We start from the raw sequence: 51,199 nt of genomic DNA, 5'->3' as shown, positions 1-51,199 counted from the left end.
GTGACTAGACAGTGCCCGTATGAACTACGCTCGACCGTAAATACGACGCACAAATGTAAGTACAGCGCTCTTTGGACCTCAGATCCGCTATTTTCGTAATACGCTCACTTTTTATGGGTTTATCGGACACACGATCCGTTAAGTAGCGGATAATCGGGAAAATGAGGACCTCATATGGTGAATAACGGATCTCTGGTCCGTTCGTGTTAAAGAAATGGTACTTTTGGTCAAAATAAGGTCCGCTGAGTCCGCTGAAATTGTAAGTGACTAGACAGTGCCCGTATGAACTACGCTCGACCGTAAATACGACGCACAAATGTAAGTACAGCGCTCTTTGGACCTCAGATCCGCTATTTTCGCAATACGCTCACTTTTTATAGGTTTATCGGACACACGATCCGTTAAGTAGCGGATAATCGGGAAAATGAGGACCTCATATGGTGAATAACGGCTCTCTGGTCCGTTCGTGTTAAAGAAATGGTACTTTTGGTCAAAATAAGGTCCGCTGTGTCCGCTAAAATTGTAAGTGGCTAGACAGTGCCGGTATGAACTATGCTCGAATGTAAGTACGACGCTCGAACGTGAGTACAGCGCTCTTCGGACCTGAGATCCGCTATTTTCGCAATACGCTCGCTTTTTATGGGTTTATCGGACACACGATCCGTTAAGTAGCAGATAATCGGGAAAATGAGGACCTCATTTGGTGAATAACGGATCTCTGGTCCGTTCGAGTCAAAGAAAGGGTGCTTTTGGTCAAAATAAGGTCATCTGAGTCCGCTGAAATCGTAAGTGACTAGGCAGTGCCCGTATGAACTACGCTCGACCGTAAATACGACGCTCGACCGTAAGTACAACGCTCAAATGTATGGCGCTCAAATGTATGACAGTGCTCGACCCATATCCCAGATCTCCAACGTATGCCAAACCTCCAACGCAACAGACCTCCAACTTACAACAAACCTCCAACGTATGCCACAACAAAAACAGCCCGGCTTGATTGCTCAAGTCGGGCTGTGTAATCAATTAGGTTAGTTTTTTGGTTACAGCTGCATACCCAGGTTATGCCGTTTGTTTTTTAAATGGTGTGTGCGTGGTGCCATCGCCTTTAGTTGTTCTGTGCATCACTTTGTTCCACAGGCCGCGGAGGTAAGGGAGAACCCAATGGTCGAGTCCGATTTTACCGGCGTTGGCAGCAGCGACGATGATCAGCACTTCAAGCAGTAACATTTGGGCGTTGGTGCTCACCGTACCCGAGAAGAGGAATGCGGCGTTCATCACAAGTCCCATCAGAGCGGCGAAGGTAGTGAAGGTACCGAGGATCAGTCCGACCCCTACGAGAAACTCACCGAGCGGGATGATGAAGTTGAAGAGCTTCACGCCTGGCAGTGCGCCGTGTTCGAGGAACGCTGCCCACCAGCCTTGTACCGCGGGGTGATCGCCGGCTGCCTTGGCAATCGCGCCTTGCAGGAAACCGCCTGCATCAAATCCGCCTGTCAATTTACCCCAACCTGCCGTCATCCACTCATAACCGATATAGACCCGAATGATGGTCAGCAGCCACATTGCCAATTTGTTTGTTCTCAGCCAGTTGTTAAACATATAAACCACTCCTTAAAAGTATGATTTCTTTTTTATGAAAGCTTCCTTGCCAATTCTCGGTTGTGTTAAAGTTCTGCGATGTTGTTCTTTAGGAAGATGATCATCTCTTTCATGTCTTTATTATAAGTGAAATAAATCACAATATATGTGATTAAAGTCACATTTGTGATAAAAATCATAAAAAACTTTAAAATCGTGAGTTGGCAAGGGTAAGTGACAGATGATAAGCGATGGGGAGCACAGGTGCAATATATAGAAGAGACATAGGAGAAACACGGGACAGTGAGGAGAACATACGCGGTAGGATATGTGGTGGTAAGCATGGTGTGTGGAGGATTGTGGAAGTAGGCAAATGGGTAGTAAACAGGTGATTAGTAAGTAATATGGAATAAATAAAGCTAGTAGTACAAAGCCAGCAAAAGGAAATCCAGCAAGCTGTAAGCAGTATGCGCTAAGCAGCACCTAGTACCTGGTGCGTGAAGATAAAGATGCAACGCATTGGGAGATAGCTATCGCTAGCACCGCTGGGTTCGGTGTGAAATCGTTACTTGGGGCAAAATGGTTATAAGACACGGATGACCGGTACCGGTGGCATCGGTCACCCGTTGTTTTATAGAGGTAAGCCAAGCTGTAAGAGGTCGGAGAGAGGAGGAGCATCAATCATTCATGTTTAGACATGACGTAAGTGTCGGTCTCAACTGAGGATCTGAGGAGTCAGCAGCCCATTCATATTACTGGGGAATAAAGCGATCTGCTTGATTTTATTCTGTGATTATACTGCCCCTAATCTCCCACATCCCTTGTAAAATCAAACCGCCTGATTCTGTAGAGAGGAGGGGTCGCTGCTGATTTTTGCTTTGCGCGTGAGTTTATCTTGGAGGTAGGGCATGAGCCAGCGGTCGATTCCAATCTTTCCGCTGTTGGCAGCCGAGAGGATGATCAGGAATTCGAGCAGCAGGAGCTGACCGTTGATGCTGATGGCACCGGAAAAGAGATACGCAGCGTTCATCACGAGCCCCATCAGCGCAGCGAACACAGTGAAGGTGCCGAGAATGAGGCCAAGCCCGACGAGGAATTCGCCCAGTGGAACGATGACGTTGAACCATTTGACGCCGGGCAGCGCGGCATGCTTGAGAAATACGGCCCACCAATCCTGAACCGCAGGGTGCTCACCCGTGGATTTGGCGATGGCCCCTTGCATAAATCCGGTCGCATCAAAGCCCCCCGTTAACTTGCCCCAGCCTGCTGTCAGCCACTTATACCCGACGTACACCCGAATGACCGTCAGCAGCCACATTGCGATTTTGCTGGATTGCAACCATTGAATAAACATCAGCACCACTCCTCCAATGAATAATCATTCTCTTTTTTGTTTTCAGATTTTTGCGAATTTGAAAATCGTAATCACGACGGAAGCCGAAAAAACAGCAACGATCTATATAATGTCGCATCATCACAAATTATTCATATTTGCAAAAATCTGTATTTAAATACAGTATTCGCATAGACTGCGATTTGGCATAGGTTCTTGGCACGAAAAAAAGACGATGGAGAACCGGAATTCTCCAACGTCTTTGTATGGATCGTTATGAGGTTAAGCTGTGCGTTTTTTCAGATGAGTCGTCGGTGCTTTGGGTTCATGATCACGGTGGGTCATTTTATTCCACAGGCCGCGAAGGTAAGGGAGAACCCAACGGTCGAGACCGATTTTACCGGCGTTGGCAGCGGCGACGATGATCAGTACTTCAAGCAGCAGCATTTGGGCGTTGGTGCTCACAGTGCCCGAGAAGAGGAACGCGGCGTTCATGACGAGTCCCATCAGGGCGGCGAAGGTGGTGAAGGTACCGAGAATGAGACCGAGACCTACCAGGAATTCACCGAGCGGGATGATGATGTTGAAGAGTTTCACGCCCGGCAATGCCGCATGTTCGAGGAACGCTGCCCACCAGCCTTGGACGGCGGGGTGATCGCCGGTTGCATTGGCAATCGCGCCTTGGAGGAACCCACCTGCGTCAAATCCGCCGCCTGTCAATTTGCCCCAACCTGCTGTCAGCCATTCATAACCGATATAGACCCGGATGAAGGTCAGCAGCCACATTGCAACTTTGTTCGTTCTCAGCCAATTGTTAAACATATAAACCACTCCTTAAATGAGTTTTGATTTTTGGGATTAACGGGTTATAACGTTGTTTCTGATGCGATGTTGTCGATTCTTGTTGCCTTGGGAAGTGATCACCTTCTCTATGTCTTTATTATAAGTGAAAATATTCACATTACATGTGATGAATATCACAAAGTTGTGAACATTTCAAGTATTGTATCATTATGAGGTCATCGGGACCAAGTTGATCATTGGGAAATTCTGTTCGATCGCTCCTGAAGTAAGATTTCTTATGGATGGCGGCAATCACAGGATGGATGGGTCAACCTTTCCGTTTAATATTTTCGGACATGGGTGGGAGAAACGCACCCCTTCTCTAAATCAATTGTCGATAAAAGGAGATACGGTTGTTGGTAACGATGTCTGGATCGGCAGACGCGCCACGATTATGCCGGGGGTGCGAATCGGCGACGGATCTATCATCAGCGCGGAAGCTGTGGTCGTGAAGGATGTTGAACCCTATACCATTGTCGGTGGAAATCCTGCTAGGGAAATAAAGCAACGTTATTCACCGAAGCCATTCAAGAACTTTTGGAGATTAAATGGTGGGACTTCGATATCGATCTCATTAACCAGTATATTGGCGCGATTGTAAGCGGAGATATGGAAACGCTAAAAGGAATGAAACAGCGTCCTTAAATTGATTTCTTTTTTAGAAGGCAATATGTATGAGGGTTTTGATACATGAATATACAGTCAATACACAGGATTTCGGGCCATACGGAATAACGAGGGGAAAAGGATGCCGGCGATGAGAAATCGAAGGAACCGTCAAGATCGGTGACCTCTTACTTTAACAAGCCTTGTCATTGATGTGTGGTTGCTCCTAAAATAATAGGAGTTATCTTTGCCCAAAAAAGGCGCCCTGGCTATGGGCGCCTTTTTTATATTTTTGGTTTATTTCCTTTTTAAGGCCTCCGTAGCTATCAGCCAATTCACGCGAAGCATATTTGGCATTGTTTTCGTGTCTATCATAAGCTTTTTCAAAAATTTTAACGGGGCCCTTATCACCTATAAGACCATAAACAGTAATTCTTGCTTCAACTCCAATACTGCTACGTTTACTGAGGTCAGAAGTCTGGGTGTTAATGAGACCATTAAAAGATCCTCCAAAAGGGTCGGTGTTATATTTGATAAATCCAAATTCACCTACAACACCAAGTGAATCAGGAAAAATTTTATTACCTTCTGCCATAGGCTGGACTGTATACTCTTTTTAGAGACCGGAGTAGCATGCTTCTTCACAAAATTCGCATCCTCCTCACTAAACTTTTCTCCGACCTCATAACGATCGTTAATTTCATCCAACTTTTCTCGAATTTGAAGATCGGATAATCCTTCTTCAGGCGCTGCGAATGCCATACCAACTCCGCTAAGAGTAAGTGCCATAACAAGTAATGGCGTCAAAGCCAGCCTCATGATTTTCTTTAACATAATAAATCCTCACATTTTTGTATTTTGAACCTTACTAATTGTGGATCTAATAATATAAACACCTAGAAACAGGAAAGGGTTGTGGAAAATATTAAAAAAATATACTAATTTATGGAAGACCTTAATTTAAGAGATAAAAAAAGAGGGAAATTCAGATCAACTCAAAAGACACATGTACAAATATTTCATTTTGACTAAGCAAAGAAGAAAAGGACCTGCGCTGTCAGGTCTTTTTTTTCAGTGAACCCGAAGACTTGCTTAAAGAAGTCGGGTTACCTTTGATATTCAGGATTGTATCCCTTCTATATACAGACAAAGCGCGGTACAGACAAAGCACGGATTTTGTGATTAAATGTAAACTAAAGTTGGATTGTCGGTTGGAAATTTTGGGGAAATAGGTTGGAAATTTAGGGTAATAAGTAATGGGAGCGTTCATAGGGGGAAACCATATGTTTAGCAAAGGGTCTTTGTCTTTCCAAAAATTCGCGTGGAGGACAAGCTTAATGTCGATGGCGACAGTGCTTATGCTGTCGGGCTGCGGAGGCGATAAACAGCAGGCGGAGCCTGCTCCGGCACCGGTGGTGGAGGCTCCGATCGAGCAGCCGGTCGAAGTGCCTCAAGAGGAAACGCCCTCTCCATATAAGGCACCGCTGACAGGAATGCCGTTAGAAGCGTCACTGACGCAGCGTCCGCTGGCGGTTATGATCAATAACGCACCGGCGGCAAGGCCGCAGTCGGGTCTGGGACAAGCGGATATGGTGTATGAAGTGCTGGCGGAGGGAGGGATCACGCGACTGATCGGCATATTCCAAAGCCAGAGCGGCATTGAGAAGATCGGGCCGATTCGCAGCATTCGTCCTTATCTCATCAATCTTGGCGAGAGCTACGGCGGCGTTCTGGTCCACGCGGGCGGCAGCCCTGAAGCTTATAGCATCATCCAAAAGCAAGGCAAGCAGGATATGGACGAGATCGGAAATGCAGGTTCCTTCTTCTGGAGAGACAAGGAACGCAAAGCGCCGCATAATCTGTATTCCAGCGACGAGAAGCTCCGTGAAGGAGCGGCCAAGCTTAACTATGGCAACGACGTGAAGGTGCCACAATATTCGTTCTATTCGGAGCCGACGGCTGCAAGCGGCGAAGGGGCAGAGGGAACGGCGCCTGTGGAGGTTATTTCCGGTGAACCCGGGGAGAAGGTAGAAATCAAATTTTTGCTAGACAGTTATGTGGTGGCTTATCAGTATGACGGTTCGTCCAATACGTACAAACGGTGGGTTAATGGCTCGCCGCATGTGGATCTCAACGATAACGTTCAGCTTGAGGCTGCGAATGTAATCGTGCTCGGGGCGGATCATAAAGTGCTGGATGATGTGGGCCGGCTTGCCGTGAATGTGGAAGCGGGCGGGAAAGCGATGCTGTTCCAGCGCGGAGAAGTCATCGAAGGGCAGTGGGTACGCGCAGCGGGCGATGCGATCCGTTTTGTGAAGGACGGCAAGGAAGTGCCGTTAGTGCCGGGAACGACGTATTTCAACATTGTGCCGAATTCGCCTTCTTTTGAAAGCCATGTGACCATTACGAATCCTTGATGTATAAGAAGCGGATGTTGGATGCATATCGGGATAATTTGCACTCAGTCGGAGATGTTAATAAGCAAGGGAAATGAAGCGATATCCATGCATCTTCTTTTTTGTTAGTTCCTTACATTTTTGAGTGTTACTTTTCTATACACACCCTGCCATGGATGTGATAAGATAGTCAAGGTTGTCTATCTTTTGAGGGCGTTCGCGGCAATTTATCGAAAAAAGGGGTTAAGAGTATGAAATTGAAGAAGAAGGATATATTCTTCCAAACGTTGGAGAATATGGCCGATACGGTGGTACAAGCCGCAGACTATTTTTCGCAGCACGTTTCCAATCTTGAAGATGTGCTTGAATTTGCCAATGAAATGAAAAAGTACGAGTCGCAGTGTGATACCTATACGCATACCATCATTACTGAACTCAACAAAACGTTTATCACGCCAATCGAACGCGACGATATTATGGACCTGACAACCAGCATGGACGATGTGATGGACGGATTGGAAGCAACGGCATCCCGGTTCTATATGTACAATTTGGGGAAACCTGACGAGTACATGGTACAGTTCGCCGAAATTCTGCGTCAATCGGCTTACGAGATTCAGAAGGCTATACATCTGCTCTCTCAGAAGAAACTTCTGGCTATTCGTGAGTACACGATCCGCTTGAACGATCTGGAGAACCAAGGCGACGAGCTGCTGCGCATCTGTATCAAGGATCTGTTCGCCACCGTCTCTGACCCGATTCTGCTGATCAAGAAAAAAGAGATTTACGAACGACTTGAAACGACCACGGACACCTGCGAAGACGTGGCAAATATGCTGGAATCCATCATTATGCGCAACTCGTAAGGGAGTCTTTGAACAATGGATACAACGATGTTAGTATTAGTAATTGTTGTTTTTTTGGCGCTTGCATTTGACTTCATCAACGGGTTCCACGATACGGCGAATGCCATTGCAACGTCGGTATCGACCCGGGCCTTGAAGCCGCGGGTAGCCATACTGCTCGCAGCGAGCATGAACTTCGTCGGCGCGATGATGTTCACGGGCGTTGCCAAAACCATCGGCGGCAGCGTCGCGGATCCGACCAAGCTGGATAACGGGATCGAGGTAGTTATTGCAACATTGCTTGCAGCCATCATCTGGAACCTGGTTACCTGGTGGTTCGGATTGCCTTCGTCCTCTTCCCATGCTCTGATCGGGGCACTGGCGGGTGCGGTATTCGTCGGCGCGGGCAGCGACATGCTGAATTACGGCGGGTTTAAGGATATCGTATTGGCGCTGGTCCTTTCGCCTATTCTTGCGTTTGTGATCGGTTACGTGGTCATGCAGGTGCTGAAGTTCATCTTTGCCAAGCGTAGTCCGCATACGGTGAACAAAGGCTTCCGTACGATGCAGATCTTTACGGCAGCGCTGCAGTCCTTCACGCACGGTACCAACGATGCGCAGAAGGCGATGGGGATTATCACCTTTGCCCTCGTCACTTCCGGTCAATTGCAGGAGATGGAAGTACCCTTCTGGGTTAAAGTCTCCGCAGCGACAGCGATGGCGCTCGGAACCTCGGTCGGCGGCTGGAAAATCATCAAGACCATGGGTACGAAAATATTCAAAATCGAGCCGATCAACGGCTTCGCCGCGGATTTCTCGGCTGCATCCGTCATCTTCTCGGCTACGCTGCTTCACTTGCCCATCAGTACGACGCATGCCATTACGTCGGCGATTCTCGGCGTAGGCTCAGCGAAACGCTTCTCCGCCGTGAAATGGTCCCTGGCAGGGCGCATCGTAGTGACTTGGTTTATTACGATTCCGATTACGGCTGTACTGGCAGGAGTCATCTTTAAAATTCTTTTCTAAAACGTAATTACACATAGATCATGGATAGTTGTGGGGCCAATCAGGAATCGATTGGCTTTTTTTGTTTAACGAAACCGAAGGTGCATAGGAAGGAGTGCTTATCATGATTCGCACGCTAGCTATTACGCCAAGTTATGAAGCAGTAATCGGGCTTCCACTTGAAGAGATTCGAATCGAGGATTATGTCTGGATCTGGGTCGATTTCAGTGAGCCCACGCTGGAGGAGGCCCGGAAGCTGGATAGCTATTTTCACTTTCATCCGCTGGCGGTGGAGGATTGCATGCACATCCTGCAGCGGCCGAAGCTGGATTATTACGAACAGATGCAGTTCTTGGTCTTACACGCCCTCCAGAAGGATACGTTGGAAGTGGTTGAGGTGGATCTGTTTCTCGCACCTTCGTTTGTTGTCTCTTTCCACGAGAAAGCCATGCCCGAAATGGATGAGGCTTGGGACCGCGTGCTCTCAGTCGCCAGCAAGGGTCCGCTGGGCAAGGACGGCCCGAGCTTCACGGCTTATACGATCATGGATAAGCTGGTGGACCAGTATTTCCCCAGCCTGTTTGCCATCGAGGATGAGCTGGCGGAGCTGGAGAGCCGAGGTGAGAAGGATTCGGTGGAGGAGCTGATGAATCAGGTGTTTGCGCTGCGTTCGAGGCTGCTTCGCCTGCGGCGGACGGTCGTGCCGATGCGGGATCTGCTGTACCGGATCGTGAACTCGCAACATTTGGAGCATCACGCGCACCATGCGTATTTTTCCGACATCTACGACCATCTGCTAAAGCTGGCGGACATGATTGAGGCCGACCGCGAGATGACGGCGGATCTTCGGGACAGTTACATATCGGTGAATTCGAATCGGATGAATACCATCATGAAGACGCTGACGGTGATCACAACCATCTTCATGCCGCTCACCCTGATTGCCGGGATATATGGGATGAATTTCGAGAACATGCCGGAGCTCGAGTGGCATTATGGATACTTCTTCGTGCTGATTCTCATGTTTATCCTTGGCGGGGGCATGGTAATGTGGTTTATGCGCAGAGGCTGGTTTAAATAGAGAGGTTCCGGTTCTCTAAAATGGGAGAAGGTTGTCCAGCACCATAAGCCAATGCTAAATCACTGGGGTTTCTTGTTCCTCCGTAAGGGGTAAAGGCTTGCAGAGGAGGGACTGCATATGAAACTCAGGCTCAAACCACATCTCAAGAAGCGTTCATCGCATCATCCAGATGAGCCTCTGCGTTCCCGGCTGCGGCGCCGGATGCTTCGCTTGGCTTGGAAACGAAAACGAAAGCTCGCCGTGACGAACCGCTATGAGGTGGGCATGGTCATCAGCGAGATTGCGACCGGCCTGTTGTTCATCACAGGCAGCATACTCATGTTCTATCCCCATATGAAGCGGATTCCGACCGTGCTGTATCTGATGGGCAGCATTATGATGCTGCTGCGTTCCGGTCTGCGCGGATCGTATTGGTTTCGGTTAAAATCACTCGAAAGCGTCGAGAATAAAGAAGATGGCCCCGAAGGGGACTGGACGCGCTGATGAGGATATCATAGTGTTGATTAAAAGGATATGGCTCCAGTCTAGGGTAACCGACTGGAGCCTGCTGCATGATGTATGATGGTTCCGATGATCCCGCCTATGGTGAGCTTTAAACGTATCTGCTAAACCCATCGTGACAGATATCCTTCGATGACCAGAGGCTGCGGTGTTTCTGAAACTCACGGTATAGTTTACAGTTTACCGATTTACATAGGTTAACGGCGACGTCTGCCTTTACCGGATGTTTTGCGCGAGCCGGAGCGGCGTCGGCTTCCCGAGGAACGGCGTCTTCGCGGTTTATATTCGTAGCCGTCTTCATTTTGGTCCGTAAATGCGCTTGGAGAGGATCCGCTGCCGCCTCCGCCTTTCTTCTTGCCGAGTGCGCCTGCAAGCAGAGAGACGATGGGAGCAAGCTGCTGGAAGCCCTGCATGACCTTTTGTACCTTGCCAATGTTGTTGACGATGCCGTCGATGCCGCCCATCCGATCGATGAGGCCCTTGATGTCGCTCATATTGTTGACCCCGAGCCCGCCGAGGAGCTTGCCTAATCCGCCTCCACCACCGCTGCCGCCTCCTCCGCCAAGGAGACCTGCCAGACCGCCGCCGCCGGAATTCGTGGATGGAGCCAGAGCCGAAGCTGAAGCTTCCATGTCGGTTACACCGTCGGTATATGGATATAACGCGGTTTCACCCACTTCCGGATAATCGGTGTATGGAGTAATGCCAGGGTATGGCGATGGCGTCTGCGGCAGTGATTCATATTCATTGAGGGAGCGCTGGTTATTAGTGGGTCGGCGGTGATAATAGTGAGAATGTCGCGTCATGATATCACTTTCCTTTTTGAGTTAAGATACTATACTGTATGATACGGGCGGGCGATGGGTTTAGGCGGATGTCCCGATTTTCGGGATAGGAGCGGAATCGGGCGATCGCCCAGGAAGATTTTGGCGAGCACTGGAACGGTGAAATGTGAGTGTGTATAAGGGATGCTGCCTCTGGGTAATGGTTGTCCTGTAGTGCGTGAAATCGTTAATGCTTGAAAATACTATATCCGCTCGGGTACAATGGGAGTGCGAGTGTTATACACAGTAACAATAGGGGATGATCATCCAGTGCAATTAAAGAAGCTAAATGATAAAAGCATCGATCAATTATTCGAAGCGATATTAACCCTGGGCAGTGTGGAAGAGTGCTATGTATTCTTCGATGATCTCTGCACCGTTAACGAAATTCAGTCCTTGTCGCAGCGGCTGGAAGTGGCGCGCATGCTGGGCAAGGGATGCACATACAACCAGATTGAAGCAGAAACGGGAGCCAGCACCGCAACGATTTCGCGTGTGAAGCGCTGCCTGAACTACGGCAATGACGGATATAAAATGACGCTGGAGCGTTTAGGTCGTTAAGATATGACGAAACCGGGTGTGCTGGTTATTAGTCATGGTTCACGTGAACAGAAATGGGTGTCGCTTGTGGACGAAGCCGTCCAGAAGCTGGCATCCGATATGGAAATACCGGTCGTCTCTTCGTACCTGGAGCTGGTAGAGGGCCGTCTGATTCAGGACGGCATCACGGCCTTGGAAGACCAGGGTGTCACCGACATTGTGGTCATTCCGCTATTTGTCTCGTCCGGCAGCACACATGTCGACGAAATAGCTTATGCTATAGGAGCGAAGGCCGTTCCGGACATGGAGACGGACCTGGCGCCGTTTCGGGTCCAGTCCCGGGTTCATTTTGGTACGCCGATGGACGACGACCCCGAGATTGCGGCCATGGTATGGGATAAGGTGAAGGAGCTGTCCGTGAACCCGGCGAAGGAGGTTATTCTTCTCGTCGGACACGGCAGCCGGCATGATCTGTTTCGCAGCCGCTGGGAAAAGGGTATTAACTCTTTGGCACAGCGAGTTAGCGAGGTAAGCGGAACAAGCGCGGATTATGCTTTACTCAGTCCCGGCGATGTTCGGGACAAGGTGACAGCATGGATGGAGCGCGGCTGCGATGTGATCGTAGCTCCGCTTTTTTTAAGTGAGGGGTATTTTACGGAGAAGGTTATACCCGATCGGCTCGAGGGGCTGGAATGCCGATATTCCGGCAGAACCTTGCTTCCGCATCCGCTGCTGCCGCAGTGGATGGAGTCGCAGGCCAAACTTCTTCTTCTATCCTTGAAATCATAAGTAGGTGGCGTATCGTTCATGAGAAATGCAAGGTTAATCTATAACCCAACCTCCGGCCGGGAGGAAATGAAGCGTCGGCTTGCGGATATATTGCACCGTCTGGACAGTGCTGGCATCGAAACCTCCTGTCATGCAACAACCGGAGAGGGGGATGCGACCCGTGAAGCGGCGGATGCCGTCGAACGCGGATACGATCTTGTGATCGCAGCCGGCGGAGACGGTACGCTGAATGAGGTCATTAACGGGATGGCCGGCAGGGATAACCTTCCGCCGCTCGGTATTTTCCCGCTGGGCACAACAAACGATTTTGCGCGGGCGCTCGGCATCTCGAAGAACTGGGAGGAGTATTGCGATCTGGTGATTCGGGGCGAGACACGTCCGATTGATGTAGGTAAAGCGAATGATCGCTACTTCATCAATATCGCGGGCGGCGGTACGCTGACCGAGCTCACATATGAGGTGCCAAGCAAACTGAAGACGATGATCGGGCAGCTGGCGTATTATTTGAAGGGGATCGAGAAAATGGTCAGCCTCGCGCCGCAGGAACTCATCATCAACGCCAGCGGTCATCCGGCGATCCATGACGAGTTCATGGTGTTCCTTATTGCCAACAGCAACTCGGTCGGCGGCTTCGACAAAATCGCACCGGGCGCAAGCATCGACGACGGCTTGTTCGACGTCATTGCGCTGCGCAAGTGTAATCTGGCGGAGTTCGTACGCGTGGCTACGCTCGCCCTGCGCGGTGAGCATATCAACGATAAGCGGGTCGTGCATTTCCGCACCGACTATATGGAGGTTGTCTCCCCGGGACCGGTTCAGCTGAACCTGGACGGCGAGTTCGGCGGCGTCCTGCCGGGCACGTTCCGCGTCCTGCCGCAGCATTTAAGGATTTTTGGCTGAGATGGGCCATTGAACGAGATGGAACAGGCCGGGGATCGCCGCTTAGACTCCAGGCTCTTGTAAGTAAATGATTGGATTTGCAGGCTGAATGGATTGAATAACATACGAGGCTCCCGTATAATGATGGACGTGAGCTTGTGCGCTAAGCTCCCTTGGGGGAGCTTTTTGTTGTTTAAGCGGATGAAGGTTAACGGAAGATCATCCGCATTGATTATGGATGGGTCTCCGATGGGGAATATAGAGTAGTAAGGGACAAGTTGAACGGAAAGAAGTGAACAGCACATCATGAAGAAGAACCGCAAGGGAAGCGACACACGCCGCAGCGGCAAGCCGGCGGCTTCGGCGGCCCTCCTGGACCTGCCGGTGGCCAAGAACGACGAGGTCGTGATCGATATTATAGGAATGAATCATGACGGGGAAGGAGTCGGCCGTGCGGACGGCTACACCTTGTTCGTTCAGGGCGCCCTGCCGGGCGAGAAGGCCCGGGTGAAGGTGCTCAAGACCAAGAAGCAGTATGGCTACGCCAAGCTGCTGGAGCTGGTCGAGCAAAGCCCGAACCGCATCGCGGCCCCATGCCCGATATACGACCAATGCGGCGGCTGCCAGCTGCAGCATATGAGTTATGCCGGACAGCTGGAGTGGAAGCGCCAGCTGGTGGTGGACAACCTGGAGCGGATAGGAAAGCTGCGGGTGGCGCGTGAGGCGGAAGGTACTGGAGAGACGCGTGGGGGCGATGAGCGGAGTGGCACAGATGGTGGAGGGGACATTGAGATTTCCAATGGGACCAATCCTGCCGTGTCCGGCGTTGATTCAGATCAAGAGGGGATCCTCGTGCGGCCGACACTCGGTATGAGCGAGCCTTGGCGCTACCGCAACAAGTCTCAGGTGCCGATCGGCGTAACGGAAGGCGGCCTGGTCGGCGGCTTCTACGCCCGCGGCAGCCACCGGATCGTGGATATGGAGACGTGCCTCATCCAGCACGAACAGAACGACGAGGTCGTCAGCCGCGTCAAAGCCATCGGGCGGAAGCTCGGCATCACCGCCTACAATGAAGAGACAGGTCAGGGCCTGCTTCGCCATGTCGTTGTGAAGATCGGTTTTGCTACCCGGGAGATGATGATTGTGCTCGTCACGAACGGCGAGCGGATACCGCGCGTGAACGAGTGGATCGCTGCGATCCGTGAAGAGCTCCCTGCCGTGGTAAGCGTTTGTCAGAACGTGAACACACGTAAAACGAACGTTATTTTCGGGGATGTAACTCGTGTCTTGTGGGGGCGTGAGGTCATCCATGACTATATCGGCGATGTGAAGTTCGCGATTTCCGCGCGTTCCTTCTATCAGGTGAACCCGGCTCAGACCGAAGTGCTGTATGGTAAAACGGTGGAGTATGCCGGATTAACCGGGGAAGAGACCGTGATCGATGCCTATTGCGGCATTGGGACGATATCCCTGTTCTTGGCCCAACATGCCAAGAAGGTGTATGGGGTCGAGATCGTGAAGGAAGCGATCGAGGATGCGCGTGCAAATGCCGAGCTCAATGGTATGAAGCATGTGGAGTTCGAGGTGGGTGCTTCCGAGGATGTGATTCCACGCTGGAAAGAGCAAGGTATCGAGGCGGATGTCATCGTCGTCGATCCGCCACGTAAGGGCTGTGATCCGCGATTGCTGGAGACGATCCTTGAGATGAAACCGGAGCGCGTAGTTTATGTGAGTTGTAATCCGTCCACGCTGGCAAGGGATTTGCGGGTGCTGGAGGATGGCGGGTATCGGACGGTAGAGGTAACGCCGGTAGATATGTTTCCCCATACGGTGCATGTGGAGAGTGTGGCGGTGTTGGTTAGGGACGGTATAGATTGCTGAGAATGAAGTGGTAGAAATTGATTGGTTAGTTTGAATACATCTAACGTTAAGTTCTTTGCTCTAGGAAAGGTACACCCCTCGGGAAATGAGGTGGTTGTACCTTTTTCTAGTATAATTAAAATATCATGAGGAACAGGTGAGCCAAATGATATGACTGCAGCAAATCGTAAGTCCATATCAATACGGCTGCGGTAAATCAATGATAGGTTTTTCCTTAGTGGATGAGGAGCTTAAGCAGGATACTGCCTGTACAACGAATGAAATGCAAATGATCTTATTTAGAATGTTAATAATAACTGCTCTAAGCTATTATTGTAATATCCGACGTTATCATCGTACTGCAGATCAAATACGACATGTTGTTCAAGTAATAAGGGGGAGTTTATTGTGTCGATGGAACCATTATTGAATCCAGAAAATTATACTATCGAAAAATGCAGTGTTGATTTATTACATTATCTTAGGCAGTTTAATATAGAAGATGTATTCCGACTTATTGGTTATTCCTCGTCCGTTTAAACCATGAAGCAGTTATTTGTTGATATACGATATGATGCACCAATTAGCAATAAGATACGAATTACTTGATGCCGAGTTCAGGAGCGCTTCCTGAGTGAAATGTTATGATACAATACAGATGCATAATTAACCATGTAAGGATGAGAATCTATGCCGGTTTACAATAAGCTAGTTCGGGATCTTATTCCTCAAATCATTGAATCTACAGGTGAAGAATTTCGCACACGGATCTTAGATGAGGAGGAGTATAAGAAAGAATTGATCATAAAGCTCAAAGAAGAGTCGGAGGAATACCTTATCGCTCAAAGTTCAAAGGAGTCGTTGGAAGAACTTGCAGATATGCTCGAGGTTATCCGGGCGTTGGCGGTCGTACATGGAGCAACATGGGAGGAGCTTGAAGTCTTGAGAGAGAAGAAGGCGAAAGCTCGAGGCGGATTCCAAGAACGAGTGTATTTAATCGATGTCGGCGATAAGTTCGATCCAGATAGATCTTAATCTTAATACATATATTAATATAGTGAAGTGAAAATTTTATTAAGGCGTTCATCAGTTCGTATATCACTTTCGAAATTTATGACTTGATTTAAATTGATAAACTCTGTAAAAATCCTTGAAAAAGATTATAGTATGAGTGCAGGAATTCTAGCAAAAGCTTATGCGCTTATGAAAAGAAAGAAGTTGATCTTACAGTGGCTCAAATCTTCCCTGAGTTTCCTGACTCTAGGACTTCTGGTGAACAGGAACTAATTGACCTTCTTTGTAATTTTCTCGATGATACGTGGATCATATTTTATGAACCATTAATTGAAGACATTCGTCCAGACATTGTCCTGTACTCTCAATTTCATGGTGTAATCATTATTGAGGTAAAGGATTGGACAAGTAAAACGATAAAATCATTGGCTCCGGATTATTGGGTAATTAATTCAGAAATGGGAGAAAAGAGGGTACCATCTCCCCTCAAGCAAGTAAGCGAGTATGGTTTTAAATTAATTAATTTATTTTTAAATCATAAAGAATTGATTCACTCTAGAGGAAATAATCAGGGGAAGCTTATTTTCCCTGTTGGGCACTTATGTTTTTTTACTAGATTGTCACCTGATGAAATAGAAAGGATCAGAATAACTTCGGTAATGCCCGGAAAATTTGTCCTTTGCAGACAAGATTTAAACGGAGGCTATCTTGTTGAGAAAATAGTCCGAGTAATAACTGAAATATTTACGATTGCCCCCCTTTCAGCTGAGGTTTCTAATAAAGTTAAACTGCTTCTATATCCGGAATATCAAGTTCAAGATCACTCACAACAAAACTTTACCCAATATACTTTAAGTGCTTTTCCTAGTTTGGTTGATGAAGTCTTATTTATCTGTACGGAGCTTCGAGAATGGCTTAGAAAGAATACCGACCAAAAAGTTGCAGTGTATTATGATACCGACCGTTTTCTCAAAAAGAGAAGAATCTCAGAAGAGATAAAAATGATTTTTGAGGATATGGGTTTATTGCTAGCTTCATGTGGCGGATTTATAGACCTGTTATCTTTAGACAATGAGGATACTTTGGTGGAAGATAATGAATGGGGCCAAGTTTTTGTTATCGACTTTAAACATATACAATGGAATAGAAAAAAAGAAGCTTTCTTAGACCAACTATCTAAGAAAGCTCCTGAGGGTAAATTTATTTGTACCTATCATAATTAAATTAGCTTCAACCAATTCTGGAAACAAATTGAGTTCTTAGCAGAGTGTTCGTTACCAACGAGCACTAATTTTTTTTCTGCTCGTGTTAAGGCTACATAAAGAACACGAAGCTCTTCGGAATATAAGTCTTGTTTGTAGCTTTCAACAGTTGCGTCATAATTAGGACTAGGCAGTCTAATTGTTTTGTCTCCGTAGTATGGAGTGTAACAGAATTCTAACCCTGTTGCTTTGTTATACACAACAGCGGGCTGTAAAACTGCTTTACTTAAAGTTTCTTCGAGCCCAGGGAGAATGGCTGTCGGATACTCAAGACCTTTAGCCTTATGGATCGTAATCAAAGTTACAGAATCAGAGTTTTCTCCGGTTGGTATGTCTGACTGTTGTTCTTCCTTATGACTAGCAATCATAGCGTGGAGCCATGTTTGATATTCATACAATTGTATATTCTCTTTTACGTTAAGATTTCTAGTAAGTTCTTTTAATTTATTTAAGTTTGCTGCTGCCTGAGGCGATGTAACAATGAGTCGTTCCCTGATTTTCGTAAACTGATATATCGAATCAAGTATTTGTGCGGGAGTTCGATTATTGATACTTTCTTTAATGTCTTCCCAAAATCTATCCAACTCATTTTTACTGAAATTGAAGTATATTGTTTCTAACGCTTCTTCGATATTGATATTTTTCTTGGGTTGTAGTAAGAAATTTATAATTTTATAAGTATCAACGATCTCTCTTTGGTTAAAGAAATTACCTGCTCCTATCAACTGAAAGGGAATTTGTAATTGAGCAAGTTCATCAGCAAACTCTATCATAGGGTAGTTCTTTCTAAACAAAATTGCAAATTCACCAGGTGATACGCCGCGTTCAATTTCGGATTTAATATACTGAGCAACCAACTTAGGCTGTGACTCTCCCTTTTTTGCTAAGATCCAGTTGTAAGCTTCCGTTAAAGAAATGGGTTCTTGTGGTTTATGATTTGATTGAAGTGGTTCAGGTTTAAATTGAATCTCAGGATAGTTCTCCTTAATTTTCTTGAAAAGTGTATTAACTAAGATAACAAGTTCCCCAGTTGAACGAAAATTTGTTGATAATGTAAGGACATCACCGCTTTTTCCAATCCATTTCTCGACTGATGCATAGGAGGATAAATCCGCACCACGGAATTGATAAATGGATTGTTTGATATCTCCAACTACGAATAGTTTTGGACTATTAGGATCGTTATCACAGAGTTTTCGGATAATTCCAGTTTGATAAAGGGACGTATCTTGGAATTCATCAACAAATATATATTTATAGCCACTTTTGACAGAGTTTGCAACATCTGAATCTCTTGTGAGTAACTTATAGCAATATTCTAAAAGGTTGTCAGGATCTAGCGACTGTAGGCGAAATTCTTGGTGATTCTTGTACAATAACTCTAGTAGATCTACGATCTCCTGTTTAATGTATCGAGAATTTCCAGTTTCAAGCATAAGACTTTCTTTTGTTAGTTTTATAACTTTTTCAATGGCCAGACCTTGTGAGCGAATCATTTTGTAAGTATCCAGGATCGTCTTCCTTAATTGATGAAAAGGCATAAATCTTTCATGAAAAACTTCCTTATTTTCTGATAATCTTTGAGTTAACCAAGTTTCGAAAGTGTGATCAAGTGCTTGAATCATGGATGCTTCGGTTACTCTAAAATTTGGTGAGTAATCAAAATCATGAAAGTGGATGGGCCCGGCTATATCAAGAATTGATTTGCAAAATTTATGAATCGTAGAAATTTGGCAAGCATTCAGATTTTCTAGTTCGTAACGGTAACGTTGCTTAGTCTCTTTATTCGGTGCAGATTTCCATTGATGGTAAAGATAGAGTTTTAAACGTGATAAGAGGTTCTCCGTTGCTTTGTTTGTGAATGTAATAACTGCCATATCTTTTATACTGAGTTGAGGATCATCTTCTAAAAGCCTTAGAATACGTCGACTCAATACCTCGGTTTTTCCTGTACCTGCACCGGCCTTTACCAAAATAAACTTAGCATTTGATTCAATAGCTCTTTTTTGCTCTGATGTTATCATATGTCAACCTCACGTTCATGGCATAGTTTATTAAAGGTGCAATATTTACAATGTCCACCTGTATTCTTAGAAAACTCGCCTATTGTTAATTTATTTGTTATTTCCGTAAGGATCATTTGGGCTGTAGCAGTATCATTATAAAAGCTTCGTTTGAACCGTTTATACCACTCTTTGATCTCTTTCATATGTTCTCTTTCTTCATGGTCGTTTGAAGAAAACGAAAGAATGTCTTTTCGATTTGAGATTGAATATCGATGAATTTCTCCGTTATTATATTGAACTTCTAGTTCCTTCGTCGCAGTAAAAGTATATCCATCTATTTTGATTTGCTTTTCATGATTAGAAAGATAAAACTGAATGGTAATATTGTTGTTCCCACTTTTTCTAAATTCCCTTATATAGGTGTTGTCAAAAACCAAGTTCATTAAGGTTGATAAAAAAAAGTCAGTTTGGGATATGACGTTACTCCAAAGGCGATTACTTAATGGAAAAAGGGGGCGAATTAGCTTCTCAGCTTCCAACCGATAATCTTTCGTCCTCTCTAAAAAAAGCTTATGCTGTTTGCCTTGATCAATCATTTCATGAATCGCTTTAGGCTGGTTTAAAACCAGAAGCTCAACTGATTTCTCATATAAGCAAGATGAAGCATAAGACTGCAAATGAAAGAGTTGTGAATATACGTTTTCATTTTGGTACTTATTCTGATAATAGAACCGACGAGGGCAATATCTATAAATAGCGATTTCCTCGACAGTAAAATCACGCTCATCCAATGTTTTAGTTAGTAATTGCGGTTCGACTTCATTCTGTGATAATGGCTTTATACTGCTTGGAGATTTTAATACATGTGATTTAATCAATAGATCTTCGAGATCCGGTGCTTTTTTATTTTCGAGCTTATTATCTTCCTCAAGGCCAAAGACCTTAGAAATATCATGTAAATAATGAGAAGGAGTTAGGGCAACACCGTTATCAATTTGTGAATATGATATTGTTAGTTGCGTTCTTGCCGCGCAAAACATTAAATGAATGTGGTACAGAGAACGGTTCAAATAAAAGTTTTCTAGCTCCTTTGAAGATGGGGGCTTGAAACAAGTCGTATTGCTTATAATTTTGTGCTCGATCTCCTTGCTTATAAGCCAATCGAACTTCTTCGGTTCAGGATAGACATCTTGTGTAAAGCGACAAACATATACATATTCATATTTTTGAAACTCAACGTTATTTGGACCAGTCACTAGAATCTCACGGTCAAGAAAAATATCGGAGTCTTCCTCTTCTACATTTGCTTTTTCGCCATCCTCAAAATCTTCCTGTTCGGAAAATAATGCAGATATTCGTTCACCAAATTCGATGGCTGTTATGGGGATCCTTTCTTGCGCTCCTAAAGATTCTGTTATCTTAGTAATTCGTTGTAAAATTGAACCTTCAAGTTCAATAAATCTATTATCCTTTTGAAGAAGCTGAATAAGTACGCCCACATGTTCCTTAATAGTCCTTGCTGAAACGGTAACCAGGAAAAAGCTTATGTCCTCAAGTGCTTGAATAACCGCCAATATATCATTTAAGTCTTTTAGCTCGACACTGTTTACAGGATGATGTGGATATTTTTCTGGAATAAGTTGAGCCTTCGTTGTAGCAAGTGAAGTTAAAACGCCTCTCCAATCTGCAATAGAGATGCAGTCTTCAAAAAAACTTTCAATTTTTTCGAAAGATTCGGATAACCTTACATCGCATTTTATTAGGATGCCACTAATGAAATTTTTAAACATCGTTGTATTTAAATATGAATCATATTCGCTTAACTTACGAATATCGGTGTGGATGTCATATAAATATTTAATGGCTTTTCCTTGTGCCAGGTGCATGAAAGGCCGTTGAGGTAACCTAACTTTTAAATTGTTTTGTTCGGATATTTCTCTAATTAAAGGTCTCAATTCCATTGCATTTGGCGTCACAATGACCACTTGTCGCGGACTTACTTCTTTGTACTTAATCAAAACGTAAATATGACGCATGATGTAAGATAGTTCTTCTTCCAAGGTACCAAATCTTAAAATCGATAAAGAGTTATCAAGCTTTGTTTCTGGTGTATCTCTAAAGATGAGTTTAGGTAACCGATCAATGAAGAAGGAATTTGATCTTGTTTTATCTTGAATCGATTCCCACTGTGTTTTTGGTAAGAAGTTTTGATATATATCTTCAATTACTTTTGAAGCCGGCTGATCTGGTGTTGATAAGTCATAAGGTAGAAAGATTGTGATTGGCTTATTTAGTTCAATAAATTTATTTATAATTCGTTGGTGTTTAGAACTAAGCGGGAGAAATGCCCCGTCTAAAAATAATTCATCGTACCTGGAAATATCTAATTCATTAATTTTCGAATTAGCTGAAATCCCGTAATCAGTTAGTTGCTTTTGTCTCAATTCCTCAAGATACAATTCGTATATGTCTAGAGCTATCCTCCACTTTTTACTAGTATCGAAACCTCGCAGAGTATTTATGCTAAGTCCTGTCAAACTCAGATCCATAAATGTGTTTGTTAAATCATAGATTACTGATTTCCAGCTTAAATTGTTGGTTTCTGGAATCTGATTTACGATTCGCTCCAAAATTACAGTAGCCTCAGATTTAGACAGTGTCGATGAGTTGGAAGAGGAAATGAGCTTGTGTTTTATATATTGGTCAACTTCAAACAAATCAACATATTGTCGAACGGCTTCTTCTATATCAATTTCTTTAGAACTTATTTGGGCTTGGTTAAATAAAGGCCTAAGAATCGATAAGTAAAACTTTAATCTTCTCCGATATAAGATCATAGTAGGTACAAGATGAAGTGATCTTCTACCAATTTCAAAACTTGATTTTATATATGTTTCAATATCTTCAGTATCGGGTGAACATAGTATCCTCAAGGTTTTTCCTCCTAGTAAAATTGGTTCTAATTTACTATAATGAGAATTATAACGTATCAAATAGATAATGTATATTTGATAATAGTATGGGGGGCCGCTACACAAATGACATCTTTGCTTAGCGAAGAAGATGAACTCTTAATTGAAATATGCAGAAAACATAACATAGAGCCACATTATTTAAAGGAATTATTCAGGATTGAAAAGGAATATGCTGATAAGAACATGTCGAAAAGAAGAGGTCTTTTCGACAGAATATCCGAGATGGTCATGGATTGGGTTGAGCAAGAGGAAGAGAGGCGCAGCATTCTATGATTTTTAATTATATTACCTTTGAAAATTACAGACCTTACTACGGCGCACAAAAGTTAGAGCTTCACAAAAAAAAAGAAGAGTTCTCAGCTTATAATCAAAATATAACATTGGTTGGTGGATTAAACGGGGCAGGCAAAACTTCACTAATTAATGCTTTTTTTATTTGCTTTTATGGAAGACGAAAGTTCACAAAAGATGAATATGAAATTATTAAGAATGAAGCAATAAATAGAAGATACCATCGCGAGGGAGGGAGAGAAAGTAAAATACAACTCTCCTTCACTGACCGGACTGGAACATATGTTATTGAAATCACTTTCAAGCAAGATCAAAAGAATGAAATCACTGAATCCAGAAGGATTTTTGTTGCTTCTGGCGACGAGTTACGCGAAGTGGCTACCGCAGAAGAGGAATTTAATGAATTTATTGATCAGAGAATTCCAATCGATGTAGCACCGTTTTTTATATTTGACGCTGAAAAGATAAGGGATTTGGTTGGGGAGCATGATACGAAAGAGACGATTAAAGCCATCCAAAAAATCGTATCTTTAGAATTGTACAATCAACTTTATGAAGACTTATTTAAAATTCGAAATCAAGATGAATCATCTGTTGCCAAAACAGTAAAGGACGAGGATCTCCTGAAACTATCTGAAGAACTTCAAAAATGTGCAACTGAACTGGAACTTTTGAAATCGGAAGAGAAACCAGAGGAGAAAAAAATTGAGTTTCTTAATGAAGATAAAATTTATTTGAATCAAAAGCGTCGTTTGAAGTTAGCCAACAGTAGTGTAACAAAAGGACAAATTAATAGGAAAATCGGAGAGCTTGAAAACGAGTTGAAGTTAATTTTTACCACTTTGGAGAGATTTGGTCGAAACTCACTACCTAATCTAATTGCCGCGCCGGTGGTTAGGCAACTACAACAAAGAATTAAGAAGGAACAAAATTATATTAATAGTATGACTAAAAGTGCAGCTATTTTTGCGCCTTATGATCGGTTTATTAAGCAGATTCTAAATGTTGAAGTTAGTCCGCCATTAAATAACGCACAGAAAGAGCAACTAAAGGAGAAAGGCAAAAGTGTATGGGCTAAAGTAAATCAGGTCCAAGAAGTAAAAGTAGAGCCAATTAATGTGGTGCACATAAACGACCTTTCGCAAAATGAGCTTCAGATGATTCTGAATTCATCCTTGACCAGTAATGTCGACGTAAAAGGTTTGGTTAGTAAAAGAATAAAAATTCAAGGAGAATTACAGAAATTACTCGAGCAACTTAATGACGCACCCGATGTTATTGATACGGAAGAAGAGGATGAGAAGCTTGCGAAAATTTCTGAGGAACTGGGAGCTCTTTACGCTGCAAGAAAGCTACGAAGCGAATCGATTAGAAAACTCCAAGATCGTCATCATCAGTTGCTGAATGAGATTACGAGAAAAAGGCAAACAAAAAGCGAGCTTGGTCCTGTTGAACAAAAAATGGAGCTTATGACTCGTTTGATTGGTGCAACAAAAGAATTCATTGACCAGGTCACGATCTTAAAAGCAAAGCAATTAAAAAACGAAATTGAGACCATCCTACTAAAACTGTTTAGAAAAAGAGACTTGCACAGGGTAGAGTTTGATCCTAATGAATTTGCTCTTAAAATCTACGATGAATTCGATCGTGAAGTGGACCTGACATCGCGTTCAGAAGGGGAGAAGCAGTTAATCGCTCTTTCGATGATTTGGGCACTCACTAAAGTATCTGGAACCAATTTTCCATTTGTAATCGATACACCGCTTGCACGGCTGGATAGCATTCACAGAGCAAATTTAGTGAATCGTTACTTTACTAATCTAAGTGATCAGGTAATTATTCTGACCACAGATACGGAGATTACAAAGGACTTTGTTGAAGAAATTGAACCGTTCGTACAGAAATCATACTTGTTGCAGTATGACGATGTGGAGAATTCAACAAAAGTAAGTGAAGGTTATTTTACATTTGAATAGGGGCAGGGGCAAATGGCAAACGGCAGGATGCCTTTATCAATAGAAGGCGAAGAAAAACTAATAACAATAATGAGCGAACTAGAGCTTAATGATAAAAGACCAGAAGCCCTTCGGCTGGCCTTTGTAAAAGGGATTGCTTCACTAGAAAAAACACCTGAGAAGAAAGACCGCAAAACTAGATTTGTAATTCCTGAGGGTGTAATAGCACGCGGCAATGATTACATTTTGTATAAGCACATGATCATCGAGAAGGTGGGGCAACTACTTGACACAAAAGCTGTCGATGATTATATGTTGCGTTACATTGAAGAAGGGCTCGAGATTATGGCTTCTGAGATTGAGTCATTGTCTAATCTTGATAATTATTTGTTGTTTTTGATTAATAAGCATAGTTGAAACATAATGCTATTTATGTTTTTTTATTAAATTAATGAAAAATATTGTGGGCTCCCTTTGATAAGGGGGCTTACTTTGTAGGATGAATTCTGCAAATTGTTAAATACCGTCGAAATATGTTGAAAAAGCTGGAAGAATGGTAGCTTTGTCTGTGATATATTAATTAATAAATAGAGGCCTTACGGGAGGAACCTATCGAATGGATGCTTCATTGAATTTATTCATTGATCAATGTGAAGAAAAATTAAAAGCAGAAACAACAAAGTTGAAGATTGTAAAAGAGACCGTCGAGGCCTTTTTAGAGGAAAATGTAATTGACAAATTAGGGAATAAACTTTCCCTTCAAGCAAGGGTAAAGGGGCCCACTAGTTTAAGAGAAAAAATAATTAGAAAAAGATATTATGATAAGTATCATAATCCTGACCAATTCATTAAAGAATTACCAGATTTAATAGGCTTGAGACTTGTTTGTTTACTACACTCTGAGGAGAGAGAGATTTATAGGGAACTCTTAAAAATATTTACTCATTCGTTAGAGCGGGGTTTTAAATGCTTGCCTGGAACGAATACTTCAGGTGAGGCTTATTTCAAAATATTATTAGAAGCTCAACCAGAAACTCAAAAAAATGGTGAGGATATATATAGAATAAAGTGCGTGTGGGTTGATAATAACGAGGAGTTCCCTATGGAACTACAGATAAAATCTCTCATTAATATGTTCTGGGGCGAAATGGAACATATGTTAGTTTATAAGAATTATCAATATTTAGTTGGTTCTGACTTTTATGGGGAGTTAATGAAAACTATTCTTGGCTTATTAAAGAATATTGATAGTCAACTTAAAGGAATACAAAATCAACTTGGTACTAAGGACCCTCATAGTCAATTGCAAGAAATTAAGCAAATGGTTGCCAAATTTATGTATGATACATACCAACCTCGTATAGACTTATTATTAAAATGTAGTTTAGACTGTAGGGAAGTTTATGATGCAATTATTTTCGCTGAGATGAAAAATACAAGCCGAGCAAATGCTTTACAAATTTCATCACAGTTAATCTCGAAGATCTTGGCTCAACCATTAACAGAAAATGATTTTAAATTTGATGATGTCCGTCTTGGGTTTATACATAGTCAAGAAGAAAAGTTAGCCTCGTACTTCCTCGAGTTAGCTAATTCTAGAGATGTTTTTTGGAGAATACTTTTTGGATTATTTAATATCCATAATAGTGCAAACACATTAGAAACGAATATAAAGTTGCTGGCGACACATTTGTTGGAGGCATATATAGGTTTTCAGGCCAATCTTGATACAAGTAATAGTGGTCATTCTTCATTGTTTAATGGAGTAAAGATGGGTATTGTAAAGGCATTTAATGAGTATAAAAAAATTGATTACTTTTTACCCAATGGGAAGCAAAAGAGAATAAATACCATAATAGAGGATTTTGTCAATAACAACGAGGAAGACTTATTTGAGGTAAAGACAAATTTAGACAGTATAGAAAAAATTATATGCAATTTAATATGTATAGAAATACAAACTGAACTTCATGTTAGTGTAAGCAGTTCACTTTTAAATGAGCTTTACCAGTTGATTTCACAACCTGACATACCATGGTTTACTGAGAATTTTAATTTTGCAATGTTAAAGACACTAGTTGATGATAATAAGGGAATCGATTCAAAGGAAGAACTAAAAAGTCTTCTCTACTCAACTGGAGGGGGGAGTTTAGTATGATTAAGAATAAGCCTTTTATAACTGCTCATCAGAATAACTTTTCAATGCATTTAATTGTATTAACAATTGAAGAGTTAGTTCATGGAACGTACGTTCTGCAATTTAGCTCCGATGAAGAAAACTCCAAGGGCTATCAAAGACCCTTACTACCTAGTCATTTTAGAAAAATAACGAAATATCTTCAGGGAAATGAAGCCATCTTACCTCCGGCAATTTTAACAGCAAGTGAACCTGAAAATATAGAGTACAACCAAAATAAACTTAGTATTGTTGGAAAATTAAGAGTGGTAGATGGACAGCATCGCATTGCAGCGTTTAGGCAGTTACGAGAGGTCGACGAAAATAAATATGGTGAAGTAAAACAATATGAGATTCCTGTCATTATAATGGTAATTCCTGAAGAAAAACAGATTTATGAAATAAACACATTTATTAATATCAATAGTAAAGGAAAAAAAGTTAGTACGGATTTAGCAATTCGACTTAGAGAACAGATACGCGATAGAGGCGAAGATAATTTTTACTTAAATAAGGCTGAAGTTATTGAAGATATAGCTACCAAAATAACAAAGTCTATTAACGCTAATGAGAATTCTGTTTGGTACAATACTATTAAAGTTGGTCCTGAGCAATCGGGGAGAATTATATCTATAAATGCTTTTAATAAATCGTTATTTGATATGCTCTCCTTCTTTTGGGAAAAAAATAAGATAAGTAATGATACAGAAGCGAAATATTATACTGAATTCTTTCGGTTAATGTTAATTGAATGTTGGGATTTAATAATGAAGAAATGGTCTGGATGTTTCAATATAAAAAACGAAGAGAAGTATAATTCATATTATAATATTCAAAAAGGCATTGGAGTAAACTCTTTACACATCGTACTAACAAGAATTGTCAGAAGAAATTTTAAAGAAGGCCTATCGTTAGAAGACTTTAAAAACTTGGTTGTTGAGGAATTTGAAAATGTATTAAATAAAACTACAGTTAATGATGAGGATTGGATGATAGGTGGAGAGTTTATGGGGTTTGCTTCACGAGCTGGCTTTAATTTAATTGCTGATCGTATAATGAACAAAAATTTATGAATTTTGAACGACAATCAAATTATGCTATGAGACACTAATTTATTTTCTTTGAATAAAGAGAATAATCAATCAAATTGTTGACAGGACGGCTTGTTGATAAACGCCGTCAATGATCATTCAAACTCAAACCAATATATAATAGGCGGTGGTTAAAGCCCTTGTAAATAAAGGGTTTTAACCACATTACAGAGTCTATAAAATTGATGTAACTCCAAAACAGTTCATGAGATTTCAGGATCACTTTAAGAACTTGAAACAGCATTGGGTCTCACCCACGCTTATTTCGAATGCCTAAACAAGACTTTGTATTTGAGTCATTATAAGTATCTACCATTTTAGGCCCCCTATAAACGAGCCTGCACAGAATCTTCTAAGATATGAAGTTTATTTTATCTGCTTAAACAAATCTAGCTGATTCTCAGTGATTCCCGAACTTAACGTTATCCTAATTGTCTGTCGAACTTCCTCCAGAGACTTCCCAGCCGCACTTAGTACATGACTAGGCTTGCTTGAACTGCACGCAGACCCGGAGGAAAGAGCCGCATACGCCGAGAGCTTCTTCAGAAGAAGCTCATTATTGACTCCGACAAATTGAACACTAATTAACCCCGGGATTTTGTTCTTCTCATCACTATTAAACTTTATTTTGTCCCCTAAATTTGTCTTCAATATATCTGTAAGGTATTGTTCTAGTTCATTGAGTCTCTTAACATTATTATCGAGATTCTTACGAGCTAACTCAGTAGCTTTACCTAACCCTACAATGTTATGAACCGCTAAAGTACCGCTACGATAATTATTTTCTTGGCCGCCACCATGGAAAAGAGGGGTCAATCTTGTGAAAATTTCCTTGGATTGTTTTCGAATAATCGCAGCCCCTACACCTTTAGGACCACCAATTTTATGGCCAGACAAGGAGAGGAAACGAATGCCCTTGTGTTTATTTAAATCTATAGGAACTTTACCTATAACCTGTGTTGCATCCGTATGAAAGAACAGACTATTTTCTTCAAATATAGATGCAATCTCTTCAATTGGATTTATAGAGCCAATTTCGTTGTTTCCCCACATGATTGAAGTGAGCAGTGGTTTATTTTGAATAACTGTTTCTTTTACCTGATCTGCAGTGACTCTTGCAAATTGATCTACATCCAAGAAATTGACGTTGATATAGCGTTCTTCTAAATACTTAAATGTTTCGATCACGGAAGGGTGCTCTACTTTAGAGGTTAGCATAAATTTGTTGTTAGAATCTTGCTTACCATAATAGTCAGCTACGCCTTTAATGATCAAATTGTTACTTTCGGTTGCTCCGCTTGTAAAAATAACCTCGTCAGAATCGCATCCTAATAATTCAGCTACTTGCTCACGTGCATTGGTCACAGCTTTTTTGGCATTCTCGGCTAATGAATAAAACTTACTGGAGGGATTACCGTACTCTTCTTTAAGATAGGGAAGCATTGCATCGAGAACTTCAGGATGAATTCTTGTCGTCGCACTGTTATCTAAATAGAGCATAAAGTCACCTACTTTCTATTCAAGTAGCAAGGCACGTATAAATTTTTCGTAGTTACCTGCACTTTTATATTCTCCAGCTAGTGTTCTAATTCCGCGTTCTAAGTGAGCATTGAAAAGTCCAGGGAAATACTCTTCATCCGAAAGCTCTCTTCCAGCTGCCTGAGTAATTAATGCTCGAAATACATAGTCATATTCGCCAGTTACTGTACTCCGGTTAAGGACTAACCCATCAGAGAAATCCTTTGTAATTGGAATTATTTCAGCCCCTTGGTCACTATTCCTTAGTGATAGTGCCACAGCATAACGAATGAGAATATTGGGGGTAATTCCAGTGGAAGCTTGAAGTTGTAAAAGTGTCTCTTTGGTGTATTTAGATGTTTTTAACGTAAAATTCATTGATGACAGTTCTCCCTGGTCAAATTAAAATAGTGACCTTTTACGATTTCTGTTTTTTCTTGGCCTTCATTAAATTCCAATGTATAGCATTGGGAAGTGATATCTCTGATGATTTCAAATTGTTCGGTACCGATCTCTGAGTCTGTAGTAAAAATCAGGACTTGATCACCGCACAGAGGAATAAAGTGTTGTATTAATGCGTTTTTATGATCCAAATCAAGGCGTCCAAAAAGAGTATCGAAAACAAAAGGAAGCTTCCATCCGGATATTTTGAACATTGCCAAAATGACCGTTAACATAAGCATTTCTTTTTCGCCGGCAGAAAGGCGTTCTTTGACGATTTCTTGCTTGTTTTTATTGAATAGGCGTAACTCAAATGAAGTATGATCGATATGCATGCGGTCAATGTATGCTTTTTTTCGAAATAAAATGTTAATCATTTTGGTAGCTTCATTAGTAACATCATCCAATTTCTTACGCCACTGACGTTCTCTGAAACGTTGACTGACTGTTAGTAGTTTTTCAGTCATAAGGAAAGAGTTCTCTCCTTTGTGATACTCTTTAATCTTTTCTCTAGTTTTGTTAGCGAATGTTTCTTTCGTTTGAATATTCTCAGTTAAGATTTGGATTTCATTTTGGTATTGTTCAGTTAATATTTTTAGTTGTTCGACTCTCTTGGTTTTTAGTTCAATGTTTTCGAGAAGGTCTTTGAATTCGCTAGATGAGTCATTTTTTTCTATAGCTTTTCTGAGTTCTTGAGTTTCTTCTAAGAGTTTGGCGTTTTCATCGAAAAGAGCAATATAATTTAGAACCTTTAGAGATGTAATCTGTTTGAATAAGCTATGGATTTCACTCTGATGCTCGAAAGAAGCACGGTGAATTAATTGAGCTTCTTCTGGCTGTAGCATCTCTAGAATACCCTCATATAGCTGATTAACATCCAATTTAGATTTCAATGAACCGCTGTCTGATTGTAGGCTATTTACCAATTGGACAAGTTTGTTTTTCTCTAGAGCTGCAGCAACAAACTCGAATGACTCATATTGTTTTTCGACTCGAAGCTGGCGGTCAACTTCTTCTAATTGGTTACGGGCAATATAAAACGGAAATAATGAATTGACAAAGTGTTTAATGTTGTCGGTATTGACCTTCCTCTGATTTTCAATTCGATTTACTTGGGTGACAAGCTCCTGCCGTTTTTCTTGAATTAGGCCGCCATGAATTTCAAAATCTTTTTTATCTTTCCGAATTAGGTCAGTAAGGGTTATAATTTCTTCTTCGTAGTTGGATTTTTGCAGTTCTATTTCTTCAATACTTTGTTTTAGGGTTGAAATTTCGGACTCTACTTTATCTAGCTCTTCAATTTCTTTTGTTGTATCCGCATTTTTTTGAGTATATTGAAGACGATAAGTTTGCAAATCCTTCTCTAAATTCATAAAAAGATCAAGATTAAAAAGAATTTTGCCTGATTCACTGAGATATTCAGGGATCTTTTCTTCAGATACAATTCTGGAAATATCTTCCCCGTCGAAGAGGCATAATTCGAATAAACGAGGAGGCATTTCCTCTCGCAATTTATTCTGATAGTCGGATATCTCCTGAGCGCTAAGATGCTTTCCGTTTTTTTGAATCGAATAGTATTCTCTTATTTTTTCATTCTTGATCGTCCAACTTCGGATGAGCGAATATTGATTTGGTTCGAATTCTTCAGTGGAAGTATAATCAAGTGAAATTTGGTAATTTTTTTGACCCTCATGAAGAGCTTGGCGGTTTAACAATGAGCGAATTCTGCGGAAATAAGGTTCATTTTCCGTTACAAACCCGTATGCCATGGAACCGAACAATACAATTCGTAAAGATTCTAAAATTGTAGTTTTACCAGCGCCATTTTTTCCTCCGAGCAGGATCACATTCTGCTTGCCGTTTGTTCTGAAATCAAATTTATTAAAATCTCCATTATAAGGGCCAATATTACGAAGTATCAGCTTATTTATTTGCATTGATTATGAATCCACCTTCTATAGATGTAAGAAATCTTGTTTTAGCGTTTTGTCAAATGCTTGAAATAAACCTCTTCTTACTTTGACTCCCGAGTAATCCTTTTCGACAGAAATTAGCTGCTTGAGGAGGTTAAGGTTAACGCCTTCTTCTTGACAAAGTGTTTCTAAATCGGTTATTTGATCTTCTTTAAACACGGGACGATCGTCGTGATGCCAGTCATAAACTTCGCACGTTTCTTCTTCAACAATCTGTGGCAAACGATCTTCCCACTGAAGGTCATCATGCCAGTATTTCCGGATTGCTTTTAGTTCTTCGAATGTAATTAGTTCAATGGTAGGATCGTGAAGTTCACGAATCGCTTTTTGAGTACGTAGTAGTTTTCTTAATATTTCTTCACGAGCTCTAAGCGTAAATGGACCGACACCAAATCGTTTGTATTCACCATCATCGTCTTTAACATATATCTCAAGATCTTCGATTGTAGCAAGATTGATACTATTTTGTTTAATAAATTGTTTAATATTAGCTTTTTCAATGCTTTGATATTTTCCTGCTTCAATTTCTTCTTTCGTAACACCGCCTAAATTAGAAGTGAGATAAACCTCTCCGTTCATACGGTGCTTCTGTCTTTTGGTACGATCCTCTCTTATTTCTACCAAGAAGTTTCTGAAATCATATAGTGGGCGTAGCCAGTCAACGCCGTTATTTATGAACCCGCTCAATGCCTTGTCTTCATTGACGACAGTGCATGTCCAGCAGCCAAATCGACTGTTTCCACAAGAACCTGCACTTTCCTTCACTTCCTTATCAACGACTAGAGGGCATTCGCTACTGGAATCTTGATATAATTGTAATAACTCATTGTTATCGTCGCCCCAAGGCGATTCGTATTGGAGCAAAAATTCCCAGACATCATCGACTTTAAAAGCTCGAATAGGAGCAAATACAAAGGCATTACTTAAAGTAGAATGCCTCATTAACGTCTTACCTTCAATAGTATGTGACTGCATGACTGCAGCACGGGTTGAACTTTCCGAATCTCTTACACCAAGCAACATAACCACTTCACCGAACTGATCTACTTTATCTAAAATAAATCGGTTAGCAGGGTCAATTTTCAACCGATCAGTACACCATCTGAATTTCTGTCGAGGTGTGGGATACCCTTTTCCGATAATGGAAGCCCAAAAAGTCTGTTCTACTTTGGGACGGACTTTCTGCGTCTCAAACGGCAGACCAAGCTCAATGGCTTTCTGTTGAATACGTCCTAATGTTCTTGTAATTTTATCAATAATAAGAGGAGTTTCTACCAATGTGTCTGAGGAGATCACGTAAACTTTTTTGTTTAGGGCAGACGGATCAAGCTCAGATAATGCTTGAAAGACCAATTGCACCACTGCGGTGGAATCCTTACCACCACTAAATCCTACAACCCAGGGCCGCTTATCTGATTGATATACTTCTTTGACTAATTCTTTTGCTTCTATGAATTTACTATCGGTATTAAATATATTAAGTTCCAAGAGGAGATGCCTCCTTTAGTTTATCTTCAATTTTCTGTTCTTGTTCTGTGAGAGGTAGTCCAATTTTACTTTTTATAATATTGGCTGTTAACTGAACTGTCTCGTTGTTTTTGTTAATGCGGCCCGTATGACTATAAGCACGACCTTGCCAATCTTCTTTGTTATCTCGAAGCCAGTCAATATGCTCTAGCTTCTTAATATATTTTTGCCATTCGTCAGGTTGATAGAAATAGAGATAGTGTCCAATAATACCAATAGCTTCTAAAAAAATGCCGTGAGCAACAATAGAGTTTGCCCGTAAATCTCTAGGAGATGTTTTCTTTTTAAGGACCTCTTGCCATTCCGAAATCGTAGCGCATAGAAGATTCCAGAATTGATTTACGAACTCTTTTTCTTGGTCGGATATCATTTCGCCTTTTCGTTTACCTAGCAGACGACAGTTGGTATTGAATATATGATTTAATGCAAACAACTTGGGAGAGTTTTTAGACAGATTTACTTTTTCACGGTCAGTATATCGATCTAGCAAAGGAATATTCGCAATTAGTCCTTTGGTAATCAACGATAATTGGTCACGATGATCATATAGAATGCCGATGGAAGATGTTGTATTGACAGCATGCCGATTCAGATCAGAAAACATCTGCTGGGAGCGGGAAAGTCCCAAGTCGTGAAAAAAGACCACAGAAATTGTTTCATCGCCAAGTTCTGGGGCAATCTTTAGAGCTTCTTCAATCGCAGCTCGACGATGTTGACCATCATTGATTAGAAATTTCGAATCAAGTGAGATTAAAAGATATCCTATATCTTTAAGTTCTTTAGTATGTTCCTGAAAAATCATTTCGCCGTCAACGGATGCTGTAAGAGATGAAAATATGTAGTCTTTGGGGTTTTCAAGAATATAGTTCGTTATATCCGGAATCCTTGATCTATTCATCAGACGTTGGGCGCGATGTTCTGCAGGAATTTCTTCCTCGTCAAACAGAAAGATTTTAGGAATCAGCCTAAGTGGACACATTACCGTATAGTATTCTCTTCCAGCTTGAATGCCACGAAGAGCAGGGAAACTATAACTAAAGTTCATGGTATTACATTCTCCTTAATTACGTACGTAATTTTTAATGAACGTAATTTGATTTTACTCGAATGAGAACGGATCTTCAACAAAAAATAAAATGATTAATGATATAGATTATAGATAGTGCTTAGTCCAAATAGATAGAAACACTGAAGGACTGCAGACATTATGGGTAAGTGCGTGTACAGTGTATTCTCGAATCTACAGTATATAGAGAGATGGAAATGAGAATCCAAGGACATATCTCGAGGAGGTTGATGGAAGCGAGTATCGAAAAACTTCTCTGTATATTGGGAGAGCATCATAAGGAGGCCCACGGCATTCTGGAGGCGGAGCCAAAGAACAAAGACTGGGCTTTCCGTTGCCGGGGTGCATTGCCGGGATGAAGGATGATGCTACGAAAGGAAATTTATAAAAAATGAACATAATCAGCCAACTTGATGAGCTTTTGGGGCAATGGAGAATTCACGGTGCATGCACTGAGAGCATTTTCATTGCGGACGGGCTCGTGGACGAGGCAGCGTGGTTTAAGCTCATGGCTTAAATTGATGGTGCTGCTGAAAGAGGTTAATTCGCCAGATGCCGGGTGGGATCTGCAGCAGTTTGTAAGAGAGAAGGAATATTTTAAAAAAAGAAGTACCTGGCCAGTATTCCTTCGTTGGACGTGCGGAATTCTGCATGGATTCCCGGAATATGATGAAGTCGAGCAGCGTTATGAAGACGTGAAGGAGGAAGCCGACGAGTTCCTTCGAAAGGTCTATTTTGCAAATGTAAAAAAGATTGCAGGTGGTGTAAAGGCTAATCATACAGATGTCGAGCATCACATGCAGGAAACTGGCGAGCTTCTTCTTAAACAAATCAGGATCGTCAATCCCGACCTGGTTCTGTGCTGCGGCGATGTCATATTCCAAGGTGTCCATCAGTTATTGAAAAGAGTGGGCCCACACATTTGAGCTTAAGCAGACTTCGGGCGGCTTGGAGTACATAATGTTGGCTGACACCAAACGGTCTTTATTCTTTACCATCACCCGAACGCCTATTATCCAAGAGCGATGTCTTACACTTATTTAATGAATGAAGTTCAGAATATCCTCAAATCTTAAACTGGAAACTCACAACAAAAAGAGGATCTTTCTATGTCTCCTTCAATTCCCTCTCATACGTCTCGATCAAACCCGAAGCCTTAACAGGAAGCGCCCTTGCTAGTGCCGTAATCGTTAGTAAAGTAGGCGCTTTTTCTCCGTTCTCCAGCTACTAGTATAAGACCAATCAACACCGTAATAGAGGCTCGGCTCATCTTAGGTGAGATTATTTTCTTTGCGAATTTTTCGAAGAGCTCTGCCGAAGGCGAGTACTCTAATTTATCACTATGATTATTATAAACCCTTAGTGGAAGCAGGCTGCTTTTACCAAGATACGATTCTTCTTCATATCAGTTGCTCCAAGAATACATGAATTTATCCGTGCATTTCTTGGACAAAAACCTGCTTCACGTCAGTTTATTGCTATGCAACAGGGCACTAGAATCCAAGCTAAACGCTTTATATAAGGCAGGAGAGAAGGCAGCTAATTTAAAATATTTTAGTATAATAGTTAGCTTCTAATCGATTTTATAATTTTGGTGATAACTCTAAAAAAAAGCTGATCGGACTCCGATCAGCTTTTTTTTTTAACTATTGTGCGCCCGGCATGGGCGATAACTTGGCGGTGAAAGTCCGCTACAGGCTTGGCAGTAGGAACTGTTAGCCAAAGGCAAGGGTGTCGGCCGTGAGGCCGAATCTGAAGGAAGCCGGAGGCAAACCCTCGGTCTGACGAACAGAAATCACATAGAAGGCATGATGGGACGGACGAGCTTGCAATGCAAAGTAAAGTCCAATACTGCCCGAATTCCATCATGTAGATGTGGCAGATGGATGAGGGGAAGGTTATCGCTCTTACCCGGGGAGATCTCACTGACGTCAAGTAGGAAAAAAAATCCGAAAGATGGAGTAAAGCTTGTAGTGAGAAGTCAGCAGAGACCATAGTACCGAAAGAAAAAAATCTTTTCGGGAAGGGCCGAACAATCGTAAGTCTTGAGTACATACAGGAAGGAGAGCCGGTGCAATGAAAGCAGAATACCGAAAGGGCTGCCTGCAAAGGGATAGTGTGGAACACGAAGAGCATGCAGGAGCGCAGAGCATCGACACTCGGGAGAGTAGAGAAAGGGACGGTGCAATCGACTTGCTGGAAAGAATACTGAGCAGGGACAACCTGAACAAGGCCTATAAGCAGGTCAAGCGCAATCACGGAGCACCGGGAATCGACGGAATGACGGTCGAGGCGGCATTGCCGTGGCTGCGGGAAAACAGAGACGAACTCTTGCAAAGCATCCGGGAGGGTCGATATAAGCCGAGCCCGGTACGACGCAAGGAAATCCTCAAACCAGATGGAAGCGGAGTAAGAAAGCTCGGCATTCCCACGGTCGTGGATCGCATCATCCAGCAAGCCATCGCCCAGCAATTGCAACCGCGGTTTGAGCCGCTTTTCTCGGATGGAAGCTACGGCTACCGCCCAGGTCGGAGCGCGCAACAGGCGATCCGAAAAGTGAAAGCTTATGCGGAGCAGGGATGGGGCCACGCAGTAGAAATTGACCTCTCGAAGTACTTCGACACACTGAACCATGAGCTGTTGATGACCCTCTTGCGCAAACAAATCGAGGACAAGCGCGTAACCAACCTGATTAAAAGGTACCTGAAAAGCGGAGTCATGGAAAACGGGGTACGCCGCGAAACAGAAGAAGGCTCTCCTCAGGGTGGCCCTTTGTCGCCGTTATTGGCCAACATCTATTTGAACGAATTCGATCAGGAGATGAAAAGTCGAGGAGTGATCGTCATTCGTTATGCAGATGACATCGTGGTACTGGCGAGAAGCAAACGGGCGGCAACGCGGCTACAGGAATCCTGCCGGACGTACCTGGAGAACAAGCTGAGGCTCAAGATGAATACGCAGAAAAGCAAGGTAGTTAGCGTAGTGGCGCAGAAGCATTTCAAATTCCTCGGTTTTGCTTTGGGGAAGAACGGAAGCGGCGTGTATATCCGCGTACATCGGCAATCCCTGGCAAAGGCAAAGAGAAAGCTGAAAGAGCTAACGAGGCGGAGTCAAGGCAGGAATGCGAGGCAGGTGATGGAGAACGTAAAGGTCTACATTCGGGGATGGATCGGTTATTTTTATGTAGCCGACATGAAACGAATCCTGCAAAGCTGGAATGAATGGATGCGAAGGCGGATGCGCATGTACATCTGGAAGCAATGGAAGAAGCCGAGAACAAAGGTACAAAACCTGCGGAAGCTGGGAGTACCAGAGTGGCAGGCCTATTCATGGGGAAACACCCGGCTGGGCTACTGGCGCATTGCGGGAAGTGCGATACTGCACCGCGCTGTTACAAACGAAAAGCTCGCACAGGCAGGGTATTATGACTTCCCTGCTCAGTACGAGCGACTACGTCAATTGCACTTAAACGGTTGAACCGCCGTATACCGAACGGTACGTACGGTGGTGTGAGAGGTCGGCTACTCAACTAATGGGTAGCCTCCTACTCGATTCCATCAATCCGCCGAAAAATTTCAATTAGTATATTTCGGACCATCTCAATATCTTTCGGGTCTCGTTCTCTTAGTAAAGAAATAATATCTTTCATACCCGATTCCTCTGGCAGTTCTTCTTGTTCTTTCAAATATGTAAAAAGCTCATACACTCCAACATCTAATGCACTGGCAATCTTCGCCAGATTCTTCATGGAAACATTACGCTCGGCTCGTTCAATAAATCCTATATAACTTATATTGAAGCCAGCCTTTTCTGCCAATGCTTCTTGAGATAATCCTCTTAATTTACGAAGATCCTTTATACGTGCTCCGACTAATTTTAGGACATCAGGCATTTTTACACCTCTCTTTAATAGAAGTGTAGGGAATGTTTTGATTCGCAATAATACATAGATAATAAGTTATTTGAATAAATTACTACTATACGGTAATATTGTATGTAGTTTGTATTTATTTATGCATCCTAAGTGAGTATTTATTTCTATATGTTTACTCTTTTTGATCAACTGAGCTAGAAATACTTTTTATGCATCTGCAATTTTGGAAAGACCATTAAAGGAATTCAGTCGCAGCTGGGGTATCGCCAATAACGGATTAGGAGCTGACGTATGTGAATCATTTAACCTCCATCGATGAATGCAGAGATAGCAAAGATAGGCTGTTAAAAATTCAGGAATCCTCTATTCATTCCAAATTAATGATTAAGATGCAGCATTACGTACAGATCTATATGAACTCAGCAGCCCGGTTGATGCATCCGACCTCTGCTCATGTATGTATCTTGTTTAGTGATCGCGCTTTAGGATGCATGCTCAAGGCATTGTATATGAAGGAGAATAATTGCATGTTTTCTCCATCTTCCTTTTCGCTTCAGGATGTCATCCAGCTAACGGGACAGAATTCTATCCTGGATTTGGATAAGGTGATGTTTATTCATACTCTTAAATTTGTGGTCAGCTGCAATGATGTTTCAATTTTTCAACACATGGACGCCTCGCAACTTAAGAAGCTTCTGAACCGCGTGGACGATGCGCTGATTCACCTATCGGGTAGAGTGGCATCCAATCCTTCCGAGTTGTATCGCTCGATTTTTTAATGGTATGCATTAAATATTGAAAGCATGTTGAAACAAGAAATCATTATACGTAGATACTGGAGGTATCTTCATGTTCATTCAACTTGAATTCTGAAGTTATTCCCGGATATATGGTTGTCGTGTAAATTAAAAATATGAGGGGGATTTCGATGGATGTCAGAGAGTTCATGAAATGTTTTCAAGAAAGGTATTCTGATGTAGATAGATATGAGCTTGCAGAACATCGAGATATTAGAGATTTTGAAGATAGATTAGGGGTGAAACTACCACTATCGTTTTGTATTTTTCTAAGTGAATTTTCTAATGGGATTTTTTTACTTGATTGTGAACCTATCGGCGGGATTAGTGAGAACTCGCCTTGTGGGGCAATATGTAAAAGCCATGTGATTCTTCCGGATCTCCCAGATAAAATATACATTCGAGAGACAGATGAGCTCATTGATTCCAATCGTCTTATTTCCTTTACTATGTTTGATGCTGTTGAGAACTCTAATGATCACTGGGTTTTCCTATGTGAGGAAGGAATCCCTAATAACGAGTACAGATTAGGGTTTATCAGTCAAAATTCAAAGGTCATTGTAAAAACATTACCTTGTTTTGAAGAATGGTTGACCGTATTTTGGAATCATGACGACTACGATGAACATGCTGTGCCGGTATTCTATACGTTTTATCCAACGTTTGATGAAAGATTCGAAATCTTAAATAATTTAGTACATGTCATATTAAATTAAGAATTAACGGAAGTTGGTACCGTCAAAATCGAGGACTTAAAATGAAGAACCTAGGCTATACAACATTCATTAGCCTAGGTTCTTTCTCCGTTCTCTATTTTTCTATAATCAGATCAATCAACTCGCGAATAGATGTTAAATTCATCGTGGGAGCATACGGCTGCAGTTAAGCTACCTTAACACAAGGCCCCTGCGAAGCTAACGATGAATAAGAGTACCGCTATCTTTTAACTTATCTCGTATTGCAGCATATCTTTCTAGATCGTCATGATTTAGCTTAGAATGTATATGCTCAATGGTTGTGCAGCATCTTACGATGTTGATCGCATTATTGTTGGTGTATGAGAATTCTAAACTATCCAGTATATACTTTGAGCCTTTTTGAATGTTATCCTTCCGTATATAATACGTACCGACATCGGTAAGGAAATTAGCAAAGCGGTCATCCATTATATGATCGGTATAACTGCCAACGGATTCTCGTCGATTGAGATGATCCCTGATCAGATTCTCAAATCTTTCGAGATATTCATCAATTTCAAAACGATACATGTTAGCTGCTTGAATGATTTTAAATAAAGCTCTTAGTATTTCGTTCTCCCTGGAAGAGATATACTCGATGTATGATTCTAGTACTTCTATGTTACCTTTCATTAGTTCATATAGATAACGGTTCCCTCTAGCCCATTCCTGGAACTGCTCTTTGGTTCGTTCGGCAGTTTCATCTGATTCTATAATCCAGGTTTGATCCTCATAACAGGATAAATAATAAAGTGCTTGATCATAATCATCGTTATCTGCGGCTATGGAGCCTAACAGCAGATCGGAGTATAAAATATATCCAAACAACGGTTTGGCTGGCTCTATAGGTTTCCTATGAGGTCTGTTTTTATTATGTTTTTGTGCGTACAGCATTCTGGAGATGCGCCCCATTTCCTGAGCATAGTACTTTGCTTTATTCCTTTTATTTAGGGACAACAACGTGTTAGTTAAATCTTTTAAAGCATCTAATTGTACCCCTTCAGGAAGTCGTTTGACATAAGCTTCAAATTGTATGGTACAGTTCAGATTATGTTCCTGATCCGAGTTTAGGGAGCAAGTAAATATCCTGTATTGACACAAACCTAATCGTTCAGCATGCTGGTGTTTTTCACTTTCGGCGACTTTTTTGTATATGATCAGAGCAGCTTCCCGATTTCCCTTGTGAAATAGTGCTTCAGCGCTATCAAAGAGTAGGGATGAATAAGTTGGGTTATCGATGATCAAATCAACAGCCTGATCGATGCAGTAGAGTTTCCCTAGCTCGGCACATCGCATGATAAAGGGGCCAAGTCGCCTCCAGTTCGGAGTTGACTCATTTACATATAGAGAATAAAAATAGCCTTCTTCCAGATTCATGGCTTTCGTAATTAAATCAAGACTTGAAACGGAGAGGGGCTGGTTCCCATTGATAAAGCGGCTGAGGGTTCCCGAATTGATTCCCGATTTAGTTGCAAAAGAGGAAATGCTGAGTTTTTCCTTCTCTAAGTAACGTAATAGCTCCGTACTGATCGTTCTGTCTGTAGGTACCAAAGATATTCGCCTCCAGATCCATATACCATATTTAGGGAAATGACTTATATAAGTAAGTTAAAGTATAAATATACGATGGGTCAATAACTTTGTAGTATGATTAGGGAGGCATTCTAAAATAAAGGGGAGAACGCAGCTAGTCATTAATTCTACTGAATGGAGTATACAGAGGAGTACATCGCCTCTTAATAAACGGATCGAGTAAATTACATATAGAACGGAGCTTTCTTATGTTTGAAAAATTAAAATCCTTGTTCAAATCCTCTGATAAGCCAAAGAAAAAGCCGGCTCAACATACGAATAAAACTAAAACATCAGGAAACAACGCTAAACCCAAGGTTCAACCTACCCGTATTGGTGAGCTGGGTGAGCATAAGATTAATATTCAACTAGACCAACTCCCCAAAGGATGTAGATATGTAAATGATTTAATGGTGACGAATTCGAAGTCCCGAACGTGCTATTCGCAGATCGACCATGTAGTGATCACGCCACAAGGATTGTTTGTCATCGAGGCGAAGAACTACACGGGAGAGATTAAGGGAACAAGAGAGAATAAGTCATGGACGGTAAGTAATCGGTTTAAAATGTATAATCCCTTTATGCAAAATTACGGCCATATTCAAGCGATCAAAAGTTTGCTCCCTGACTACCAAAAGAGTCGGTTCATCTCACTGGTTTCTTTTACAATGCGCTGTAGATTCAGCGTAGATCCGGAGCTGAGAAAAATCCAATCGGACGAACTGATTGTGTACGATGTTGAGCTTTCCGAATATATTCAGCGCAAAATGAATCGGATTCAAGCGGAGAAGGTGGACGCCGTTCTTACGGAAGCTGATATTCAGAAGATCTATCAATCATTGATTGAGGCGAACATCACTGATCCGAAGATTCGAGCTGAGCATGTGGAAAAGGTGGGGAATGCTGGGAGGGCGAAGAAATGATTTTTAAGTTCACTGTTTACCTGCATTACTAAAACTGTTGTTCCTCCAACTTTCTCCTAATCTAAGTTAAAATCTACCTGTAGCGCCCCCTTGCTGATGCAAGTAGGCGCTTTTTATTTGTCCCCACTAAGATCTCATGTAACTTAATGGTGACTTATTACGTTATAAGAATTACCAACTAAAATTTGAGGTTTATAATGAGAAAAAAATTTATCTTTATTGTTTTATTTTTTTGTATCATGTCGCTGACTACTTCTTGTAGTAGTTCAGAAGAAGAGATATCTCCAGATAAAGAAGAACAGATAAAACCGGAGTTTAAGATTCAATTGAAAGACGTTGCTACTGTCGTTATTGTAGGTTCTCAAGGAAATCGATCGGAAATTACTGATCCGGATGACATACGTTTTTTTATCAACCTCATAAACTCTGATTATCAAGCGGAAAGTCCAGGAGCAGTAAATGATGTGGGATATCGCGAGGTTATAATTAGCATGAAAGACGGTAAGGAGATAAATCTAATTTTCGGAGGGAATGGACATTACTTTGTCGTCTCGGAAACAAACTTTGCATACTTTCTTAAACCGAATCAATCCACTAACGATTTAAGGGACCTAGTTGAACGAACTGAGAAAGAAAATAAGTGAGACGGGGCTGACCCTAATTTCAAATCGTAATTTTAAAACCCACTTAAAACCTATTTTCTTTCTAAAGGACCTCAGATTCCACTTTGCTGTGGAGTTGAGGTCCTGTTGTTTGCTAATTGGAATGTTCTATATCATATTATCCCTGTGGGCACAGCTCATGTGGCTGTTACGTACTCTTATTTCCCCTCAAATACCCAGTTATATGTATATCGACTTCAATATGGGACATTGAGTAAAGCTCTTCAATTAATGGGGGATAAGGGAGTTCACATTGATTCAAAGGGTAAAGTACATCAGTACTGGAAGAACTTCAGAGACGAAGGCGGCTGGGATCTGACAGAGGGAATATTCACCTGGAATACAAAGACCAATAAGTACAAAGGTTCAGGAAAATACGTGCGACAGAGTTAATCCTAAGGAGATATAGTGCATGTGGTATGTTGCGCACTGTTGATCAGAAAAGACTAAGGCGAAGCCCGTGGGAGTAAACTGGGGGATATCGGCAGGCTATTCCACCAAATACAAATGCAATTACTAATTGGTGTGGAATCCTTCGTTCCGCTCGGTCTTCCCATAGGCTTCACTAAACTCGCCTTCCGTAAAACTGGAGGATGGGGATCGTAATGAAGGTACATCAAAAATTGACATACCCACTTAATATTCTCTTCCTCTTAGCAGGCGTCCATTTTTCGGAAATAAATTGAATTAAAAGGCTCCGAGCCTAGTGATATGCTCCCCTTTAAGTAGATAGGTGAAGAAACCGACTGCTAAGGGGAGTTTTCTTTATTCAAAACCGAATCCAGTTAGTGATGGAGCATCACATTAATCTAGTAATCAAGAGAACTTCCCTTAACTTCAGGGGCGTTCTCTTTTTAATGTAGATACTTTTATCCATGTATATCAAAAAGATTCATCCCGTATATGTTTTTCATATTTTTAATATAGATAGCCACATGCTAACATATACAAATGCAGATTGAGGGGGGACTGTTATTCAGTTTCCGATTCATGGTTTTTATCCATTCGATATAGGTGGTCCTAAATGTTAAAAAAGTCAGCGTTTCCATTACTACTGCTCAACATGTTTCTCGCTAATCTAAGTATGGGTCTTGTCATTCCGATCATACCGGAACTTCTTGAGCAGTTTACTGCAAGCGGACAGGCAGCGGGCTATTTGGTCTCCTGCTTCGGCCTGACCCAGTTTCTGTTCTCACCCCTTGCTGGTAATTTGTCAGATCGATATGGCCGTAAACCCATGATTATCATAGGTTTGATCTTGTTCGCCATCTCTAACCTGCTCGCAGCGTTCGCGGGCGATCTAACTTTATTATTCGTATCGCGATTGATTGGCGGAATAGGCTCAGCAGCCTTAATCCCGTCTATTATTGCTTATATTGCCGACATTACAGCAGATGAGCAGCGCAGCAAGGCCATGTCATGGTTAGGTGCGTCGATGACTTCCGGGTTTATTATTGGTCCGGGTGTCGGCGGATTGCTTGCGGAATGGGGCATCAAGATGCCCTTCTATGTGTCCGCATGTGTTGGGCTGCTGGCCATGGTTTGCAGTCTATGGGGATTGCCTGAATCGCTGTCGGCGGACATTCGCCGGATGCGTCATCAAGTGAAGGAGAAGAGGGAAAATGTATTCCGACAAATCGTGCTTTCGGTTCGGTCTCGCTATTTTGTCCTGTTGCTCATTGTGTTCGCCATGACCTTCGGTTTAACGCATTTTGAAGCGATTTTCCCGCTTTTTGTCGTACAAGTCTACGGATTCACGATGCGTCAAATCGCTATACTGCTTACCGTATGTTCGCTCATCGGCACGTTGAATCAATTGTTGTTCACCGACCGGATCACACGACGATTCGGAGAAAAACGAATCATCGTTGCCATGCTATTGTTATCGGCAGTATCCCTTGTATTCCTATTATTCTCAGGCCATTTCTACTATGTCATGGTAGTCACGATGTTGTTCTTTACGTTCAATAATATATTGCGTCCCACGATCAATACGCTGCTGTCCAGAGTGGCCGGGGATGAACAGGGATTTGTTGCAGGGATGAATAACGCTTATACGAGTCTCGGTACGATATTTGGACCGATGCTGGCAGGTATTTTGTTTGAAGTCCACTTTAACTTGCCCTATCTGTTTGGCGGATTCGTACTGCTAGTGAGCAGCATTTTCACGGGAAGTCGATTGAGAAGTATACTATCTGTTCAACGCGGCTGATGTGCTCTCATCCTCCACAATAACAAGAACAGTTGTCTTTGGTGGACAGACGCGTTGGCAAAAAGTGAATCATAAATATGAGCGAGAAAATGAAGTTAAAGCATCCCATTGTGCAGTTTTTTTATGAACTACGGCGCAGTACCCTATGAAAATACTGGATCTTAAGAAAAAGAATGCCCCGGTGAGGGCATTCTTTTTTTAGGCACCAAGGAACATGTTCATGTCATCTTCCACATTGGTAATGCCGCCGATGCCGAAGTTTTCCACGAGGACTTTGGCAACGTTAGGCGACAGGAATGCAGGGAGCGTAGGGCCCAGATGAATGTTTTTAACGCCAAGATAAAGCAGGGCAAGCAGTACGATCACCGCTTTTTGCTCATACCAGGCAATGTTATAGGAAATCGGCAGATCATTAATATCCTCAAGGCCGAATACTTCCTTCAGCTTCAATGCAATCACGACCAGGGAGTAAGAATCATTGCATTGACCAGCGTCCAGGACCCGCGGAATCCCGCCGATCTCGCCTAGATCCAGTTTATTGTATTTGTATTTGGCACAGCCTGCAGTTAGAATGACCGTGTCTGTTGGAAGTTCAGCCGCAAAATCGGTGTAATAGTTGCGGGATTTCATCCGTCCATCGCAGCCGGCCATGACGAAGAAGCGGCGGATCGCGCCGGATTTCACGGCATCGACGACTTGATCGGCCACGTTCATCACAGCGGCATGAGCGAAACCGCCGATGATTTCACCGGTTTCAAGTTCCGTTGGAGCGGGGCATCCTTTCGCTTGCGCGATCAGTGCGGAGAAGTCTTTGGGAGCACCGTCTTTTCCTTCTGGAATATGGCGGACACCCGGAAACCCCGTGTTGCCTGTTGTATAGATACGGTCCTTATAACTGTCTTTCGGCGGAACGATACAGTTGGTCGTCATTAATATCGGTCCGTTAAAAGCTGCGAATTCGCTATTCTGCTTCCACCACGCATTCCCGTAGTTGCCTACAAAATGCTCATATTTCTTGAATGCCGGATAATAGTGGGCAGGCAGCATTTCACTGTGCGTGTACACGTCCACGCCGGTTCCTTCCGTCTGCTTCAGCAGCTCCTCCAAATCCTTCAGATCATGGCCGCTGATGAGAATGCCGGGCCGGTTGCTTACCCCGATATTGACCTTCGTAATTTCCGGATTTCCGTAAACCGAGGTGTTCGCTTCATCAAGCATCGCCATGGCGTTTACGCCGTATTTACCGGTTTCCATCGTCAAAGCTACGAGATCCTGCACTTCAAGGCTGTCGTCAAGCGTGGCGGCAAGTGCACGGCGCATAAAACGGTTTAATTCGTTATCATCCTTCTCCAGATGAAGCGCGTGGTACGTATAAGCAGCCATCCCCTTCAAGCCGTAAGTAATCAATTCGCGCAGCGAGCGGATGTCTTCATTGCGGGTCGAGAGGACACCAACCGTACGTGCTTTTTCATCAAAAGAAGCTTCGTTATCCGCTTGCCAGACGGCAGCATCAGGGAGATTGGCGGTTCCTTCCGGATATTGTTCGTTATAATAGGTGAGCACCTCGCCGCGGAGCTCGATCGCTTCCCGGATTCTTCCCACAAAAACCTCGCGGTCAAAGTTGGCGTTCGTTATCGTTGCAAACAAGGAGTCCATCATAAACAGCGATACGCGCTGTTCAAGCACCTCCGGCAGCCGGACATCCAGACTGAGAAAAGAGATACCTTTCAGCAGATAAATCAGCAAATCCTGTAGGTTTGCCACATCATGCGGTTTGCCGCATACTCCGACAATGGTGCAGCCTGTTCCTTTGGACGCTTCCTGGCATTGAAAGCAGAACATGGACGGCTGATGCTGTAAGGTCTCTTGGGCGTTGTTATTCATTATTTTCTCCTCCAATTTTGTGATTATTGTCGTAACGTCAGTATAAGATTGCCTCGCAATTGGACTGTTGAAGACAGTATACTTCGCTCTCACAACCGACATAGTGATTGGAATCACAATTTTTTAAGTAGTGAGTTTAATCACAAACCCGGTCCGTTTCTTCTTTTAAACTGGAATTAATGACCTAAGAAGAAATGAGGAGAGAACATGTCGATTTTGCCTCAAAAGAATGAACTGGGATTTTTCGAGATCCGTCTCGAATCCATCGGCGGGCTTGGCGCTAATCTGGCCGGAAAAATGCTGGCCGAAGCCGGGGTTACCGGCTCTGGACTTAACGGTTCGAATTTTTCCAGCTATGGTTCGGAGAAAAAAGGGTCGCCGGTGAAGAGTTTCGTAAGGTTCTGCGATCCCGAGGTGGAAATCCGCGATCACAGTCCCATTGAGCAGCCGCATGTCGTCGGTGTATTTCATGAAGCATTGTATAAGACGATCGATGTCATAAGCGGATTACAGCCTGATGGAACGGTGCTTGTGAATACGGCGCGAGACCTGTCCGGAGTGGCCGTTGATCTGAACATGACGCAGGGAACGCTGGCCGTAGTTGATGCGCTGAAAATTTCCGTTGAGGAAAAAACCAAAGTGAATACGGCCATGCTGGGGGCATTGTTCCGGATCTGCAGCTTCCTGAACCCGGACGATATGCGGCAGGTGATCCGTACAACATTTGAGAAAAAGCTGCCCCACCTCGTGGAAGCGAATGTACGGACCTTTGACCGAGGATATAACGAGGTCCAGTTCCTTTCCTTGGGAAATGGCTCAGAGCTTATGGACAAAATTGCTTTCGCAAGACCTCAGCCGATTCTTGGATATGAAACGCAGGAGCTGGGCGGGATTCTGAACGTTACGGCGAACAGTGTCCTGAAGGATCTTAGCGGCTCCCGGCAGGGATATTTGCCAGAGTACAAGATCGAGGACTGCATTCACTGTGCCGCCTGCGATACGGTATGTCCGGATTTCTGCATCGTGTGGGAGAAGAAACCGGATAAGCGCGGGAATATGCAGATGTTTATGAAAGGTATCGATTATCAGTATTGCAAAGGCTGCTTGAAGTGTATCGAAGCTTGTCCGACCACCGCTTTAGCTGCCATGTTAGAAGAGCCGCATTATGCGGAGCAGCACCGTGTGCCGCAATCATTTCCCTATTTAACTGCGGAGGGAGTCAGATCATGAATATGCAAATTCAAGAAACAACGGAGAACAAGCTGGCGGCGGCTCAAACGGCAGTCTTCGAATCGGGCAACGAAATGGCTGCCATGGCGGCTGCCCAGATTAACTATCACATTATGGGTTATTTTCCGATTACACCATCTACGGAAATCGCCCAATATCTTGACATGATGCGTACACGCGGCGAACACGACATCAAGCTGATTCCAGCTGACGGCGAACATGGATCGGCGGGGATTTGCTACGGTGCGGCCGCAGCTGGAGCACGGGTATTCAACGCTACCAGCGCGAATGGTTTCCTGTATATGATCGAACAGCTTCCTGTGCAGGCGGGCACACGTTTCCCGATGGTCATGAATCTGGTGACGCGTGCAGTCTGCGGACCGCTGGATATTCGTGGTGACCATTCGGATCTTTACTACGGCCTGAACACCGGCTGGGTGATTTTGACCGCCCGTTCACCGCAGGCAGTGTATGACATGAATATCATGGCGCTGCGAATCGCGGAACATGAAGACGTACGCCTGCCGGTCATTGTAGCTTATGACGGATTTTTCACATCGCACCAGAAACGCCGGGTACACATATTTACGAACCGGGAAACCGTTCAGGAATTTGTAGGGGAAAAGTCGCCTGAATATCCACATGTGCTGGACGAGAACAACCCGATCGTTGTTGGGGCTTATATGAACGGCGACGATTTGATGAATAACCATTACCAACAGTCGGGCGCCATGTACCGTGCGGGCGAGGTGTTCAAGGAAGTGGCAGAGGAATACGCAGCTTTGTCCGGAAGGCCTTATACGCCGCTTGATCTGTACCGAATGGAAGACGCGGAGGTGGCTTTATTCCTGCTCAATTCGGCGGCCGAATCCTCCAAAGACGTCGTGGATCGGCTGCGGGCGAAAGGGATTAAAGCGGGCATAATCAGCCCGAATATTCTCCGGCCGTTCCCTGCCAAGGAAATTCGCCAAGCGCTGACAGGTGTCAAAGCGCTGCTGGTTGGCGAACGCGCCGATTCTTACGGTGCACATGGGGCCAATCTGACCCATGAGGTCAAAGCGGCCCTGCAGGAAATCCGTGGTCCGCAGCCTATTGTGCTGTCCCGCATATTTGGACTTGGCGGGAAAGACTATTACGCGGATGATGCGGAAGCTTTTTTTGCCTTGACGATCGAGGCCATGGAGCTCGGTTATGCCAAAGTGCCGTTTGATTATTACGGCCAAACACCGGGAGCTGAGCAGCAAAGGCTGCAGCCGGTCATTGCCCCGATGAATGGAGACAGCTTTAAATCTGGCCTGATCACCGTAAAGGTAGATGAAGAGACAAGTGAATTATCCGTTAAAGTACCGCCGATGCGTGCGCTTGCCGCGAAACCGAAACGGTTTGCTTCCGGTCACGGAGCTTGCCCGGGCTGCGGTATTTTCCCGGCGTTGGAGCTCTTTTTCAAAGGGATTGAAGGCAATGTCGTTACTCTATTCCATACCGGCTGCGCTTATATCACAACAACGGGGTATCCGTATAACTCGCATAAGCAGAGCTTCATTCATAATTTGTTCCAGAACGGACCGGCGACTTTATCCGGCACGGTAGAAGCGTTCCTTGAGAAGAAACGCCGCGGGGAAATCGAAGTTCCTGAGGATTTCACTTTTGTGATGGTGACCGGTGACGGCGGCATGGACATCGGGATGGGCTCGGCCATCGGGACGGCGCTGCGGGGCCATAATCTGATCATTCTGGAATATGATAATGAAGGCTATATGAACACCGGTGCACAGCTTTCGTATTCTACGCCATTAGGGCATATGACCAGTACGTCCGGTGTCGGCAAACAGCAGCAGGGCAAAGCGTTCCATCACAAAGATACGGTGCAAATGATGGCGGCGGCGCATATTCCGTATGTATTCACGGGGACGGAAGCATTCCCGCAGGATCTTGTGAAAAAGGCGGCAAAAGCGCAGTGGTACGCCCAGAATGTAGGTACTGTCTATGGCAAGCTGCTGATCACATGCCCGCTGAACTGGAAATCGAGCGATAAGGATGGGGAGAACATCGTCCGCGCGGCCGTGAATTCAAACTTCTTCCCACTGTATGAAGTGGAGCAGGGAGAAACGAACATTACGTACGATCCTGAAGCGAAGAAAAAGCAGGTGCCGCTCAGCGACTGGCTGAAATACATGGGCAAATCAAGACATCTGCTCAAGGAAGAAAACAAAGAAATGCTTGGCGAATTTGAAAAAGAAGTGGAGCGGCGCTGGTCGATTCTGAAAGCGAAACACGAGAACCCGCTACTTTAAATATTCAATACAGCATACTAGGATTACAACAACGGAGCGGGCATTGTCCCGCTTCTTTTTTGGTTTAGGTATGGGCGTATCGTTATGACTATGGAGAACTATAACCCAAAAGGTGCTTTTTAAGTTATAATAATTAAAAATTTGTGAAAAAACGGTGGGAGGGTTGATCATGCAGAGATCCTGGTACAAGCGTCTATTGCTCTCCTATATGCCCATTTTTGTTATTGTGATTACCTTTATATTTTTTGTTTTCTTTCAGCTGTTCAGCGAACAGAGCCGGCGGGAGGCGCTTAACGCCAATAAGTCGCTCTCCTTGCAAGCGATGCGCATGGTGGACACGTCCCTGAAGGTGATCGACAATATGATCGTTCTCGAGAGCATCAACAGCAAGGCTTTGAATGATTTTTTCAAATCATCTGCCGTTGGCGATCCATATATTAATATTCAAGCTGTTCAGAAGCTCAAGGAGATTATTAATTATTATCCCTTGATCGATTCGATTTATCTGGTGAGGAATTCGGACGGCTATGTGCTCAGCAATGCCACGAATGGATACATAAGTACATATCCGGACCATGAATTTATTGAACAATATCAAGTATCGAAAACGCCGAAATGGACAGGCGCGAGAAATTTCGA

At 43.1% G+C, this 51,199-nt stretch carries 42 protein-coding genes and 2 pseudogenes (1 of these 44 running past the window's edge); 28 read left to right on the top strand and 16 right to left on the bottom strand.

Translation table 11 applies throughout. The annotated features are described in order from the left end of the window. Positions 1–1,059 precede the first annotated feature (1,059 nt). The 3 genes from ACQKPA_RS26110 to ACQKPA_RS26100 form a co-directional block, all read right to left on the bottom strand. A complete protein-coding gene (locus ACQKPA_RS26110) occupies positions 1,060–1,599 on the bottom strand; it encodes a DoxX family protein (protein WP_427495394.1) in 540 nt (179 codons plus the stop codon). An 808-nt stretch (positions 1,600–2,407) separates the two neighbouring features. Then, positions 2,408–2,932: a DoxX family protein gene (locus ACQKPA_RS26105; RefSeq protein ID WP_427495392.1), complete on the bottom strand. Its 525-nt coding sequence runs from the start codon at positions 2,930–2,932 to the stop codon at positions 2,408–2,410. A 261-nt stretch (positions 2,933–3,193) separates the two neighbouring features. Then, positions 3,194–3,733, bottom strand: coding sequence for a DoxX family protein (locus tag ACQKPA_RS26100; protein ID WP_427495391.1), 540 nt, complete (start codon positions 3,731–3,733; stop codon positions 3,194–3,196). A gap of 175 nt (positions 3,734–3,908) precedes the next feature. Here ACQKPA_RS26100 and ACQKPA_RS26095 point away from each other — a divergent pair. Then, positions 3,909–4,399: pseudogene (locus ACQKPA_RS26095) on the top strand (CatB-related O-acetyltransferase); the annotation flags it as partial. A 202-nt stretch (positions 4,400–4,601) separates the two neighbouring features. On the opposite strand, the gene ACQKPA_RS26090 reads toward ACQKPA_RS26095, so the two are convergent. Further along, positions 4,602–4,955, bottom strand: coding sequence for a hypothetical protein (locus ACQKPA_RS26090; RefSeq protein WP_427495390.1), 354 nt, complete (start codon positions 4,953–4,955; stop codon positions 4,602–4,604). After that, complete coding sequence (locus ACQKPA_RS26085) at positions 4,910–5,194, bottom strand: hypothetical protein (RefSeq protein ID WP_411552975.1); 285 nt, start codon at positions 5,192–5,194, stop codon at positions 4,910–4,912. Before ACQKPA_RS26085 ends, ACQKPA_RS26090 begins: the two co-directional genes overlap by 46 nt. Before the next feature lie 503 nt (positions 5,195–5,697). Between ACQKPA_RS26085 and ACQKPA_RS26080 the strand changes: the two genes are divergently transcribed. The 5 genes from ACQKPA_RS26080 (at position 5,698) to ACQKPA_RS26060 (ending at position 10,170) form a co-directional block, all read left to right on the top strand. Then, on the top strand, positions 5,698–6,777 hold the full coding sequence (locus ACQKPA_RS26080) for a DUF3048 domain-containing protein (RefSeq protein WP_427495389.1): 1,080 nt from the start codon (positions 5,698–5,700) through the stop codon (positions 6,775–6,777). Positions 6,778–7,007: 230 nt separating this feature from the next. Continuing rightward, the gene (locus ACQKPA_RS26075) at positions 7,008–7,622 is read left to right on the top strand and encodes a DUF47 domain-containing protein (RefSeq protein WP_427495387.1); all 615 of its coding nucleotides are present in this window, start codon (positions 7,008–7,010) and stop codon (positions 7,620–7,622) included. Between the two features lie 15 nt (positions 7,623–7,637). After that, positions 7,638–8,627 (top strand): inorganic phosphate transporter, encoded by a 990-nt coding sequence (locus ACQKPA_RS26070; protein ID WP_427495386.1) that lies wholly within the window; start codon positions 7,638–7,640, stop codon positions 8,625–8,627. 103 nt (positions 8,628–8,730) lie between these two features. Next, positions 8,731–9,687 carry a magnesium/cobalt transporter CorA gene (gene corA / locus ACQKPA_RS26065; protein WP_427495385.1) on the top strand — a complete coding sequence of 319 codons (957 nt, stop codon included), beginning with the start codon at positions 8,731–8,733 and terminating at the stop codon, positions 9,685–9,687. A gap of 117 nt (positions 9,688–9,804) precedes the next feature. Continuing rightward, positions 9,805–10,170 (top strand): YrhK family protein, encoded by a 366-nt coding sequence (locus tag ACQKPA_RS26060; RefSeq protein WP_427495384.1) that lies wholly within the window; start codon positions 9,805–9,807, stop codon positions 10,168–10,170. Between the two features lie 215 nt (positions 10,171–10,385). Here the strand turns inward: ACQKPA_RS26060 and ACQKPA_RS26055 are convergent, their stop codons facing one another. Beyond that, on the bottom strand, positions 10,386–10,994 hold the full coding sequence (locus tag ACQKPA_RS26055) for a hypothetical protein (protein ID WP_427495382.1): 609 nt from the start codon (positions 10,992–10,994) through the stop codon (positions 10,386–10,388). A 288-nt stretch (positions 10,995–11,282) separates the two neighbouring features. Between ACQKPA_RS26055 and ACQKPA_RS26050 the strand changes: the two genes are divergently transcribed. The 6 genes from ACQKPA_RS26050 (at position 11,283) to ACQKPA_RS26025 (ending at position 17,317) form a co-directional block, all read left to right on the top strand. Next, the gene (locus ACQKPA_RS26050) at positions 11,283–11,573 is read left to right on the top strand and encodes a YerC/YecD family TrpR-related protein (protein WP_053489879.1); all 291 of its coding nucleotides are present in this window, start codon (positions 11,283–11,285) and stop codon (positions 11,571–11,573) included. A gap of 3 nt (positions 11,574–11,576) precedes the next feature. After that, a complete protein-coding gene (locus tag ACQKPA_RS26045; protein WP_427495380.1) occupies positions 11,577–12,341 on the top strand; it encodes a sirohydrochlorin chelatase in 765 nt (254 codons plus the stop codon). Between the two features lie 18 nt (positions 12,342–12,359). After that, positions 12,360–13,241, top strand: coding sequence for a diacylglycerol kinase (locus tag ACQKPA_RS26040; RefSeq protein ID WP_009592325.1), 882 nt, complete (start codon positions 12,360–12,362; stop codon positions 13,239–13,241). A 285-nt stretch (positions 13,242–13,526) separates the two neighbouring features. Continuing rightward, positions 13,527–15,101, top strand: a complete 1,575-nt coding sequence (rlmD, locus tag ACQKPA_RS26035) for a 23S rRNA (uracil(1939)-C(5))-methyltransferase RlmD (RefSeq protein ID WP_427495379.1) — start codon at positions 13,527–13,529, stop codon at positions 15,099–15,101. Positions 15,102–15,770: 669 nt separating this feature from the next. After that, entirely contained in the window at positions 15,771–16,115 is a 345-nt protein-coding gene (locus ACQKPA_RS26030; protein ID WP_427495378.1) for a nucleoside triphosphate pyrophosphohydrolase, read from the top strand. Positions 16,116–16,309: 194 nt separating this feature from the next. After that, complete coding sequence (locus tag ACQKPA_RS26025; RefSeq protein WP_427495377.1) at positions 16,310–17,317, top strand: nuclease-related domain-containing protein; 1,008 nt, start codon at positions 16,310–16,312, stop codon at positions 17,315–17,317. On the opposite strand, the gene ACQKPA_RS26020 is transcribed toward ACQKPA_RS26025, so the two are convergent. Both ACQKPA_RS26020 and ACQKPA_RS26015 read right to left on the bottom strand, forming a co-directional pair. Continuing rightward, entirely contained in the window at positions 17,314–19,380 is a 2,067-nt protein-coding gene (locus tag ACQKPA_RS26020; protein WP_427495376.1) for a UvrD-helicase domain-containing protein, read from the bottom strand. The two genes, ACQKPA_RS26025 and ACQKPA_RS26020, sit on opposite strands and share 4 nt — an antisense overlap. Beyond that, positions 19,377–22,295 (bottom strand): hypothetical protein, encoded by a 2,919-nt coding sequence (locus tag ACQKPA_RS26015; protein WP_427495375.1) that lies wholly within the window; start codon positions 22,293–22,295, stop codon positions 19,377–19,379. Before ACQKPA_RS26015 ends, ACQKPA_RS26020 begins: the two co-directional genes overlap by 4 nt. Before the next feature lie 105 nt (positions 22,296–22,400). Here ACQKPA_RS26015 and ACQKPA_RS26010 point away from each other — a divergent pair, with 105 nt between their 5' ends. The 5 genes from ACQKPA_RS26010 to ACQKPA_RS25990 all read left to right on the top strand — a co-directional run bounded on the left by ACQKPA_RS26010 (position 22,401) and on the right by ACQKPA_RS25990 (position 27,832). Next, complete coding sequence (locus ACQKPA_RS26010) at positions 22,401–22,610, top strand: DNA modification system-associated small protein (RefSeq protein WP_427495374.1); 210 nt, start codon at positions 22,401–22,403, stop codon at positions 22,608–22,610. Next, positions 22,607–24,604, top strand: a complete 1,998-nt coding sequence (gene dndD, locus ACQKPA_RS26005; RefSeq protein WP_427495373.1) for a DNA sulfur modification protein DndD — start codon at positions 22,607–22,609, stop codon at positions 24,602–24,604. The genes ACQKPA_RS26010 and dndD (ACQKPA_RS26005) overlap by 4 nt, the downstream gene beginning before the upstream one ends. Positions 24,605–24,616: 12 nt before the next feature. Then, a complete protein-coding gene (locus tag ACQKPA_RS26000) occupies positions 24,617–25,000 on the top strand; it encodes a hypothetical protein (RefSeq protein ID WP_427495372.1) in 384 nt (127 codons plus the stop codon). 199 nt (positions 25,001–25,199) lie between these two features. Beyond that, positions 25,200–26,741 (top strand): hypothetical protein, encoded by a 1,542-nt coding sequence (locus tag ACQKPA_RS25995; protein ID WP_427495371.1) that lies wholly within the window; start codon positions 25,200–25,202, stop codon positions 26,739–26,741. Beyond that, a complete protein-coding gene (locus ACQKPA_RS25990) occupies positions 26,738–27,832 on the top strand; it encodes a DGQHR domain-containing protein (RefSeq protein ID WP_427495369.1) in 1,095 nt (364 codons plus the stop codon). The genes ACQKPA_RS25995 and ACQKPA_RS25990 overlap by 4 nt, the downstream gene beginning before the upstream one ends. 384 nt (positions 27,833–28,216) lie before the next feature. Here the strand turns inward: ACQKPA_RS25990 and ACQKPA_RS25985 are convergent, their stop codons facing one another. From ACQKPA_RS25985 to dndB, 5 genes are read right to left on the bottom strand one after another with little or no spacing between them, the layout of a single operon-like run. Beyond that, positions 28,217–29,350: a cysteine desulfurase family protein gene (locus tag ACQKPA_RS25985; protein ID WP_427495368.1), complete on the bottom strand. Its 1,134-nt coding sequence runs from the start codon at positions 29,348–29,350 to the stop codon at positions 28,217–28,219. Between the two features lie 15 nt (positions 29,351–29,365). Beyond that, on the bottom strand, positions 29,366–29,746 hold the full coding sequence (locus ACQKPA_RS25980) for a DndE family protein (protein WP_427495367.1): 381 nt from the start codon (positions 29,744–29,746) through the stop codon (positions 29,366–29,368). Continuing rightward, positions 29,743–31,746, bottom strand: coding sequence for a DNA sulfur modification protein DndD (dndD, locus tag ACQKPA_RS25975; RefSeq protein ID WP_427495366.1), 2,004 nt, complete (start codon positions 31,744–31,746; stop codon positions 29,743–29,745). The genes ACQKPA_RS25980 and dndD (ACQKPA_RS25975) overlap by 4 nt, the downstream gene beginning before the upstream one ends. 18 nt (positions 31,747–31,764) lie before the next feature. After that, positions 31,765–33,270, bottom strand: coding sequence for a DNA phosphorothioation system sulfurtransferase DndC (gene dndC, locus ACQKPA_RS25970; protein WP_427495365.1), 1,506 nt, complete (start codon positions 33,268–33,270; stop codon positions 31,765–31,767). Then, positions 33,260–34,354, bottom strand: coding sequence for a DNA sulfur modification protein DndB (gene dndB, locus ACQKPA_RS25965; RefSeq protein WP_427495364.1), 1,095 nt, complete (start codon positions 34,352–34,354; stop codon positions 33,260–33,262). Before dndB ends, dndC begins: the two co-directional genes overlap by 11 nt. 464 nt (positions 34,355–34,818) lie before the next feature. Here dndB and ACQKPA_RS25960 point away from each other — a divergent pair, with 464 nt between their 5' ends. Then, positions 34,819–35,301 (top strand): hypothetical protein, encoded by a 483-nt coding sequence (locus tag ACQKPA_RS25960; protein ID WP_427495363.1) that lies wholly within the window; start codon positions 34,819–34,821, stop codon positions 35,299–35,301. 1,150 nt (positions 35,302–36,451) lie between these two features. Then, the gene (ltrA, locus tag ACQKPA_RS25955) at positions 36,452–37,852 is read left to right on the top strand and encodes a group II intron reverse transcriptase/maturase (protein ID WP_427495362.1); all 1,401 of its coding nucleotides are present in this window, start codon (positions 36,452–36,454) and stop codon (positions 37,850–37,852) included. Between the two features lie 67 nt (positions 37,853–37,919). Here the strand turns inward: ltrA and ACQKPA_RS25950 are convergent, their stop codons facing one another. Further along, positions 37,920–38,267, bottom strand: a complete 348-nt coding sequence (locus ACQKPA_RS25950) for a helix-turn-helix domain-containing protein (RefSeq protein WP_427495361.1) — start codon at positions 38,265–38,267, stop codon at positions 37,920–37,922. 275 nt (positions 38,268–38,542) lie between these two features. Between ACQKPA_RS25950 and ACQKPA_RS25945 the strand changes: the two genes are divergently transcribed. Together ACQKPA_RS25945 and ACQKPA_RS25940 are read left to right on the top strand one after the other, a co-directional pair. Continuing rightward, positions 38,543–39,028, top strand: a complete 486-nt coding sequence (locus ACQKPA_RS25945) for a hypothetical protein (protein WP_427495360.1) — start codon at positions 38,543–38,545, stop codon at positions 39,026–39,028. Between the two features lie 149 nt (positions 39,029–39,177). Continuing rightward, complete coding sequence (locus ACQKPA_RS25940; RefSeq protein ID WP_427495359.1) at positions 39,178–39,762, top strand: hypothetical protein; 585 nt, start codon at positions 39,178–39,180, stop codon at positions 39,760–39,762. Positions 39,763–39,960: 198 nt separating this feature from the next. Here ACQKPA_RS25940 and ACQKPA_RS25935 read toward each other — a convergent pair whose 3' ends face one another. Then, positions 39,961–41,334, bottom strand: coding sequence for a helix-turn-helix domain-containing protein (locus ACQKPA_RS25935; protein ID WP_427495358.1), 1,374 nt, complete (start codon positions 41,332–41,334; stop codon positions 39,961–39,963). 230 nt (positions 41,335–41,564) lie between these two features. Between ACQKPA_RS25935 and ACQKPA_RS25930 the strand changes: the two genes are divergently transcribed. The 4 genes and pseudogenes from ACQKPA_RS25930 to ACQKPA_RS25915 form a co-directional block, all read left to right on the top strand. After that, positions 41,565–42,278: a nuclease-related domain-containing protein gene (locus ACQKPA_RS25930; protein WP_427495357.1), complete on the top strand. Its 714-nt coding sequence runs from the start codon at positions 41,565–41,567 to the stop codon at positions 42,276–42,278. Positions 42,279–42,475: 197 nt separating this feature from the next. Beyond that, positions 42,476–42,922 carry a hypothetical protein gene (locus tag ACQKPA_RS25925; protein WP_427495356.1) on the top strand — a complete coding sequence of 149 codons (447 nt, stop codon included), beginning with the start codon at positions 42,476–42,478 and terminating at the stop codon, positions 42,920–42,922. A gap of 1,042 nt (positions 42,923–43,964) precedes the next feature. Next, positions 43,965–45,152, top strand: a complete 1,188-nt coding sequence (locus ACQKPA_RS25920) for an MFS transporter (protein ID WP_427495355.1) — start codon at positions 43,965–43,967, stop codon at positions 45,150–45,152. A gap of 32 nt (positions 45,153–45,184) precedes the next feature. Beyond that, a pseudogene (locus ACQKPA_RS25915) lies at positions 45,185–45,301 on the top strand (SF0329 family protein); the annotation flags it as partial. A 49-nt stretch (positions 45,302–45,350) separates the two neighbouring features. Here ACQKPA_RS25915 and hcp read toward each other — a convergent pair. Then, on the bottom strand, positions 45,351–47,036 hold the full coding sequence (gene hcp, locus ACQKPA_RS25910) for a hydroxylamine reductase (protein WP_427495354.1): 1,686 nt from the start codon (positions 47,034–47,036) through the stop codon (positions 45,351–45,353). Between the two features lie 207 nt (positions 47,037–47,243). Between hcp and ACQKPA_RS25905 the strand changes: the two genes are divergently transcribed. The 3 genes from ACQKPA_RS25905 to ACQKPA_RS25895 all read left to right on the top strand — a co-directional run. Further along, positions 47,244–48,266 (top strand): 2-oxoacid:acceptor oxidoreductase family protein, encoded by a 1,023-nt coding sequence (locus ACQKPA_RS25905; protein ID WP_427495353.1) that lies wholly within the window; start codon positions 47,244–47,246, stop codon positions 48,264–48,266. Then, positions 48,263–50,560 carry a thiamine pyrophosphate-dependent enzyme gene (locus tag ACQKPA_RS25900; protein WP_427495352.1) on the top strand — a complete coding sequence of 766 codons (2,298 nt, stop codon included), beginning with the start codon at positions 48,263–48,265 and terminating at the stop codon, positions 50,558–50,560. Before ACQKPA_RS25905 ends, ACQKPA_RS25900 begins: the two co-directional genes overlap by 4 nt. Positions 50,561–50,729: 169 nt before the next feature. Beyond that, positions 50,730–51,199, top strand: partial view of a helix-turn-helix domain-containing protein gene (locus ACQKPA_RS25895; RefSeq protein ID WP_427495351.1) — the 5' end (the start) only. Its footprint extends 1,795 nt past the window's final position; 470 of the gene's 2,265 nt are visible here — the first part of the coding sequence; its start codon is at positions 50,730–50,732; its stop codon lies beyond the right edge, outside the window.

This window comes from Paenibacillus sp. NPDC093718 (assembly GCF_050279985.1).
In the GTDB taxonomy this organism is placed as follows: Bacteria; Bacillota; Bacilli; order Paenibacillales; family Paenibacillaceae; genus Paenibacillus_AQ.
The sequence above is the reverse complement of the archived record's forward strand: the minus strand, read 5'-3'. Positions and strand labels throughout refer to the sequence as shown.

Excerpts from the sequence above, each read along its gene's own strand:
- ACQKPA_RS26045 (WP_427495380.1), top strand. The coding sequence starts at position 11,577 with ATGACGAAACCGGGTGTGCTGGTTATTAGTCATGGTTCACGTGAACAG.
- ACQKPA_RS26110 (WP_427495394.1), bottom strand. The coding sequence starts at position 1,599 with ATGTTTAACAACTGGCTGAGAACAAACAAATTGGCAATGTGGCTGCTG.
- ACQKPA_RS25930 (WP_427495357.1), top strand. The coding sequence starts at position 41,565 with ATGTTTGAAAAATTAAAATCCTTGTTCAAATCCTCTGATAAGCCAAAG.
- ACQKPA_RS25995 (WP_427495371.1), top strand. The coding sequence starts at position 25,200 with ATGGATGCTTCATTGAATTTATTCATTGATCAATGTGAAGAAAAATTA.
- ACQKPA_RS26090 (WP_427495390.1), bottom strand. The coding sequence starts at position 4,955 with ATGGCAGAAGGTAATAAAATTTTTCCTGATTCACTTGGTGTTGTAGGT.
- ACQKPA_RS25990 (WP_427495369.1), top strand. The coding sequence starts at position 26,738 with ATGATTAAGAATAAGCCTTTTATAACTGCTCATCAGAATAACTTTTCA.
- ACQKPA_RS26030 (WP_427495378.1), top strand. The coding sequence starts at position 15,771 with ATGCCGGTTTACAATAAGCTAGTTCGGGATCTTATTCCTCAAATCATT.
- rlmD (WP_427495379.1), top strand. The coding sequence starts at position 13,527 with ATGAAGAAGAACCGCAAGGGAAGCGACACACGCCGCAGCGGCAAGCCG.
- ACQKPA_RS26070 (WP_427495386.1), top strand. The coding sequence starts at position 7,638 with ATGGATACAACGATGTTAGTATTAGTAATTGTTGTTTTTTTGGCGCTT.
- corA (WP_427495385.1), top strand. The coding sequence starts at position 8,731 with ATGATTCGCACGCTAGCTATTACGCCAAGTTATGAAGCAGTAATCGGG.
- ACQKPA_RS26105 (WP_427495392.1), bottom strand. The coding sequence starts at position 2,932 with ATGTTTATTCAATGGTTGCAATCCAGCAAAATCGCAATGTGGCTGCTG.
- ACQKPA_RS26080 (WP_427495389.1), top strand. The coding sequence starts at position 5,698 with ATGTCGATGGCGACAGTGCTTATGCTGTCGGGCTGCGGAGGCGATAAA.
- ACQKPA_RS25940 (WP_427495359.1), top strand. The coding sequence starts at position 39,178 with ATGGATGTCAGAGAGTTCATGAAATGTTTTCAAGAAAGGTATTCTGAT.
- ACQKPA_RS25985 (WP_427495368.1), bottom strand. The coding sequence starts at position 29,350 with ATGCTCTATTTAGATAACAGTGCGACGACAAGAATTCATCCTGAAGTT.
- dndD (WP_427495373.1), top strand. The coding sequence starts at position 22,607 with ATGATTTTTAATTATATTACCTTTGAAAATTACAGACCTTACTACGGC.
- ACQKPA_RS25950 (WP_427495361.1), bottom strand. The coding sequence starts at position 38,267 with ATGCCTGATGTCCTAAAATTAGTCGGAGCACGTATAAAGGATCTTCGT.
- ACQKPA_RS26085 (WP_411552975.1), bottom strand. The coding sequence starts at position 5,194 with ATGTTAAAGAAAATCATGAGGCTGGCTTTGACGCCATTACTTGTTATG.
- ACQKPA_RS25905 (WP_427495353.1), top strand. The coding sequence starts at position 47,244 with ATGTCGATTTTGCCTCAAAAGAATGAACTGGGATTTTTCGAGATCCGT.
- ACQKPA_RS26100 (WP_427495391.1), bottom strand. The coding sequence starts at position 3,733 with ATGTTTAACAATTGGCTGAGAACGAACAAAGTTGCAATGTGGCTGCTG.
- dndD (WP_427495366.1), bottom strand. The coding sequence starts at position 31,746 with ATGCAAATAAATAAGCTGATACTTCGTAATATTGGCCCTTATAATGGA.
- ACQKPA_RS25980 (WP_427495367.1), bottom strand. The coding sequence starts at position 29,746 with ATGAATTTTACGTTAAAAACATCTAAATACACCAAAGAGACACTTTTA.
- ACQKPA_RS26055 (WP_427495382.1), bottom strand. The coding sequence starts at position 10,994 with ATGACGCGACATTCTCACTATTATCACCGCCGACCCACTAATAACCAG.
- dndB (WP_427495364.1), bottom strand. The coding sequence starts at position 34,354 with ATGAACTTTAGTTATAGTTTCCCTGCTCTTCGTGGCATTCAAGCTGGA.
- ACQKPA_RS25900 (WP_427495352.1), top strand. The coding sequence starts at position 48,263 with ATGAATATGCAAATTCAAGAAACAACGGAGAACAAGCTGGCGGCGGCT.
- ltrA (WP_427495362.1), top strand. The coding sequence starts at position 36,452 with ATGAAAGCAGAATACCGAAAGGGCTGCCTGCAAAGGGATAGTGTGGAA.
- ACQKPA_RS25925 (WP_427495356.1), top strand. The coding sequence starts at position 42,476 with ATGAGAAAAAAATTTATCTTTATTGTTTTATTTTTTTGTATCATGTCG.
- ACQKPA_RS26075 (WP_427495387.1), top strand. The coding sequence starts at position 7,008 with ATGAAATTGAAGAAGAAGGATATATTCTTCCAAACGTTGGAGAATATG.
- ACQKPA_RS26000 (WP_427495372.1), top strand. The coding sequence starts at position 24,617 with ATGGCAAACGGCAGGATGCCTTTATCAATAGAAGGCGAAGAAAAACTA.
- ACQKPA_RS26010 (WP_427495374.1), top strand. The coding sequence starts at position 22,401 with ATGACATCTTTGCTTAGCGAAGAAGATGAACTCTTAATTGAAATATGC.
- hcp (WP_427495354.1), bottom strand. The coding sequence starts at position 47,036 with ATGAATAACAACGCCCAAGAGACCTTACAGCATCAGCCGTCCATGTTC.
- ACQKPA_RS26040 (WP_009592325.1), top strand. The coding sequence starts at position 12,360 with ATGAGAAATGCAAGGTTAATCTATAACCCAACCTCCGGCCGGGAGGAA.
- ACQKPA_RS26020 (WP_427495376.1), bottom strand. The coding sequence starts at position 19,380 with ATGATAACATCAGAGCAAAAAAGAGCTATTGAATCAAATGCTAAGTTT.
- ACQKPA_RS25920 (WP_427495355.1), top strand. The coding sequence starts at position 43,965 with ATGTTAAAAAAGTCAGCGTTTCCATTACTACTGCTCAACATGTTTCTC.
- ACQKPA_RS26060 (WP_427495384.1), top strand. The coding sequence starts at position 9,805 with ATGAAACTCAGGCTCAAACCACATCTCAAGAAGCGTTCATCGCATCAT.